The 57,671-nt window shown below is 34.5% G+C and carries 41 protein-coding genes and 1 pseudogene (2 of these 42 running past the window's edge); 7 read left to right on the forward strand and 35 right to left on the reverse strand.

Annotated elements, in window-relative coordinates; genetic code table 11:
- The 22 genes and pseudogenes from L3049_RS05465 to L3049_RS05575 all read right to left on the reverse strand — a co-directional run.
- Window positions 1–89: the start of a hypothetical protein gene (locus L3049_RS05465; RefSeq protein WP_275108790.1), read on the reverse strand. It extends 1,012 nt beyond the left edge of the window; the window shows 89 of its 1,101 coding nt (coding positions 1–89); the start codon lies at window positions 87–89; its stop codon lies beyond the left edge, outside the window.
- The gene (locus tag L3049_RS05470) at window positions 89–1,357 is read right to left on the reverse strand and encodes a phenylacetate--CoA ligase family protein (RefSeq protein ID WP_275108791.1); all 1,269 of its coding nucleotides are present in this window, start codon (window positions 1,355–1,357) and stop codon (window positions 89–91) included. Before L3049_RS05470 ends, L3049_RS05465 begins: the two co-directional genes overlap by 1 nt.
- 49 nt (window positions 1,358–1,406) lie before the next feature.
- Window positions 1,407–2,696 (reverse strand): phenylacetate--CoA ligase family protein, encoded by a 1,290-nt coding sequence (locus L3049_RS05475; RefSeq protein ID WP_275108792.1) that lies wholly within the window; start codon window positions 2,694–2,696, stop codon window positions 1,407–1,409.
- Window positions 2,683–3,765, reverse strand: coding sequence for a glycosyltransferase family 4 protein (locus L3049_RS05480; protein ID WP_275108793.1), 1,083 nt, complete (start codon window positions 3,763–3,765; stop codon window positions 2,683–2,685). Before L3049_RS05480 ends, L3049_RS05475 begins: the two co-directional genes overlap by 14 nt.
- A 46-nt stretch (window positions 3,766–3,811) precedes the next feature.
- Complete coding sequence (locus tag L3049_RS05485; protein ID WP_275108794.1) at window positions 3,812–4,747, reverse strand: polysaccharide deacetylase family protein; 936 nt, start codon at window positions 4,745–4,747, stop codon at window positions 3,812–3,814.
- Window positions 4,740–5,816: a GNAT family N-acetyltransferase gene (locus tag L3049_RS05490; protein WP_275108795.1), complete on the reverse strand. Its 1,077-nt coding sequence runs from the start codon at window positions 5,814–5,816 to the stop codon at window positions 4,740–4,742. The genes L3049_RS05485 and L3049_RS05490 overlap by 8 nt, the downstream gene beginning before the upstream one ends.
- A gap of 55 nt (window positions 5,817–5,871) precedes the next feature.
- Window positions 5,872–6,945, reverse strand: coding sequence for a GNAT family N-acetyltransferase (locus tag L3049_RS05495; protein WP_275108796.1), 1,074 nt, complete (start codon window positions 6,943–6,945; stop codon window positions 5,872–5,874).
- Between the two features lie 7 nt (window positions 6,946–6,952).
- Window positions 6,953–8,212, reverse strand: a complete 1,260-nt coding sequence (locus L3049_RS05500) for an O-antigen ligase family protein (RefSeq protein ID WP_275108797.1) — start codon at window positions 8,210–8,212, stop codon at window positions 6,953–6,955.
- Between the two features lie 2 nt (window positions 8,213–8,214).
- Window positions 8,215–9,171, reverse strand: a complete 957-nt coding sequence (locus L3049_RS05505; protein ID WP_275108798.1) for a hypothetical protein — start codon at window positions 9,169–9,171, stop codon at window positions 8,215–8,217.
- A complete protein-coding gene (locus tag L3049_RS05510; protein WP_275108799.1) occupies window positions 9,172–10,377 on the reverse strand; it encodes an ATP-grasp domain-containing protein in 1,206 nt (401 codons plus the stop codon).
- A gap of 86 nt (window positions 10,378–10,463) precedes the next feature.
- Window positions 10,464–11,237: a WbqC family protein gene (locus L3049_RS05515; protein WP_275108800.1), complete on the reverse strand. Its 774-nt coding sequence runs from the start codon at window positions 11,235–11,237 to the stop codon at window positions 10,464–10,466.
- A gap of 21 nt (window positions 11,238–11,258) precedes the next feature.
- A complete protein-coding gene (locus L3049_RS05520; RefSeq protein ID WP_275108801.1) occupies window positions 11,259–12,221 on the reverse strand; it encodes a glycosyltransferase in 963 nt (320 codons plus the stop codon).
- Window positions 12,222–12,264: 43 nt separating this feature from the next.
- Window positions 12,265–13,431: a DegT/DnrJ/EryC1/StrS family aminotransferase gene (locus L3049_RS05525; RefSeq protein ID WP_275108802.1), complete on the reverse strand. Its 1,167-nt coding sequence runs from the start codon at window positions 13,429–13,431 to the stop codon at window positions 12,265–12,267.
- A complete protein-coding gene (locus L3049_RS05530) occupies window positions 13,410–14,870 on the reverse strand; it encodes an MOP flippase family protein (RefSeq protein ID WP_275108803.1) in 1,461 nt (486 codons plus the stop codon). The genes L3049_RS05525 and L3049_RS05530 overlap by 22 nt, the downstream gene beginning before the upstream one ends.
- Before the next feature lie 12 nt (window positions 14,871–14,882).
- Complete coding sequence (gene wecB, locus L3049_RS05535) at window positions 14,883–16,106, reverse strand: non-hydrolyzing UDP-N-acetylglucosamine 2-epimerase (protein WP_275108804.1); 1,224 nt, start codon at window positions 16,104–16,106, stop codon at window positions 14,883–14,885.
- Window positions 16,107–16,230: 124 nt separating this feature from the next.
- A complete protein-coding gene (gene wecC / locus L3049_RS05540; protein ID WP_275108805.1) occupies window positions 16,231–17,499 on the reverse strand; it encodes a UDP-N-acetyl-D-mannosamine dehydrogenase in 1,269 nt (422 codons plus the stop codon).
- Between the two features lie 17 nt (window positions 17,500–17,516).
- On the reverse strand, window positions 17,517–18,041 hold the full coding sequence (locus L3049_RS05545; RefSeq protein WP_275108806.1) for a UpxY family transcription antiterminator: 525 nt from the start codon (window positions 18,039–18,041) through the stop codon (window positions 17,517–17,519).
- A 653-nt stretch (window positions 18,042–18,694) separates the two neighbouring features.
- Window positions 18,695–20,952: pseudogene (locus L3049_RS21625) on the reverse strand (NADP-dependent malic enzyme).
- A 440-nt stretch (window positions 20,953–21,392) separates the two neighbouring features.
- Window positions 21,393–23,246 carry a membrane protein insertase YidC gene (gene yidC / locus L3049_RS05560; RefSeq protein ID WP_275108809.1) on the reverse strand — a complete coding sequence of 618 codons (1,854 nt, stop codon included), beginning with the start codon at window positions 23,244–23,246 and terminating at the stop codon, window positions 21,393–21,395.
- A gap of 74 nt (window positions 23,247–23,320) precedes the next feature.
- Window positions 23,321–24,922, reverse strand: a complete 1,602-nt coding sequence (locus L3049_RS05565) for a CTP synthase (protein ID WP_275108810.1) — start codon at window positions 24,920–24,922, stop codon at window positions 23,321–23,323.
- Window positions 24,923–25,204: 282 nt separating this feature from the next.
- The gene (locus L3049_RS05570) at window positions 25,205–27,202 is read right to left on the reverse strand and encodes a DUF349 domain-containing protein (protein WP_275108811.1); all 1,998 of its coding nucleotides are present in this window, start codon (window positions 27,200–27,202) and stop codon (window positions 25,205–25,207) included.
- 306 nt (window positions 27,203–27,508) lie between these two features.
- Entirely contained in the window at window positions 27,509–27,943 is a 435-nt protein-coding gene (locus L3049_RS05575; protein WP_275108812.1) for an Hsp20/alpha crystallin family protein, read from the reverse strand.
- Window positions 27,944–28,215: 272 nt separating this feature from the next.
- Between L3049_RS05575 and trmD the strand changes: the two genes are divergently transcribed.
- Window positions 28,216–28,893, forward strand: coding sequence for a tRNA (guanosine(37)-N1)-methyltransferase TrmD (gene trmD / locus L3049_RS05580; RefSeq protein ID WP_275108813.1), 678 nt, complete (start codon window positions 28,216–28,218; stop codon window positions 28,891–28,893).
- 43 nt (window positions 28,894–28,936) lie between these two features.
- Here trmD and rbr read toward each other — a convergent pair whose 3' ends face one another.
- Window positions 28,937–29,515, reverse strand: a complete 579-nt coding sequence (rbr, locus tag L3049_RS05585; protein ID WP_275108814.1) for a rubrerythrin — start codon at window positions 29,513–29,515, stop codon at window positions 28,937–28,939.
- A gap of 594 nt (window positions 29,516–30,109) precedes the next feature.
- Here rbr and L3049_RS05590 point away from each other — a divergent pair.
- A complete protein-coding gene (locus tag L3049_RS05590) occupies window positions 30,110–30,853 on the forward strand; it encodes a TorF family putative porin (protein ID WP_275108815.1) in 744 nt (247 codons plus the stop codon).
- Between the two features lie 97 nt (window positions 30,854–30,950).
- Here L3049_RS05590 and L3049_RS05595 read toward each other — a convergent pair whose 3' ends face one another.
- Window positions 30,951–31,586, reverse strand: a complete 636-nt coding sequence (locus L3049_RS05595; protein ID WP_275108816.1) for a 7-carboxy-7-deazaguanine synthase QueE — start codon at window positions 31,584–31,586, stop codon at window positions 30,951–30,953.
- Window positions 31,587–31,817: 231 nt separating this feature from the next.
- Here L3049_RS05595 and L3049_RS05600 point away from each other — a divergent pair, with 231 nt between their 5' ends.
- Complete coding sequence (locus L3049_RS05600; RefSeq protein ID WP_275108817.1) at window positions 31,818–33,254, forward strand: bifunctional metallophosphatase/5'-nucleotidase; 1,437 nt, start codon at window positions 31,818–31,820, stop codon at window positions 33,252–33,254.
- Between the two features lie 40 nt (window positions 33,255–33,294).
- Here the strand turns inward: L3049_RS05600 and L3049_RS05605 are convergent, their stop codons facing one another.
- The 6 genes from L3049_RS05605 to L3049_RS05630 form a co-directional block, all read right to left on the reverse strand.
- The gene (locus tag L3049_RS05605; protein ID WP_275108818.1) at window positions 33,295–34,233 is read right to left on the reverse strand and encodes a hypothetical protein; all 939 of its coding nucleotides are present in this window, start codon (window positions 34,231–34,233) and stop codon (window positions 33,295–33,297) included.
- Window positions 34,234–34,357: 124 nt separating this feature from the next.
- On the reverse strand, window positions 34,358–37,714 hold the full coding sequence (locus L3049_RS05610) for a PAS domain S-box protein (RefSeq protein WP_275108819.1): 3,357 nt from the start codon (window positions 37,712–37,714) through the stop codon (window positions 34,358–34,360).
- A gap of 103 nt (window positions 37,715–37,817) precedes the next feature.
- Window positions 37,818–38,279: an Lrp/AsnC family transcriptional regulator gene (locus L3049_RS05615; protein WP_275108820.1), complete on the reverse strand. Its 462-nt coding sequence runs from the start codon at window positions 38,277–38,279 to the stop codon at window positions 37,818–37,820.
- Between the two features lie 332 nt (window positions 38,280–38,611).
- On the reverse strand, window positions 38,612–41,428 hold the full coding sequence (locus L3049_RS05620; protein ID WP_275108821.1) for an alpha/beta hydrolase family protein: 2,817 nt from the start codon (window positions 41,426–41,428) through the stop codon (window positions 38,612–38,614).
- A gap of 27 nt (window positions 41,429–41,455) precedes the next feature.
- Window positions 41,456–42,271 (reverse strand): 3'(2'),5'-bisphosphate nucleotidase CysQ, encoded by an 816-nt coding sequence (cysQ, locus tag L3049_RS05625; protein ID WP_275108822.1) that lies wholly within the window; start codon window positions 42,269–42,271, stop codon window positions 41,456–41,458.
- 44 nt (window positions 42,272–42,315) lie between these two features.
- Window positions 42,316–44,097: an SLC13 family permease gene (locus L3049_RS05630; protein ID WP_275108823.1), complete on the reverse strand. Its 1,782-nt coding sequence runs from the start codon at window positions 44,095–44,097 to the stop codon at window positions 42,316–42,318.
- A 184-nt stretch (window positions 44,098–44,281) separates the two neighbouring features.
- On the opposite strand from L3049_RS05630, the gene L3049_RS05635 reads away from it, so the two are divergent.
- Entirely contained in the window at window positions 44,282–44,860 is a 579-nt protein-coding gene (locus L3049_RS05635; protein WP_275108824.1) for a DUF2284 domain-containing protein, read from the forward strand.
- Here L3049_RS05635 and L3049_RS05640 read toward each other — a convergent pair.
- The 4 genes from L3049_RS05640 to L3049_RS05655 form a co-directional block, all read right to left on the reverse strand.
- The gene (locus L3049_RS05640) at window positions 44,841–45,395 is read right to left on the reverse strand and encodes an HD domain-containing protein (protein WP_275108825.1); all 555 of its coding nucleotides are present in this window, start codon (window positions 45,393–45,395) and stop codon (window positions 44,841–44,843) included. The genes L3049_RS05635 and L3049_RS05640 overlap by 20 nt on opposite strands.
- Entirely contained in the window at window positions 45,373–46,605 is a 1,233-nt protein-coding gene (locus L3049_RS05645; RefSeq protein ID WP_275108826.1) for an isocitrate/isopropylmalate dehydrogenase family protein, read from the reverse strand. The genes L3049_RS05640 and L3049_RS05645 overlap by 23 nt, the downstream gene beginning before the upstream one ends.
- A gap of 148 nt (window positions 46,606–46,753) precedes the next feature.
- Window positions 46,754–47,539 (reverse strand): toxin-antitoxin system YwqK family antitoxin, encoded by a 786-nt coding sequence (locus tag L3049_RS05650; RefSeq protein WP_275108827.1) that lies wholly within the window; start codon window positions 47,537–47,539, stop codon window positions 46,754–46,756.
- A 59-nt stretch (window positions 47,540–47,598) separates the two neighbouring features.
- On the reverse strand, window positions 47,599–50,862 hold the full coding sequence (locus L3049_RS05655) for a UvrD-helicase domain-containing protein (RefSeq protein ID WP_275108828.1): 3,264 nt from the start codon (window positions 50,860–50,862) through the stop codon (window positions 47,599–47,601).
- 369 nt (window positions 50,863–51,231) lie between these two features.
- Here L3049_RS05655 and L3049_RS05660 point away from each other — a divergent pair, with 369 nt between their 5' ends.
- On the forward strand, window positions 51,232–55,404 hold the full coding sequence (locus L3049_RS05660) for a fibronectin type III domain-containing protein (RefSeq protein WP_275108829.1): 4,173 nt from the start codon (window positions 51,232–51,234) through the stop codon (window positions 55,402–55,404).
- Between the two features lie 167 nt (window positions 55,405–55,571).
- A complete protein-coding gene (locus L3049_RS05665; protein ID WP_275108830.1) occupies window positions 55,572–55,970 on the forward strand; it encodes a DUF6146 family protein in 399 nt (132 codons plus the stop codon).
- Window positions 55,971–56,045: 75 nt separating this feature from the next.
- On the opposite strand, the gene L3049_RS05670 is transcribed toward L3049_RS05665, so the two are convergent.
- Window positions 56,046–56,885, reverse strand: coding sequence for a DUF3078 domain-containing protein (locus tag L3049_RS05670; RefSeq protein WP_275108831.1), 840 nt, complete (start codon window positions 56,883–56,885; stop codon window positions 56,046–56,048).
- 205 nt (window positions 56,886–57,090) lie between these two features.
- On the opposite strand from L3049_RS05670, the gene mnmA reads away from it, so the two are divergent.
- Window positions 57,091–57,671, forward strand: the 5' portion of a protein-coding gene (mnmA, locus tag L3049_RS05675) for a tRNA 2-thiouridine(34) synthase MnmA (RefSeq protein WP_275108832.1). It continues 592 nt past the right edge of the window; 581 of the gene's 1,173 nt are visible here — the first part of the coding sequence; its start codon is at window positions 57,091–57,093; the stop codon falls past the right edge of the window.

Genomic DNA, 57,671 nt, shown 5'->3' on the forward strand with positions numbered 1-57,671 from the left:
TCATAAGCCAATCGACTGTATTCTCGAACCAAAAACAAGGCTTGCGGACCTGCTCCAATAATCAAAATTTCTTTTTTGCTTACTCTCATTACTTTTTCAGTTGAGAAACTACTAAGTTGAACTTTCCTTTATCGCTTCTTATCAATTGATTGGTCTCTATTTTTTCAAATCTCAATAAACAATCTGGCCCCAATAAATTCCTTAAATTTTGTTCTATACTCTCACAATGCAACTTTGTAAATCCCTTGTCTGGAATAATGTTAACAATGATTTCGCCAACCTTTTCTTGAATAATTTGAGCAGCTAAAAGTTCATTTACTTGCTTAAAAGCCAAATCCAATCTTCCTATTTTCTGACCATCTTTCAAAATCACATAATCATCATCTCTTCCCTCAATTTTTTCAACAACACAAATACCATTGCTAGATGGAGCTAATTGAACAACATCATCAACCTTATATCGAATCAAAGGAAAAACCGTATTTATAAATCCTGTTGTAATTAGATGTTTATCTTCAAATTCAGTATGAGAATACAAGGGAAATTCCCGATACATACAATCATCAAATTGACCAAATGCTACTGTTTGTTCTGCATTTCCGTACCAATCATATATTTTAGTATGCAGAACTCTTTCTACTAAATCTCGCTGAAACCCATGTAATACTTCCGATGATGTGAATGCTATTGGAATGTTTAATTCTCTACCCGTTTTAAGTAATTCAGTAGCCAAAATGTGCATTGAACTAGGGTATGCCTTTATAACTTTTGGCTGAAAATCGTTAATCAATTGATAAATCTCATCTATTTTATTGGTATTCAAATGAAAACTAGAAATGTAGAGTACATTATTGCTCTTATCAACGTAAGAAAGTGTGTTTCTATCTAAGGTTCCACGCAAAGAAACAACTCGATCGCCAAGATTATAACCATGCATTTGCTGAAAATAATGGCCATATGCATATTCCTTTATGGTAGAACTAAAGTCTCTATAAACCTGTAATGGAGTTCCTGTAGTTCCACTCGAATAGGCTTTAAAAACTGTCAACTTACATCTTGTTAAGATATCTGCACTATTCTCTCTAACCGTTTTCTTATCTATTATTGGAAGCTTGCTTGCATCCGCTAAGGTCTTAACCGTATCAATAGTAATTCCATGTGATTGATACAGATTTTTATAAAATTTTGAATTCGTGAAAGCATTCTGAAACTGACTTACAAACTCCTGCTCTTTTAAATCCATTAATTCTTGCTTAGAACATTCCCCTAAGCCAATAATTTTTCTAAGCTCTCTTTCGAAACCACTTCCGAACTTTATCCTATATGCAATTAAATCTTTAATTAATCGATAACTCATGTTCAAAAATTAAAGTTAATCTTCGTGACGATCATCTAATAAATACGGACTATGCCTCGTGCAGAATCTCATTTATCACTTGATTTCTTTCACTTAATTTTATATTCGAAACCATTAGATTGTATTTCCCTGAATTCGTTCGAATAATTTGATCTTCCGTAATCACCTGATAATGAATTTTACAATCCTCGCCTAACAGGTCTACTAAATTCCTGATTAATTCCTCTTTATTATTGTCGGTAAAATTACAATCAGGTATGATATTCAAATTTATTTCACCAGGAACATCCTGTACGATTTGAGCTCCTAATATATTTTTCACATTACTGAAATTAAAGGCATGATCTAAAAGTCCAATTTGCTGACCACTTTTTAGCAAAACATACTGATTATCTCGACCTAAAATTCTACTTGTGCAACAGCGAATGCAGCTACTATCGCATTTTAATTTTATAACATCGTCAATCTGATATCGTATTAATGGAAACGACTTGTTAATAAAACCAGTTGTGACAATACATTTCTCTTTGACCTCTATATGTCCATACAGAGGAATATCCTGATACAGTTCCTTCTTTACCTGACCTAAGGCGATGGTTTGTTCCGAGTTCCCATACCAATCAAAAACCTTTGTTTGCAACACTTTTTCTATAATTGTGCGTTGAAAATCGTGCAATACCTCCGATGATGTAAAGGCTATTGGAATGTGTAAATTCAAACCTGCCTTATACAATTCAACTGCCAAAATCTGTAAGGAACTAGGATAAGCTTTCACCACCTTCGGATTGAAATCTTTTATCAATTGATGGTATTTTTTAATGTTGGATTGATTCAAATTATAGCTCGATAAATGCAAGGTATTCAACGAACGATCGAATCGTGAAATTTCTTTTTTATTTAAATCTCCCTTTAATGAAACTACCTTATCGCCCAATTGGTATCCATGAGATGTTTGGTAATGATATCCGTAAGAATACTCCTTACAAACCGATTGATAATCCCTGTATAATTTTAAAGGAGAACCGGTTGTCCCACTTGTGTAGGCAGTATAAACAAACAGTTTGCTACTTGTAAGCAATTCATCCACTCGATGACGAATATCTTCCTTGGTAATAATTGGAATTTTTTCAGCATCATCGATAGATTTAACAGAATCAAGTTTCAATCCGTGTTCTTGATATAGCTTCGCATAAAACTTTGAATTTTTAAATGCGTTGCGATATTGCTTCACGAATTCCTGATGCTTTAAATCGGATAATTCTGATTCGCTAATTGAGTATAAATTGGTTATTCTTCGCAGTTCTTTCGAAAAGCCGTAACCAAATTTAATTTTGCTCAATAAGTAATCCCTTACTCCCCTGTAACTCATGGTAGATAGAAAATAGAGTTTTTAATACGCTGTGTGGATAAAAATCAACAACACCTTTTGCTGACCTTTCAGAGTAAACCTGGATAAGGTTTTTTTTGTCTAACAACCTCAAAATGGCATTTTTAATCTCTTGTTGATTACCTGCATCAACTAAAATTCCATTTTTATATTTGTGTATTAAATCAGGAATTCCTCCTGCATTACTCGATATAATCGGAAGAGAATAACTCATTGCTTCCAAAATAGATAGCGGTAATCCTTCCTTGTATGATGGCAAAATAAATACATGAGATGACCTCAACAATTCGTCTTTCTTTTCAGCATCAACCCAACCTACAAACTGAACTATTTCATCTAATTTCCAATTTGAAATTGCTTGCTTTAGTCTTGATACTTCTCCATTTCCAGCAATTCTTAAATTGATTTTCCCTGTAAATACTTCCCGATTTTTTGCTAAAGTTTTTAACAAATCAAAAATTCCTTTGTTATCGCCAATTAAACCCAGAAATAGCAATTGTAATTCACCTTCAATCTGGAGTTGATTTGATTTTTTAGGTGGAATGATCATGTTATTTAGAATTTCAATTCGCTTGGCTTTAAATGCACTGGAAAAGAAAAGCCTCCACTTTTCGGATAAACAAAGTAAAACATCGGCGCTGTTCACAACATAGCGAACTCGCTTTTGAATAAATTTTGATGACTCCAGATAAAAATCTCTAAAACCGCCACCATGAACATGGTAAATAATCTTTTTATGGAATAACTTATCAACTAATGAAAACAAGATGTATTTCCGATAGAAACTACCTTTTGATGCTCCGTGAATATGAACAATTTTAATTTCCGAATCGATTAGCAAACGAAAGAAGAGCTCCAAAACACACAAAGGGAACCATATCGTATTCAACACTTTCGAGTCAAAGCGATGCGTAACAATAAGCTTAAATGGATTGATGTATTTCGAATAATTGTTTACACACAATCCTATTCCACCTTTGCTATTTTTATTGCCTGGCGCTATAAATAAAACTTCTTTCATTTTAAATTTTCGATCGAATAATAATTTTGCCCCTCTTTACTTTTACCTACGAATATTGATCAATTACTTGAACAGATATATTTTTACGATCTGATTTAAATCTTTGCTGAACAGGTTGAACATACTGATGCCATAAGCCGAGCATTCGAGAAATATTCTCATATTTACCTCCTTTGGTATTTATCGATACTCTTGGCACTTCGTAAATTCCCAAATCATCTGTTTCCAAAGCAGGATTAGTCGTAAATGCAATTTGATAATTATTTTCACTTAACAATTCCAAATCTCTCTCATCGTAATCTCCATTAGGATAGGCAAAAGATTTAATTTCGGTGTTCAACCAAGCTTCCAAGGTCTTTTTTGAATCGGAATACTCAAAAGCCAACTCTTCCTCAGTACACTTTATACTTATTGGATGATGGTAAGTATGCGAGCCAATATTTATCAAAGGGTGTTTGTGCAAAAGTTGTAAATCACTTAAATCTATTGCTGATCTTTTTAAATCATGCTTGGCAACAACCTTATTTACATATGCTACTCTTTGGCTGTTCCTCATCACTTTTAAATCTTCTAAGCTCGTTATTTCATCAAATTCCTTTATTATAAAAGGTGCATATTCCCACCAAAAATTTCCAGTTACAACAGGCTTTACGGGCACAAAAATTGTAATCGGGATTTGATATTTCTCAATTGTAGGAAGTAATTTCAGATTCCCTTTCCAGCCATCATCAAATGAAATAAATACCATTCTTTCGTCTATCTCTAGTCTAGTACGTTTCATGATAAGCATCTCACTCTCTGATATAAACCTAAAATTATTTCTTCTTAAAAAGCGAACAATTCCCTTAAATAAAAAAGGTGATGGATTGTGAAAGTAAATTGATAAGACATGCTTATCAAACTTCTTTAAACCCTTATTTTTAAACAACAGAATAACGATGAAGCCTAATAAATCTCCTATCTTTTTTTTGAAGCTATTCATGATGAGCCTGCTTTTGTAATTGATCTAAAACAATATGATCTGTTCTTTTTACTCGGTATAACAAATACGGTAAGGCAAGTAATGATTTAAAGCGAAATTTATAATCGAAACACATATAAGTACTCTTTGCCTGATTTGTAAATTGAAATTTATATGGGTCCAAGCCTACTCCAAATGAATAATTCTCATATCCATTTTTGAAACTGTTCTGGATGTTAAAATTCATGCAATGAATTCCTGCTCCATATGTCTTGTAATCACGATCAAATGCGCAATCTATTGCTAATCTTTGATCCTTAAAATCGATATTAATTACATACGCAATAGCTTGCTTGTTGAATTTTACAAATTGAACATTCGATTGATAAATCTTAAACATCTTTAAATAAAAGGCTTCTTTATCAGGATCACCGTAAACAAAACCTTTTCCATCTGATAATTTCGTTTTTGATATTCTCTTTATTTCCTTGAAATTGGCATCGTTAATTTCTTCTGTTGATAGCTCTAATTCGAAACCATCACGTTTTATTTTTCGAAGTGTACGATCCAATTGTTTTCTGAATCTTTTCGCGTAAGCTTTCAGTAAAAAATCCTCGTAACCAGCATATCTATTTACCGGTATAAAAGGCTCTCCCGCATAATGGTACAATTTATATTTCTCATTTAAGACCGTTGTTTTAGGCAAGTACTTTAGGAACAAAAAATGATAATTAATATTCTTCTTCACCCAATCGCTTAGTTCTTGAGCAAACGAACGACCTAAGGATTCAAGAGTGATCACATCGTTTCCAGAACTTCCCCATTGCTGTCCTAAAAATTCCACAAATTCCAGTTTTATACATTTGCAATACTTCCTATCTAATTTTACGAGAGGAACAATGGCTACTAAAACATCTTCTTTGTAGACAGTAACAATGTATGGTGTTTTATGATATCCAAGCACATTATTTTCAACCTTCCCAAAAGTAGAATACCAATTTGTAATCCATTCAAAATCACAACAAAGCATTTCACTTTCATATTTAATTCTCTCTAAATCTTTAAGAGAAACTTGTTTGAAACTATACATTTTTGGAATAATTAAATCTTAAACATCTAATTAATAGCATGAAAGAATAAGCAAACTACTTTCCCTGAGCACTTTCAAGTTTGCCCATCACCGCTCGATCTTCTTTCTTTAGTCGATATAAAAAGTAAGGTAAAGCCACCAGTGATTTCAATCTATATTTAAAATCAAAACACATAAAGTATCGATCAATTTGATCCGTAAACTGAAATTTGTAAGTATCTAATCCTAAGCCAAAGGACAATTTCTCCTTTTTATCTTTAAAGCTGGTTTGGATAGTTGTATCGATGCAATGTATGCCAGCACCATATTTCCGATAATCTCGATCAAAAGCTGCGTCTATTCCAATTCTTTCGCCTTTCCAATCGATACTTGTTGCGTAGGCTACAGCCTTATTGTTGAACTTGACAAATACTACATGTGATGGAAAACACTCATACATTTTTAAATGAAATTGTGTTTTTTCAACATCTCCATATAAAAAACTTTTCCCATCTGTCATTTTTGATTTCGCAATTCTTCTGATTTCTTGCAAACTTTCTTGATTGATTTCTTCGTAGCAAATTTCAAACTCAAACCCATCCTTTTTTATCTTTCGCAATGTTCGTCGTAAATCTTCTCGAAACTTTCTAGAGTATACATTTTTTGCAAAGCCCTCATAGTCTTCATGTTTATCTACCTGGATAAATGGTGCTCCTGCATAATTAAAAAGTTTATACTTCTTTGTAAGGATCGAATTCTGGGGTAGATATTTTAAAAATAAAAAGTGATATTTAATGTTTTTTCGTGTCCATAAAGCTAAATCTGATGCAAAAGAATCATGCAATTCATCCAAGGCAATTATATCATTTCCTAAGTTGGACCATTGCTGGCCTAAAAACTCTAAAAATTCAATTTTGATATACTTTAAGTAGGTCCGATATAATCTCACCAAAGGAACAATTGCAACTAATTTATTTTCCTTAAAACTTGCAATAATGAAGACTTTTTTATCAAACCCCAACACATTATTTTCAACCTTTTCGAAAACACTAAACCAATTGTAAATCCAGTTGAATTGATTACTCGGAAAACTACCTGAGTAATCAATCTCCTTAAGATCTTTTAATGTGATAATTTGAAAACGATACATGTATAAACTAAATGCTAAATGATTTCTCGATTAATTCATTTCTATCTCTATGATGCTTATACTCGATGTACTGATTAACACGACTTTCAATAATCGTAATTCCAATAAATAGAGAAAGAAAAACATCCAATAAAAAATAATTGGCTTGCTGCGTTACCAGACAAGATATAAACATAAAAAAGAGTGCCACGGCCAACTGATTATAACTACTTTCCGACTTTGAAATTTGTTTGAATACCGAAAAGAGAAAAAGCAAATAAAGCAAAAAGCCTAGAATACCATTATCTACCAAAGTTTGAACAAAGCCATTGTGCGCAAAAAGAGGCATTCCGTCTTTTTTCTCATATCTATTTTGTGATTCTTGCATTCCCATACCAATTAAGTAGGTCGCAAAATTACTCTCGTATAAATTCTCTAAGTAAACCTCTGCAATTTGTAATCGACCTGAGCCTACAGTCTCATAAGCTGACTTATCTTCCTGCCCAGCCCGATCATCCATTACCCTTCTGCGAAATCCCTCATTGGTTTGAAATAAGAATATTAAACCACCTATCAAAAGAACACATCCAGCTAAGATTTTACCAGCATCTTTAAATGATATTTTTCGACCAAATAATATGGTAACTCCAATAACAAACATCAACCAGCCTGTTCTTGTATAGGTTTTAAAAAGAAAAAACAGCCCTAAAACCAATATGGGAGCCAAAATAAAATTTACCAATAGATCACTTCGTTTTTTTACAATGTGCTCTAAAAGAATAATACAAGCGATCGATAATAATGCAGAAGTATAATGAGGTGCTCCTAAAATCCCCACCAATCCATCCAATTTGGTATCTTCCATCCAAAGCATTGTTTTACTAACTGGAGCAGAAAATACGCCTAAATAATATGGGATGTTCGCTATAATTAAAAAAGCAGCTAAATAAAGTGGAATCAAGCGCAACTTCTTTAAAGCTTCTAAACTATTAATATTCAAATAAATCCAATGAACTACTAAAGGAATTGTTAAATATTTCGAAAAATTTATTATTGCATCAACTGGATAATCAAAGAAAGATGTGCTTACTAAATTCTTGATTGCGAATACATAGCCTAATATCAAAAAGTTATAATTTACCTTTTGACCTAGTACACCAACAAAAAGAAATACGATTAATGGTAGTTTCCATAGATAAGCCATTTCCTGCCCACCAACAGTATAGCTTTTCAAGAAAAAAGCAATGAAAAACAATACCATCCATATTGCTAACTCAACGTACCTCATGTTTACATTAGGGATTTTAATACACTACATATACGATCCATATCCAATAAGCCATATCGTTGATCAATAGGCAAGGCTAATAAATTACTCGCAAACTTGTATTCTATACTATTCTTCTTGTTCTCATTCAAAACATTAGGCCAATAAGTCGCTACAAATATTTTCTGTTTGATCAATTCGTTTCGAATTTCGCCAGATTCAACTAAAAAAGGATAAATCATTGGGCCAATAATATCTTTTTCAACAATATGCAAGTGGTTAATGGAAGCAAGTTTTAAGTGCACATATTGAAAATTTTGAATTCGTCTCTTTTTCACCTCCTTATAATCAATACTAGCAAGTAAACGAGTGGTTAGCTTGGACATTATTTTCATTTCTTGCCCACACAAATATTGCTCGTTATCCTGAAAGCTTTTGTATCCATCTTGGGCTCCATTCTCTAATCTTCTTAAAAGAAATTCACTTCTATTCCATGATATATCTCTTGATAAATCTTCCCGTAACATGCAATTGGTACTTAAATAAGCACCATCAGGAACACCAAAAAATTTTCTAGCAGAATAGAAGGTATCGATACTTGGAATTGGTTGTTCAAAAAATGCTTGAGAATTGTCTACGATTAAATTCTTAACACTCTTGCTTATTGATTTTATATATTCTCCTTTTAAGCCAAAATAATTAATGATTAAAAAGGCTTCGTCATGATTTAAACTCCTAATCTCCTGTGGTTCTAACTCACTATTAATAGAATAAAATTCGTATTCAATTCCTAGTTTAAGAATTGGTTCTTTTACAGCCAAACAACTATAACGTGGAATATAAATCTTCTTGTACTCCCTTGCACGAAGAATATATTCGATACAGTTTCGACCAGAATTTAAGCGAATTAAATTCTGGTGATATTCCGATTCAACCCGATTCTCTAACTCAAAATAACCTCCTATTGCTCTATCTCTCATTTATTCCAATTCTACAGCAATTAATTCTTCAATATTGTCCATTATCTGATCCCGAGTATGAAGATTTGGAAATTCCAATAAACCAACGCCTACAGTACAATTGGAACCACTAAAACGAAATACATCTCCCCCTTTTTCTACCATTAATTTAATATCCAAAACAAAATCAGTAATGGAATCATCCAAATTTATTGATCGAAATTTGCCATCCTCATTCGAATGGATAACATAGGTGGTATAAAATTTCTCTATTTCTTTTCTATTTTTAATTGTTGGCTCTACTCCCATACAAGCATCCACACTCATTTCAATCATATCGACATTGCTTGCACATTTTATAATTTCCGGAATACAATTACCACCATTACGCGCACCAATCTCTATTAAATAAATGTTGTCATTCGCATCAATAATCACCTCAATATTGAAACCACCAAACTTAATTTTCAACAAATCAATTGCACGCTGAAGTTCTGATTTTATCTTTTTGTGTAATTCCTCTGGCAACAGAGATGGATAATTAATACTTGAAGGCACAAATGGATTTACACTCTCATCGTTACGCTGATCACCTAAATAATACGCACTTATCTCACCATTAAATACGAATATGTCACCATCTAATTGTGGATATTTCTTTTCAATAAACTCTTCTACGATGAAACGCTTACAACGTGAAAATTTCATGGCATAATTAATCGCATCACCCATTTCCCATAAATCATTCACCAAAGTAATACCCTTACTTCCTGATGAATCTACAGGCTTCACCAAAACTGGATAAGTAAAATCTGTGGAATTACTAGAAAAATCATTAAAAGTGCTAAAGCCACCGTACCATGGCGTATTAAATTTATTTTGACGCAGAAAACTGCGATACAAGTCTTTTTCGGATAAAATCTTAACTGATTTATATGAGTTTCCTGGTAAACCCATTTTTTCTGCTACATAAGCAGCAGTTGGGGCAGCAGGATCAGATGCATAAGCCAGAATCCCATCAATTTCTAATTTTCTAGATAGCTTTAAAACTGCTTTTAAGTCTGTTGTACTTACATTTACATACTCATCAGCAAATTGATGTCCCGGATTTCCCGGAGCATAATCGCACGTAATAACATAATAGCCTGCCAATTTTGCGTACTGAATGCAGGGAATCTGAAAAGGAGATCCACCCAACATTAGTAACTTCTTCTTTTTTGGTTCCATACAATTTCATTTATCACTTAATCTCACCAACACTTATTTAAACTACTTATCGAAAAACATTAATTCTCCTTGCCTATATCCAATAATTAAATCAATTTATAATTCTTTAAAAATTGAAGAACAGTAGGTTTATCATTGTACATCAAAACATCAATAATAGAAAGACTTGGAATAAATTCATTTCCACTCTGAACATATTCTATTTTTCCAGATTTTAGAAATTGTAGTTTTATTCCTTGTTTTTTAAAGTATCCTTTTTGATAAATCTCTTGCCCACCTACTGGATTGATATATCTATCGTACTTAAATTGTTTTGTGATAGAAATTAATCTATCCGCCTTTACCAAATCTATACTTGTAGACGAACTTATTGATGATTTAGTCCATTTGAATGATTTGCCTAAGTATTCATAAACAAATGATATAGATTGAATTCCCATATCACCAACATTGTCATATTCCATTCCAAAAGTTTCCTCAATCAAAATCATAACTTTTCTAAAAAAGGGAGCTTTCAAATACGCAGACTTCATCTGCATAATTAATTTTCTTCTTGATTTTGAATCCAGTTTAATTTTAGTTTGATTTATTTTTTTGTTTTGACTCGCTTTTTCAATTGGAATAGTAAATAAAAAATCTTTTTTATTCAATAATATTCTGTTTCGATTAACCCATCCTTTTTTAATGAAGTTCACATCGTCGTAAAAAACAATTTCATCCGATGCTTCTATCAATTGAAAATATCCTATATAAGGAAAAACATAAGGTTGCATGATTGATAGTCCTTTGGCTAAAGAATTCTTTATTTTATCTGATTTATAATCAGATGTCAAAATCAATGATTCCAGCTTATTATTCATTGTAAATACCTTTGTAAAATATTATACGATGGTTTTTAATTTCTTCCTTGAAGAATAGATAAAGCAAAAAATGGAATCAAAAATCGTAAAGTCAGATAATAAACGATAGGCGAATTCACTCCTCTCCGATTTTTTCTTAAAATAAATACTGCACGCTTCTCGTAAATCTTCATTTTTAAGAAATATTGCATATTTCAACAATTCCTTGTGATAGACCTTTGAAATAAAAGGAAGTAAATGTTCACAATTGTATTTGGCTATATAGTAGTTTTTTATTTGATATCTATCTTCAAAAAAGCGAAAATCCCCATTCCAATCCAATGCATGAGTTGCTGAATCATCATGAATACGATAGGTAATTGTATCATCCTTTAAATAATGAACTTTTACTAATGCAGACGTTTCAATCCATAAAGGATAATCACCCATTCTCCAATTGTGCTTTTTTATGGTATCACCAATACAGATTTTACGAAGAAGATCATTTCTCATGCATACTGTTGCTGTCGCGATATGATTTCCTTTTATTAATTCTTCCAACACATTACCCGTTGGCAACATTTCATTTCCTCGTATGGATTTTGTGATCTTATCATCCTTTACACAAGAAAAATTCGTATGTACTAAACCATAATCAGTATTCTTCTCTAAAAAATCTACTTGTTTTTGTAATTTATAAGGATCAGTCCAAAAATCATCTCCTTCACAAAAAGCAACATATTTTCCTTGACATGCCATATCTGTTCTGTGGTCATTTTCAATCCAACCTACATTATTTTCACTCGAAATTACTCGAATTATATCTGGATAACGATCTGCATAATCCTGAACAATTTTCATTGTATTGTCGGTACTACAATCTTCTCCAATTATGTATTCAAACGAAAAATTAGTTTTTTGCATCAGTATACCTTCAATGCACTGTGCAATGAATTTTTCATGATTATAGGTTATGGTTTTAACGCTTACAAATGGTTTTTGCATGTTGGGCATTTTTTCAGGAATCTCGATAAATTGAACTTAACTACTATTTATTTCTTTTGATTTGATGCAGCATCTTAACAGGGATTTTCTTCGTTTCATCCAATGACATTTCCAGAATGATGGAAACAATAGTTTCAACAACCTCATCTGCTAAATCTGGGTAAAGCGGAAGGCAAATTATCTGTCGAGATAGTTCATATGCAACATCAAGACCTTTTGCAGAAGGTAAACCTCGATAAGCAGAGAACTCACTAATTAAAGGATAAAAATATCTTCTTCCATAAATATCATACTTCTTTAATTCTTCGAAAACATCATCGCGCGATCGGCCAAATTCTAATTCATCCACAAATATTGGGAAGTAGGAATAATTGTAATCAACATTTGTAGCTTCGTTTAAAAATCGAATACCAGCTATACCTTCCAATCCCTCTTTATATTTATCTGTTATGTGCTTGCGACCATCAATAGCAGTATCAAAATACTTTAATTGAAGCATTCCGTATGCTGCTTGTAACTCATTCATCTTAGCATTAATTCCTGGAGCAACTACCGTTGTTTCATCAGCAATTCCAAAATTTTTCAAAAAATCGATTCTCTTCTTCGTTTTTAAATCATGCGAAATAATAGCTCCTCCTTCTATGGTATTGAACACTTTTGTTGCATGAAAGCTTAAAATTGACAAGTCTCCATAATTTAGCACACTCGAATTTTTCAATTTCACTCCAAATGCATGAGCTGCATCATAAATCACCTTTAAGCCGTAAATATCGGCTAAGTTCTGAATCGCTTCAACTTTACAAGGATTTCCATAAACATGTACTGGTAATATTGCGGTTGTTTCCGGTGTAATGGCTGCCTCTATCAAATCAGGATTCAAGTTTCCATAAACAGGATCAATATCAACAAAAACAGGTTTTATACCATTCCACCATAAAGAATGTGTGGTAGCAACAAAACTATAAGGAGTTGTAATCACCTCACCTTTAACTCGCAAACACTGAAGCGCAGCCATTAATGCAAGCGTGCCATTAGCAAATAAAGAAACGTAAGGAACACCAAGAAAAATAGCCAAAGCTTTTTCAAATTCCTCATGGTATTTACCATTATTCGTTAACCATCTGCTATCCCAAATATCTTCCAACATAGGAATAAACTCATTTAATGGGGGCAGTTGAGGACGAGTGACTAATATTTTACGTTTTTCCATCTTCTAAGTGGTATTACTTCTTTTAAAATGAGCAAGCCATCGGTCAATGCTTCCTGTTTAGTCGCAATTGCCAATAGTAGATAAGATCCGATACCGATTAGTATCTGGAATACAAGAGAGATAATTTGATTATTAATAAACCAACCTATAGACATAAAGGCAACCATTCCTAAACTGATGAAAAATGTTTGACTGATATCTTTTAATTGATTAGGGATGGTATAAGAAATTAGCTTTCCAGTATAAAATGCATTGATAAAAAAGCTAATAAATGAAGTGCAGATTTGACCAACAATCAAACCAATAATACCCCAATTTAATCCTATAAAAATTGCAATTACAACAATGGTTTTTTTAATAATCTCTAGGTAAAGGAATAGATCGGAACGCCCTTTCACCTTTAATATGTTTAGGTTTGAGGCATGTAATGTATAAATCATACCTGCGATGCACAGTAGTTGAAAGTAAGGAACCGAAGGCAACCACTTTTCACCCAAAATTAAAACAAGAAGAGGTTCAGCTACTACTGCAAGTCCCAACATTAAAGGAAAATTAATAAAGACCATAAGCTTAATCAACTTTCGAAAGCCTTCTCTTAATTTTACATTGTCATCCTGAATTTTTGAAAAAGCAGGAAAAGTAACATTTCCAACAACCTGTGCCAAGGTTGTAACTGGAACTTCTTGTAATTTCTTCGCCTGTGTATAAAACCCTAGCAAACTTGCTGAGAAAATACGTCCAATTACCATCAAATAAATATTCTGGAAAACTTGGTTAATAATTCCCGATAAAAGAAGCTTCGAACCAAAACTAAATAGCTGCTTAAATGATTGAAATGAAAAAATAAAAGAAGGTCTCCAAGAACTTTTGATCCAAAACAAAACCGTTCTAAAAAAATAAATCCCAATGATTTGCCCTGCAAGTGCCCAAACTCCAAACCCCATTAAAGCCATTGCAATACCCACAAATGCAGATAATAAGTTGGCAATTACAACAACCTGTGCAATTGCTTTAAAATTCATTTCAATTTTAAACTTTACAAACTGAATTAAACCAAACGAATTAACTGCCAAAACAATACAAACAACTCGAGTTAGGTCAACCAATAATGGTTGATGGAAAAAATCAGCAATTAAAGGGGCCGCAAAAAACAGAATTAGATAGAGTACAATACCGATGGTGATATTGAAGTAAAAAACGGTAGAGTAATCGGTTTGGTTAACCTCTTTTTTCTGAATCAAAGCATTGTCGAAACCACTATCTATAAATGCCTGAGATACAGCAATAAAAATGGCCAACATCCCTAACAAACCAAAATCTTTAGGTTCTAACAATCTAGCGAGTACAATCTGAGAAATAAGCAGAATTAACTGACTTCCAAATTTCTCAATGAAACTCCAGAAAACACCTTTTATGGTTTGGCTTTTTAAATTGGACATTTGATTTGGTATCTAAGCAACAACTCTTTCTCGAACTGTACTTTCTTTTTTGAGTTCTTGAACGATTCTTATACAGGCCTTTCCGTCACCATAAGGATTGCTTGCTTGCGACATTTTACGATAAATGGCTTCTTCGTTGAAAAGCATTTCTACCGATTCGATAATTTTATGTGAGTCGGTTCCAACTAGCTTAACGGTACCTGCCGACAAGGCTTCGGGACGTTCAGTTGTATCTCTCATTACCAAGACTGGTTTTCCTAAGAAAGGCGCCTCTTCCTGAATTCCTCCAGAATCGGTAAGAATCATGTAAGAAAGATCCATCATATACACAAATGGTAAATAATCAATTGGGTCGATTAAGAATACATTCTTTGGACCAGCATCTCCATTAATTTTATTTTTCCCAAGGATATCGTAAACAGGTTTCTGAACATTAGGATTTAAATGTACTGGATACACAAAATCTACATCAGGATACTTTTCCGCTAAAAACTTGATTGATTCACAAATGTTTAAAAAACCTTTTCCGAAATTTTCTCTACGATGACCTGTTACCAAAACCATTTTGCGTGAACGATATACCCAATCGGCTACTAATCCTGTAGGAATTCCCTTCGTTTGAAGTGTATTGATAATATCCATCACAACTTTTGATGAGCGATGTATCTTGGTAAGCGTTAGTTGTAATGCATCGATTACGGTATTACCTGTAACCAAAATTTTATTTTTACTAATGCCCTCGTCCATTAGATTGCGTTGTGCCATAATGGTAGGTGCAAAATGTCTATTGGCCAAGCGACCTGTCATCTGACGGTTTCCCTCTTCTGGCCAAGGAGAATACATGTTATTGGTTCGCAAACCAGCCTCAATATGTCCAACTTCTATTTGCTGATAATAAGCTGCAAGTGCAGTCGCTGAAGAAGTTGTTGTATCACCATGTACCAAAACTAAATCCGGTTTAGACTTCGTTAACACATCGCGCATCCCAAGTATTACTCTACTGGTAATGTCATATAAATCTTGTCCCGACTTCATAATCTCGAGATCATAATCCGGAATAATATCAAATAAATCAAGAACTTGATCGAGCATTTCCCGATGCTGCCCCGTTACACATACAATCGTTTCAAAATGGTCAGGATATTTCTGAAATTCCTTCACCAATGGCGCCATTTTTATCGCTTCTGGTCGGGTACCAAAAACCAAAAGTACCTTTTGTTGTCCATTCACACTCATAATTCGGTTTTGTTTTTAAAGTGAATATTTTCTCTGTAGGTCAATTCTGAATACTGTGGTTGACATTCGTTCAGAATCGAAAAGTGAATTACATTGGTGAGTTGCCAATGTGTTTGAATTGATTTTATTTACTAACAGATACCTTTTCTTTGATCTCTTCCATTTCGATATCTTCTCTTTGATTATTTGTTACACCACAAAAATCTAAAATCAATTTCTTTTTTGATTTGGGAAGGGCATAAAACTCTTTGTGAGCTACCAGATATACAACCAAATCAGCTTCTTCGTATGCTTCCCGATAATTACTCAATTTATGATCTGAATATTCATCAACATTTGGTTCTACAAGTAAAATTTCATTCTGTCCTGATTGAATTACCTTTTGTGCAATATACTTTGCAGGAGATTCTCGTAAATCATCAATATTTGGTTTGAATGCTATTCCCATTAAGGCAATTTTAGGTTCTCGACCATGTTCCAATTGAAACTTTAATTGTGCGTTCTTAATTTTCTCAACACACCAAAATGCTTTGTAATTATTTATCTCTCTAGCTTTCCCTATAATCTGGCTTTCCAAAGGATATTCGGATACAATAAAATAAGGATCTACAGCAATGCAATGTCCTCCAACACCACATCCTGGAGTTAGAATATTTACCCTTGGGTGCTTGTTTGCCAATTCAATTAATTCCCAAACATTAATTCCTGCCTTATCACATATAATCGATAATTCATTGGCAAAAGCAATTTGCACATCACGAGATGAATTCTCAACCAACTTGCACATTTCAGCGGTACGAGAATTTGTTTGGTGTAAATCACCAATCACAAAGTTTCTAAAAAACTGACAAGCTCGTTCGGTTGATTCTTCATTAATACCTCCAATAACACGGTCGTTGTGTTCCAATTCATAAATAATATTCCCAGGTAAAACACGCTCTGGACAATATGCAATGAATATTTCTCCGACCAATTCCGATCGCTTCGAGTAAATTAAATCACGTACCTTTTCTGTTGTCCCAACGGGAGAGGTAGATTCAATGATAAACAAATCACCAGCTTTTAAGTGTGGTACAATTGCATTGGCAGCCGCCATTACGTAAGAAATATCTGGTTCGTGATTCCCCTTGAAAGGAGTAGGCACGGCAATGGTATAGACATCTGCCTCGACAGGTGTTAAACCTGCACTCAATAATTTCTTATCGACAACATGTTTAACAAGCTCATCTAAATCCGGTTCCACAATAATGATTCTTCCCTCATTTACCGCTTCAACAACTTTGGGATTCACATCAACACCATGAACTCGTAGACCACTTTTTGCGATAAGAGCAGCCGTAGGGAGCCCAATATACCCCATACCCACTGTGGTAACTGTTTCAAATTTCTTCATAAGATTTGTTGAAATAATTAAAAGACTGGTTGAACTTGTTTGATTTTATCCAAACTAATATCTGTGTAGACACAAGTTCCCAAAGAATCGAAGCGGATCACAATTCGATTCTTCCCCCTTATTTGTATAATTTCGCCTTGAATGCCTTTTAATGGTCCGGCAACAACTTCAACACTTTCTCCTTTTTCCAGATTATCATGACTCAAATCGACTTTGCGATTTTCATCTTCCAAAAAAATTCGAAGTGATTCGATTTGTTCTTCGGGTATAGACACAGCTTTGCCACCGAAAGTTACGTAACGAACTGCAAAACTCGAGTTGATTACGTCGTAATATTCTCTTTCGCTGACTTTTACAAATAAGTATGATCGCAGAAGAGGTTCTTCTACCCATTTCGAACGATCACTCCATTGTCGAAGCTCTTTTTGTAAAGGAAGGTAACACTCGATACTTCTCGAGCACAATTCTTTATACAGCTTTTTCTCGGCACGAGATCTAGTATAGATCGCATGCCATGAATAAGCCAATTTTCTGGCTTGCATACTGGTTGAGTTAAGGTTATTACAAGTGAATAAGAAGATCTACAAGAAGTATTCGTTAATAGTTGGTTGAGGACTATTAATTTCTTGGAGGAAGGAGCAATTAATATACTGCTTGACACAGCTTCGCCTTCTCAGACACAGAAAGCTTGTGCGCTGCTAAATGATTCTTTTATTACAATTATGAAATCACAGTCTTTTGAAACATACTATCTATATCTGATCTCATAATTCTTTTAAATATTTCTAGAACTATTTAGAAAAATACATTTCAATTACTCAATAGAATTTCGGGACATTTTCGGAAATGAACAAATATGAAGACACATTACTTAGATTCGATCTAAACAATTTTGGTAAGAGTAAGGTATTACCTGATCAACATCGCTTTTTTAATGATTGTAAATGTTAATAATTATTAAACAATATATACTTGTTTATGATATCTTAAAATGTAATTTATTCCCTCTATATGAAACCCTTACAAACAAGCTTTCACAAGGCGTATTTAAAGATGAAAGAGCAGCCTAAAATAATTAATGACAACAAAACATTGTTGCCATTAATCAGGTAATAGAATTAATTCATGGAATAAATCTAATCCATATGATGGATTTATGATCAGCTATTTTAATTTAAGAAAAACTAACATAAGGTCAAATAGCATCAACAACTGAAATTGTAACCATATTCACAATTTCACGAACAGAACTTTCTAATGCGATGACGTGAATTGATTTATTCATACCCAATAGGATAGGCCCAATGGCTTCTACCTGAGCCAATTCTTGCATCATTTTATAGGCAATATTTCCACTGCTTAAATTTGGGAAGATAACCGTATTCACTCTTCGCTTACCCAATTTTGAAAATGGAAACATTTGATTACGAAGTTCACAATTTAAGGCAAAGTTCATTTGAATATCGCCATCAACAATTAGGTCAGGATGATCTCGATGCAGTGCCGCTGTTGCTTCTTGAACGCGTGTCGGACTACCTGATCTAATAGAGCCAAAATTGGAATAAGACACCAGTGCGATGACGGGTTCAATATTGAATTTTCTAACGGCTTCGGCAGTTAATAAAGTTGTGTCTACTAAAGTTTGAGCATCAGGACGAGGATTTACCGTTGTATCAGAGAAGAAAATCGGACCTTGCTTAGTCATTAATAGATACATACCTGCAATGTGATTAATTTCAGGTCGCACTCCAACAGTGTGAATAGCTGGTTTTATGGTATCGGCATATTTCGAAGTCGATCCACTTATTAAGGCATCGGCTTCTCCAGTTTCCACCATCATGGCTCCAAAATAATTTCGATTGGTCATTTTATCTAGTGCTTCAGGGTAGGTTAAGCCTTTACGCTTTCTTTTCTCATATAGAATTTTTGCATATTCTTCTCTCCTAGTCCTTTCTTCAATAGAACGCCAATTAATGATTGGAACATTTTCCAAATCCAATTCATTTTCTTTAATCACTTTCTCTATATATTCTGGATTCCCAATAAAATAGGTTGAGCAATTCCTTCGTTTAAAACGGTTTGAGCCGCTTTAAGTACTTTGAAGTTTTCTCCTTCAGCAAATACGATACGCTTAGGGTTACGCTTTGCTTTTGAGGTTAAATGCCTTAAGAGTTTATTGTCTCTTCCCATGCGCTGTTCCAACTCCATTTCATAAGCTTCCCAATCGGTAATTGGTGCGTGAGCAATGCCCGATTCCATAGCTGCTTTTGCTACAGCAGGAGCCACTACAGTCAGCAAACGAGGATCAAGAGGTTTAGGAATGATGTAATCGGTACCGTAGTTCAAATTAAGCTCCTTATAGGCCGTGTTAACCATATCCGGAACATCTTCCTTGGCTAAATCAGCTAATGCTTTTACAGCCGCTATTTTCATTTCTTCATTAATGCCTGTCGCTTTTACATCCAATGCTCCTCTGAAAATAAATGGAAACCCTAGAACATTATTGACTTGATTAGGGTGATCAGATCGGCCTGTAGCCATTACAAGATCATCTCTTACTTTCATGGCCAGTTCGTAGGCAATTTCAGGGTTTGGATTAGCAAGTGCAAATACAATTGGTCGATTAGCCATCGATTTAATCATATCGGGCGTTAATACATCTGCTACCGACAAACCTAAGAACATATCAGCTCCTACTAATGCCTCTTCTAGGGTATTCACATCTTTAGCGGTGAGGAATTCTTTTTTCACTGCACTTAAATCGGTTCTAGATTTGTGTATAACACCTCTACTATCGACCATCACAATATTCTTTTTTTGTACACCCAAAGAAATGTACAAACGTGTGCAAGCAACTGCCGATGCTCCCGCCCCATTCACCACCAATTTAATATCTTCGAGTTTCTTATTTTGAATTTCAGCGGCGTTAAGTAAACCCGCTGCCGATATAATTGCAGTGCCATGTTGGTCGTCGTGCATTACAGGTATTTCCAATTCTTTCTTTAACCTTTCTTCAATTGCAAAACACTCGGGCGCTTTTATATCTTCCAAATTAATCCCTCCAAATGTTGGAGCAATTCCCTTCACAATCTTTACAAACTCATCTATATCTTTGCTGTCCACCTCAATATCAAATACATCTATATCAGCAAAAATTTTAAATAGTAATCCCTTCCCTTCCATAACAGGCTTACCTGCCTCGGCTCCAATATCGCCTAAACCCAAAACTGCAGTACCATTTGAAATAACTGCAACCAAATTACCTTTGGCAGTGTACTTGTATACATCATTAGGATTCGCCTCTATTGCCAGACATGGCTCAGCAACTCCAGGCGAGTAGGCTAGCGATAAATCCAATTGGGTTGAATGAGGTTTGGTTGGGACTACTTCAATTTTTCCTGGACGAACTCCTTCATGATAACGTAAAGCATCCTCTTTGGTAAATTTAGCCATAGCTAGGTCTTTTGAGAATTGGAATGTTGTGTTTTTGCTAATATTCAGATTGGGAAACCTGATAAGAGAACTTAGCAAATACTATTGCTGGGAACGAATAAAAACACCCAACTTCACAGATCCATACTCAAGAGTTTTACATTATATAATTTCCGACATTATTACATTAATGGAAAGATGTAAGTTCATGTTGTTCAGCATGATTTTAAAACCTACACTAAATTCTCCCCTCCCTAACACACGCTTTCTTTGAGTTTTGAGATGTTCACACAATCCATTAACCTCACCCTAGTCCTCTCCTGAAGAGAGGGAACTTCAGTTGATAAATCAGCAAATAGCTCCCCTTCTACTCTAGGAGAAGGGGTTGGGGAATGAGTTTATGAATCAAAAAAAAGAGCTCCAAAACTGGAGCTCTTTCTATATATTAAGGTAATGAAATCTTATTTTTTGCCTTTTTGCTTAGCAGCATCTTCCAAACGCTGTTGGAATTTAGACTTCTTAACAGGCTTTTTCTTCGAAGCTTCAAGCATTGCTAATACCTTATTATCATCAACCATCCATTTACGAATTGCCCAAGTTTGGATAATTGTAAATAGCGTTGCTACAAAGTAGTAGTAACTCAAACCTGATGCGTAATTATTGAACCAAACTAGGAACATCACCGGCATCATATACATCATTGCTTGCATACCTGGCATCTGATTCGATGTTTGCATCTGACCATTCATCTTAGTATAAACTAAGTTGGTTCCAGCCATCAATAAACAGAATAATGAAATATGATCACCATAGAATGGAATTTCCCATGGTAAAGTTGCAATTGAGTCATAAGAGGATAAGTCTGTTGCCCAAAGGAAACTCTTCTGACGAAGTTCTATAGATGCAGGGAAGAATCGGAATAAAGCAATTAGAATAGGGAACTGCACCAGCATTGGTAAACACCCACCCATTGGATTTACTCCGGCTTTCTTATACAAGCCCATGGTTGCCTGTTGGCGCTCCATCGATTTTTCTTTTGGAATTTTTTCGTTTATCTCGTCAATCTGAGGTTTTAAAACTCTCATTTTAGCCGTTGATAAATACGACTTATAAGTCAATGGTGCCAAAATCAGCTTAATAATAATGGTTAAAATTAGAATGATGATACCGTAGTTCGAGATAAATCCTTCTAAGAAATTAAAAATTGGAATAACGAAATATCTATTCACCCATCCGAAAATCATCCATCCCAAATCGATCAACTTGTGCATTTGAATATCTTTCCCTCCAAAATCTTTACCATACTCACGTAAAGTTTTAAATTTATTAGGGCCAAAATAGAATTTCATTGGATGACTCTCAACTTGATTCCCTTTGTATGGCAATGTGATTTCTGCAGAAAAGTTTTTCAAAACAGGAGCATTTTCCTCCATTTCAACCGACTTCAACTTCACACCTTTAAAAGAATCTTCGGAAATTAAAACAGAAGAGAAGAATTGCTGCTTAAACCCAATCCACTTTACTCTTGTTGCTAAATCTTCCTCATCGTCTCCAGAAATACTTAGATAATCCACCTCATCATCTAAGAATTTATAGTATAAAGCAGTATATTGATTTTCAATCTTATGGCTTTTTTCATGACTAGGAAGATCTGCTTGCCAGTTAAATGTAACAAAGTTCGTGTTGCGAGAAATCAAATTCTGCATTCCAACTAAGTTTACAGTAAAATCAACCATATACGAATCTGGAGCCAAAGAGTATTTGTACTCTACGTATTGATCATCACCAACCATTAAGCGCATACTCACTCCTTTTTCAGAAGTTGTTGCATCAACCGATGTTGCACCACTAGCTTCAACAAAAAACAAGTCCTGTGTATTCAATGGCTTATTCTCTGCATAAAAAGTAACACCAAACTTACTATTTTTCTCTTCCCACAATAATAATGGTAAAGAATCATGGGTTTGGAATTCTTTCAGCTGAACGTTTGCAATTCGCCCTCCTTTTGTATTGATCGTAAGCCTTACTAACTCATTCTCAAGAGTAACAAATTCCTCGTTTTGACCAACAGCACTAGCAAAAACGCCATAAGTTTCTTTCAAAGCTACGGTGTCTTGTTTTACCTCAGCATACTGAGCTTTTAAACCTGCTAATCTTTCAGCCTCAATTTTTTCATTATGCACACGTTCAACAAGTGCAATTGAATCTCGAGTTTGCTGGGCCTTTAATTCTTCAGCTGAAGGTTTTGTCAGGTAAGTGTACCCGATCAAAATGGCTCCAATGATGACTAATCCCCAAATTGAATTTTTATCCATTTTCTACTTTTTATATCTTAAATAAGTTAATTTTCAATGTATATAAAGTCATTAATGTATTTCTACATCAAACTTTATCCTTCCATTGCTATCTTCACGAACTCAACAAAGAGAGGGTGAGGATTTATAACGGTACTCTTATATTCTGGATGGAACTGTACACCTACAAACCACTTGTGTCCTTCTAGCTCCACGATTTCAACCAATCCTGTATCTATATTTATACCAGTCGCTTTTAATCCAGCGGATTCGAATTGCGCTAAATATTCGTTATTAAACTCATAACGGTGACGATGACGCTCAGAAATTTCTTTCTGTCCATATGCTTTCAATGCTTTCGATCCATCTTTCAACTCACAGTCGTAAGCACCTAATCGCATGGTACCACCTTTTTCAGTAACGTTTTTTTGTTCCTCCATAAGGTTGATAACCGGGTTATGCGTTTGAGGATTCATCTCCAATGAATCTGCATCGTCAAGTTTAAGTACGTTGCGGGCAAACTCGATAACTGAAACTTGCATACCTAAACATATTCCTAAGAAAGGTACATCGTTTTCTCTTGCAAATTTAACAGCACGAATTTTACCTTCCATACCTCTATGTCCAAAACCAGGAGCAACTAAAATACCTTTAAGATCTTTTAATTCATTCTCGTAATTTGCGTCAGTTAGCTTTTCAGAATGTATCCATTTTAGGTTTACCTTACACTCATTTACTGCACCAGCATGAATAAAAGCCTCTGCAATTGACTTGTATGCGTCATGTAATTCAACATACTTTCCAACCAAACCAATTGTAATTTCTGATTTAGGATTTTGCAAGCGAGTTAAGAATTTCGTCCACTCCTTCAACTTAGGTTCTTTTTTCAAATCTAAACCTAATTTTTCAAGAACGATAGCATCCAATTTCTCCTCACGCATCTTCAGTGGCACATCGTAAATTGTTTCCACATCTATTGACTGGATAACGGCTCTTGGATCAACATTACAGAAAAGAGCAACTTTTCTTCTGATATCAGATGATAGTTCATGCTCTGTTCGCAATACCAGTACATCTGGCTGAACTCCAGTTTCCAATAACGATTTTACAGAGTGTTGAGTCGGTTTTGTTTTTAACTCACCTGATGCTGCTAAAAATGGAACAAGAGTCAAATGAATTACTAAAGCGTCGTTTCCAAGTTCCCACTTAAGCTGACGAACTGCTTCAATATAGGGTAGTGATTCGATATCACCTACAGTTCCTCCAATTTCAGTAATAACAAAATCGAACTTGTTTTTAGTTCCTAAAAGCTTAACATTACGCTTAATCTCGTCAGTAATATGAGGGATAATTTGAACCGTTTTACCTAGATAATCTCCTTTACGCTCCTTATTAATAACGTTTTTGTAGATTCTACCTGTAGTTACATTATTCGCCTGTGAAGTAGGAATGTTTGTAAAGCGCTCGTAATGACCTAAATCCAAATCTGTTTCAGCTCCATCATCTGTAACAAAACACTCACCGTGCTCATATGGGTTTAGAGTCCCGGGATCAACATTTAAATATGGATCCAATTTTTGGTTTGTAACAGAATACCCTCTGCCTTGTAGTAGTTTAGCTAAAGATGAGGCTATAATTCCTTTTCCTAATGAGGAGGCTACCCCTCCGGTAACAAAGATGTATTTAGTTGCAGACACTTTCTAAACGTTTTATGGATTATTAAAGGTGCAAAAGTAGTTAATTTATGCATTTTTAGGAAACTATTTACATGTTTCACATGATCAAATTTTGACAAAAGACCATTTCATTTGTTTTTCGATTAAAAACACATCACCTAACAAAATGTCTTAATCAATCCTTCATCATCAAAAATCGCCTGAATATCAGGCATTCAAGTCTTATCCCACTACTTATTCCGAAATAAAAGAATCCCTCATTACAATAATGAGGGATTATATTTTTCCAATCGATTTAATCTATTAGACTAAACCATCAATAACTTTTAACTTTTCTTGAAGAAGTTGCAAGGTCTGCTTCCCTTTCTCAATCTTTTCTTCAATTTCTTGAACGATAGATCCTGAAGTTTTTGAGGCTGAGAAGAAACCAATGTTATTTTCCCACAGTCCAATATCACTTTCCAATTGCTTGATTTTCCCAGCAATTTTATTCCTCTCAACAATAATCTTATCTTCCGAATGACTCATGGTTAACAAATTATCAATTTTTGATTGAAATTTCTGAACCTCTTTATCCTCGGTATCCAAGTCCATCTTATCGTAAATGGCGTTTAAAGTACGACGATATTCATCCTGAATTTTATCTTTTTTCTTGAAAGGGACGTGACCAATTTGAGCCCATTGTTTTTGAAAGTCTCTAATTTTAGTCATGTTTCCTTCATCATCTTCCGACAAAGTAAATTCTGATATTTTTTTAATTAGATCTTCCTTTAATTTCAAGTTTTCAACATGATCTGAATCAACATGATTAAAATGCTCCGATTTACTATTGAAAAATTTATCGCAAGCTGCACGAAAACGAACCCAAAGTTCCTCTGAGACCTTTCTTGGAACAGGACCAATTGTCTTCCACTGTTTCTGAATCGTAATTAACTTTTCAGTTGTTGCTTTCCAATCAGTACTATCTTGCAAGCTTTCTGCAACTTCACAAAGCTCCGTTTTCTTTACAAGGTTTTCACCTAACTTATCTTTCAACTTCAAATAAAACTCTCTCTTACGATCAAAATACAAATCGCAAGCAGCTCTAAATCGCTGGTAAATTCGGTTGTTGTCTTTTTTCGGAGCAAAACCAATCGTCCTCCATTCTTTCTGAAGATCTAAAATATTTTTAGAGGTTTCATTCCATTCTTTATGAGATTTTATCTCAGCATTCGCAATTACCTCAGCTTTATCGCAAAGAACAGATTTCTTCTCTAAATTGACTTTCTGTTCCGACTTTAACCCTTCGTAAAACTCTTGGTGTTTCCTATTGATTGTAGTTGTTGCCTCCTTAAACCTTGCCCACAACTCTTCTTTTTGCTCTCTTGGCACTGGTCCTATTTCTCGCCATTGCTCATGGTACTTTTGCAAAGTATTAAAAGCCTTCACAACTGATTCTTCGTTCAGCAAGCCTTCAGCTTCTTCGCAAAGCTTCACCTTTATTACCATGTTCTTTTTTAAATCAAGATCACGAAGTTCTTTATTGATTTTAATGTAATCGTAAAAATTCTCAACGTGATGATGATAATTGTCCCATAAATTTTTCAAGGCTTGCTGAGGCACCATACCCGTTTCGTGCCATCTTTTTTGCAAAGCTCTAAACTCATGAAACGTTTTATCAAACGCTTCTTTTCTATTTACCAGATCTTTAATATCCTCAATTATCTGATATTTAATCTTTAAATTCTCATCCTTTTCTTGTTCAATATTTCGATTCTGAACCGTCCTTCGCTCTCTAAAATCATGAAGCAATTCCTTCATTTTTGATTCCAACTCATCTTTACCAAAATCAAATTCTTCTTCTTTACCTCCCTCGTCCAAAAATTTCTTCTTGGCTTCGGCAATTTCTTCGTTATGCTTTTTGTAAAAATTGTGCTTAATCGCATCTAAACGATCCTTTATTCCTTTTACAGACTTATTATCCAATAAGAGAACCAAACGATCTACCAATTCCTTCTTCTCCATTAAAGAATAATCAGGTTCTTTCTGAAGCTCTGTTTCCTCCTCTTTAACTTCAGCAACAGGTGCAGCTTCAACATTAGGCTTTTCTTCAAGATTATCTGTAGGAGATTCAATTGTTGCCTCAGCAACAACTTCCTCCTGATCTACCTCCAAGACATTTTTTTCACTTTCAATTTCAGCATCTGGCGATTCTTTTTCAACAGATTCTTTTTCATGAGAATCAATCACATTATCCTTAGCATCTAAATTTTCATTCACTTCATTCTCATGTGAGAGGTTAGACAGATCTTTTTCTTTCATGTAGTTTGCATTAGATTGGCTTTCCAAAAAAGAAAACCCACGTTAACAATACAATATCCAAAGGATTATTTAGGTCCATTCCTTACGAATTTAACTAATTATGTCCTAATCCTCAAAGATTTTCGTCAATTTTATTTACCTAAAATACAGAGGGGTTCACGCAATACATGAACCCCTCAACTAAAACCAACCAATTACTTAATCTAACATTAACTTTTTCATTGTAAAATAAAACACTTCAAGCTCTATTCTCAATTCAAAAAATAATCATTCATTTTTTAAAATTGAGATAAACGAATGCCTAGCTTACCTAATTTCGATTTCTCTTGCCTTTGGCTCCTCGACTTGCATTTTTGGTAATTTCACGAACAACATACCGTCTTTCACTTCTGCATTAATCTCCTCTTCAGCAATACCATCTGACAACTTAAAGCTCTTCTCTAAATTACCCCTAGTAAACTCTCGTCTCAAATAATTCCGCTCTTGTTTTTCCTCTTTATTTGCAGAAATATTCAAGACTCCTTTCTCAACTTTTATAGAAACATCTTCCTTTGCGAATCCTGGTATCGCCATTTCTATAATGAAATTATTCTCTTCCTCGAAAACATTAACACTTGTTCTATTCACGACTTCATTATCAAGCGTGCTTTTTAAAGCTCCTCTTGTTTCTCTAAACAATTGATTCATTAACTGATTTGTAAAAAAATCATTTCCTCTGTTTGAATATTTTAAAATTGTCATATCTATATCTCCTTATTTTTTATTTGCATTTTCTTTCAGGCTCCGGATCCTAAAATATAAATTCTGTTTTTCGAACTTTCAATTCCAAAGTCTATACCAAGCCGATTCCGTTCACAAAATGACCGCATAAAGCCAAATCTTAATGACAAAACGTCTGCTTTCCATAAAAACATAGTGACATATTGTCTTTTACTGCAAAATACATAGTCCCTATATTCAATTTGCTTGCAAGCCAAGTTTGGGTTACATACTTTTACACAAAATTTAAAAAAATGAGAATCGATATACTTACTGTTGTTCCTGAATTATTAGAGAGTCCTCTAAATCACTCTATTATTCAAAGAGCAAAAGACAATGGAATTGTAGAAATTTACATTCACAATATCCGAGACTATTCGGAAGACAAACACAAAAAGGTTGACGACTATGCTTTTAGCGGAGGCGCAGGAATGGTAATGCGCCTAGAGCCGATCGTTAAAGTAATTGAATCACTGACTGCAGAAAGAACTTACGACGAAATCATTTTTACGACTCCAGATGGAGACCAATATGATCAGAGGACTGCAAACACCTTATCGATTCAAGAAAATATCATGATTCTATGTGGACACTACAAAGGAATTGACCAACGCATTCGTGATCATTTTATCACCAAAGAAATTTCAATTGGGGATTTTGTTTTAACTGGAGGAGAGTTAGCCGCAGCTATTATTGCAGATAGCGTTGTTAGACTTATACCAGGTGGAATGGGAGACGAAACTTCTGCTTTAACAGATTCCTTTCAAGATGATCTTTTATCGCCACCTCTTTACACACGCCCTGCAGAATTCAGAGGATGGAAAGTTCCAGAAATACTACTATCTGGAGATCATAAAAAAATTGAAAAATGGCAGGAAGAACAAGCCTACGAAAGAACAAAACGATTACGTCCTGATTTATTGGACGAATAAAAAAAAAGAGCTTCTGTATTGAAGCTCTTTTTTTTACCAACAATTAATAGTTTGTTGATTTCTTTTCAAAATAAGACTGTGGATGCTCGCAAGCAGCGCACATATTAGGAGCCTTAGTTCCTTCATGCACATAACCACAATTTCTGCAATACCACTCTTCTTTCTCTTCAGAAACAAAAACCTTCTCCTCCTCCAAGTTGCTAAGCAGCTTTAAATATCGTTGCTCATGCATTTTCTCAACCTTAGCGATCAATTTAAATGCAGTTGCCACTTTTTTGAATCCTTCTTCTTCAGCAATACGCGCAAACTCTGGATACAATTCAGTATACTCCTCATTCTCCCCACTTGCTGCAGCTTTCAAATTCTCGATTGTTGTTCCAATTTTGCCTGCTGGAAAAGCGGCTGTAATTTCAACATCACCACCTTCTAAAAATTTAAAAAATCGTTTAGCATGCTGCATTTCCTGCTCAGCAGTCTCTACAAAAATGGCTGCAATTTGCTCATAGCCTTCTTTTTTAGCTTGCTTTGCAAAATAAGTATATCTTGCTCTTGCTTGAGACTCACCTGCGAAAGACTTCAATAAATTCTTTTCAGTTTCAGTTCCTTTTATACTTTTCTCCATTATTTTATTTTTTTTGATTCCATTACAAATATCCTCATTTTTCGAAGAGATTATCACAATAAAGAGAAATTTTCAACAATTTATATTCAATAAAGAAAACGAGAATAATCTCACTTTTACACATCAATAACATTCCAACAAAGGAAATCAGTTTGACATCCAACAACGGCCAACTCAAAAGAAGCAGAAAAACAAATCCTTATTGGTAAATCCAAACAAGCCTTTATTTATATAATAATGAAAATGTATTTTTTTCAGAAAATTAATTTCACCTCAACAAGCAACAACACATTCTTAGAAGAAAAATTATTTTTTTCACTCCCCCCCTATTTAAAACCTTTGCATTAAAAAAAATGCATTTTTTAAAGGTATACCCCCTAAATTTAATAGTATTATTCATTTTTTTTCATACTTTTGAAATCGAAACCCCTTCACATTAGGGTTAGGATAGAAATTAGTTGATTTATTCCACAACTACCCCCTTTCAAAAAGGGGGTGGTTTGGTTTTTTAACTAAAAAAAACAAGAAACCACATTATTGCATTTATATAATATTAACCGTTTACCATTTTTTTTTAATCTAAAATCTATTACTATGTTGAAAGCAAGAAAATTTTTCGCAATACTTATATGTACTCTTGTAGTAACAGGAAATCTATTTGCACAAGAAAAAGGAGATGTTACATTTGGAGCTGACCTTATGAGTAGATACGTATGGAGAGGAACACAATTTTCTACAGGTCCTGTAATACAACCAGCAGTTGAGTACAGCAAAGGAGGATTCGCATTAGGAGCCTGGGGATCTTATGCACAAGATGGTTCTGATGGAGCTGAAGCCGATCTATATGCTTCATACACTTTTGCTGATGATTTATTCACAGCTACTGTAACCGATTATTTTTTCCCAACAGATGGAATTGCTGTAAACAACAGCTACTTCGATTATAAAAAAGCATCTACAGGACATATCATGGAAGCTACGCTTGCTTTTAATGGGAGTGACGGATTTCCAATTAGCATTTTAGCTGCCATGAATTTCTGGGGTGCTGATCAAGACGCCAATGGCGATCAGCAAAATTCTCTTTACATCGAATTAGGATATGGTTTTGAATACAAAGAAGTAGCCATTGATTTATTTGCAGGTTTCACACCTATCGATGCAGACGAAGACAAAGGAGAATCAGGATTTTATGGTGACACTGCAGGATTTGTAAACATGGGATTTACTGCATCTAAAGAAGTTGTTATCACAGAAAATTTTTCATTACCACTATCAGCATCTGTAATTGCTAACCCTATGGCTGAGAATTTATTCCTTGTTTTTGGAGTATCCTTCTAAGCAACACTAACCTCTCCGATTGAAGCTTCTTTTGAGGCTAAAAAAAAAAAGCTGAATCTATTTAGATTCAGCTTTTTCTATTGTATTTTCAATTTCCCTACGGAATACGCATAAACTTATGCGACTGCAAGGAGATATTCCACTTCGGATTATTCTTCACATACTCCACAATAGGCTTCACGTTGTGCACGTACTGACTCCATTCTGATTGTAGGAAAAGCAAACAGTCGTCACCAACCAATTTGGCATGTTCCTCGGCAATGGCAAAATCCTTCTCAATATCGAAAATGATAACCTTAAGTTCGTTGGCTTTTTTGTATGAGCTGGCTACGGGTGCTTTATTCTCCTTTGGCGATAAGCAAATCCAATCCCATTCGCCCGTAATTTCGTATGCCCCCGAGGTTTCAAGGAAATTCTCAATATTGTGTTTTTTCAATTCCGAACACAAAGGCTCCAAATTGTATAGCGATGGCTCACCACCTGTCACCACCACCGACTTGGCAGGTGATTCAACAGCCTTGCGAACAACCTCTTCAACCGAGATTAAACGGTGCTCCTTAGGGTTCCACGAAATTTTAGAATCGCACCAACGGCAGCCTATATCGCAACCGCCAATACGTATAAAGTAAGCAGGTTTTCCTGTATGGAAACCCTCGCCCTGTATGGTGTAGAAGTCCTCAACCAAAGGTAAATCGGTTCCGGCTTCGAATATTTCTTTGTACTTATCTCTCAAATCGTTCTTCTTAACCAATTAAAATCCTAAACTTTGGTTGCTCAGTAAACTGGGCTACAAAAATACTTTCTTTTTAAGCATTTCAAAATCAAAATGAAAGATTATTTAAAATGATTCCATTCTTTAGCTCCAAATTGAGGTAATAAAAAAGAAATAAAATCTACAACAACATATTATGATTATGGAATGTTTTTTGATAATTTCACAAAATCAAACTTATCGAATCACAGCATGAACAAACTTAAATTCCTTTACTTACTCTTATTTATTTCAATACTGGCATCCTGCTCAAAAAGCAGTGATGCGCCTAATTCCCCCGAAATACCAGAAGATTTAAATCCAAAACACCTTACAATTTTCAGTGTTAATGATGTTCATGGACAAATAGATAATTTCTCTAAGATCAAATCCATTATCGACAAAGAAAGAGAATCAACAAATGTACTCGTAGTATCGGGCGGCGATCTATTTTCTGGCAATCCCGTTGTCGACAATCATCCTGAGAAAGGATATCCAATGATAGACCTAATGAATCGAATTGGATTTGATGCAGCTGTAATCGGTAATCATGAATTTGACTATGGCACTCAATTTCTCAAGAAACGAATGGAGCAATCAGATTTTGCATGGGTATGTGCAAATGTAGATATGCAAAATTCAGACGTACCAGAACCATTTGAATACAAAACAATAACAAAAGAAAACATAAAAATATCTCTACTCGGCTTAGTTGAAACCAACGGAAAAGATGATGGGATCATTCCTTCAACTCATCCATGGAGAGTTAAAGACATTCTATTCGAAAGAGCAGAAGACATCGCTTCACTTTTTTCCAAGGTAAAAGAAGAGGAAAAATCGGACTTATACATCGCCCTAAGTCATTTAGGGAAAAATGGCGATAGTAACTTAGCAAACAACTTCCCCTATTTTGATTTAATAATAGGTGGTCACTCGCATTCAAAATTATCTACTGAAGTAAATGGCATTCCAATCTTTCAGGCAGGTAGCAATCTTAACTATTTAGGTAAAATTTCGCTTACAGTCACAAACAAAAAAATCGAATCAATTTCCTACGAATTAATCGAGCTAAACGATATTAATGAATATGACTCAGATTTAAAAACGCTTATCGACGAATACAATAATCAGGAATATTTAACAGATGTGATTGGTTATTCCAGCAGATACCATGATGGGGGTATGGTTGGTTGTTTCTACACCGATGCTTTACGAATTAAAATGAATGTTGATGTTTGCTTTCAAAATACAGGAGGTATTCGCTCAAGCTTAAACGAGGGAAATATTACAAAAAGGGAAATTTACGAAATAACTCCTTTTAATAATGGGACGGTAATTTACACGATGTCTGTTCTTGACATCAAAAAATTTCTGCGAGGATCGGGATCTGGCTTCTACTATTCTGGAATAAAAATTGAACAGGTTGATCGAGATGTTGAAATAAGAGATCTTCAAAACAATGTACTGGACGATGAAACGACTCTAACAGTAGGACTAAATGATTATATTCCTGCGGTTCATGATAGTTACTTTCCAGACAATGCACAAATACAGTCAATGACTGATGCAGAAACGATTATTAGTTATTTAGAAGAAACTTCAAATCAAGTAGATTACCCTATTTGCGATCGTTATTTTAGAATGAATTAACCAATGAATATTAAAATGATCAAGGCTATTTACGTTTTGATCATTTTAATATATCAGCCCATTTTCTCCACTCAATTTCATATACGGCATGAGGAATATTTGTCTCTTCTGTGGATATATACAAAGAATCATTGTCATCAAAAACAATTGCTTCTGTTTGTGCTCCACCAAGCGAGCTTAGATCCAAACGCAAACTTTTCCCTGAAAAGAAATCTGTTCCTTTATAGGATGAAAATAGCAACACATAAGTGCGATAGTCTTTGTAACCAACCAATGCCAATACCTTACCATCTGAGCTAAGATCGGCACCTGTAATCAATAAATCTGCATCAAACTCCGCTTTCACCTTCAAGCTTTGATTTTTAAAATCTTTCGACGCCACATACATTCGAGTTTTATAGTCAGCCCAATTTTTTGAAAAGAAATACAAGGAATCACGAAAAGCAACAAAAGCTTCACAATCGTAATCATGATTTTGCTTTCGTGGGACAAACACATCTTGATCTGCCCAAGCAAGTGGCATTTCCTCGGCCTCAATTGAAGAACTATCTTGTGAGCTGAAACTTGATTTACGAATCCGAAGCACTCTTAAATTTTTTCGAACACCAAAATTATTTCCAAAATCACCGATATAAATATAATCCTTATCATCCGTTACATCTTCCCAATCCAGGTTCTTAAAATTGGAAATTGCAAGTTCCTTCTTTATAACTCCTGCTTTGTTGTATGCATATAAACTCGCTGCACAGTCGCTATCGTTATTCACCCAAAACAAATCTTGATACCAAACCAAACCTGATTGTTCATTCACTTTTGCTGATAAAGAATCCGTTACTAATACAGGTTGATAAACAATTGACTCTAAATCAACTCCTTCCCCCTTAATATTTGGTTCAGAAACTGAATTACGAGAACAATAATTGCAAGAAAAGAGGCCAAAAAGTATGGTCAATAGACTTAAAACGATCAGATTTTTCACAGTTTATGATTTAGATACAGCACAAATCTGAACAAATAAATTGATATTATCAATCATTCACAATATGATAATCAATTTATTTATATACATCCAATCTCACAACCAATCCCAATTGAACAATCAATTAGGCAGTATTCTGCGGTAGGTAAAGGCTTAATAATTGATACAATAAATCTTCATTAATTGGTTTTGGAATATAATCCTTAAAGCCAGCTTCTTTTATTAGCTTCTTATAACTCTTTAACGCATATGCTGTTTGCGCAATGATAGGAATATTTGGTTTTGCATTTAGTATTTTTCGTGATGCCTCATATCCATCCATTAATGGCATTTTAATATCCATTAAGATTAAGGAGATAGACGATTCCGAATTCACCAGATGAATACTCTCTTGTCCATTTTTTGCCCAAATTACGCGAGCTGCAGTTGGGCTCAACATCTCATTAATTAACAAGTAATTGTATTCAATATCTTCTACAACTAAAATAGTTTCTCCAGCTAACTTAGGTGGCAACACTTCTATTTTTTGAGACTGCTCTTGCTCACCTACAACAACATCCGAAAGCTTAAAGTAGAAAGTTGTTCCTTCACCTTCTTTCGATTCCAGACACAATTCTCCATTCATTAATTCCGAAATCTCTTTACATATTGCTAATCCTAAACCAACTCCTGACTGACTACATACCAAAGGATCTTCTACTTGACGAAAAACATCGAAAATAATATCTACATCCTCATCCTTTATTCCAATACCAGAATCCGACACACTAAACAAAACATCATTATCAATCACCCTATAACCATACTCAATTTCCCCTTTGTTGGTATACTTAATTGCATTGTTAAGCAAATTAGTTATTAGTTGCATTAACTTCGTTTTATCTGCAGTAATAAACACTTCAGAATTTGCAAAACTAAACATCTGAGTAGTAAGATTAGACTTACCATGTTTCTTTATCTCAGCCTTTACATATTGCTGTAAGGTTAGATAAAAATCCGATAAGGAGAATTCTTCTTCTTCTAATTTGGCTTCCTTTGCTTGCAATAAGGAAACATCAAAAATGGACTCAATAATGTTCAACAAATGTTTTCCACTCGAATTGATAATTTTATTCCATCTCTCATAACTTTCTTTCTTTGTACTCGCCTCTCCCAAGCCGCTAAACCCAATAATTGCGTTTAATGGAGTCCTTAACTCATGCGACATTGTGGCTAAAAAAGTTGATTTAAGTCGATCACTCTCCTCTGCCTTTTCCTTCGCTAGTATCAATTGCTCTTCAAAATTCCTTCTATAAAAAACTCCTGCCAACATATCAGCAAGGGTGTAAAGAAGATAAAAGTCACTTTTATTCAAATTTGGGCTACCCTCAAGTACATCAAAGCCAATAAATCCGAGTAAATGCTCACGATAAAAAAGGGGCAAATACAATCCTGACTTTTCCTCAATTTGAATCCCAAAATCCGCAGAACGAAAGGCTTCTGCTGGCAAATCAGCTAATGACGCAATGTAAATTTGTTCGTGTTTCTGAAACTTATCAATCCACCAATTTAGTTGCTCTTTAGGTATCTCTTTTTGTCCTTTTAGTAAACTTGGAACATTCTTAGCACACCATTCATGAGAGTTAACCACTTTTGATCTCATTTCATCGATAAGAAATATGTAAGTTCGATCTGCATGAATCATCTTAGAAATATTTTGCAGAGCAAGACTAATTACTTTATCAAATTCACTTCCTCTTGAACTAACAAATTCAGCAGAAATATTACTAATTAATTTTTCTATTTGTGATTTATGATCTAGTTTCTCTGCGGCTATTTTTTGCTCACTAACATCCCTAACAATAGACTGAATGAAATATTTTCCATTAATCTCAATGACATTTGCATTGATAACCACAGGAAATACTTTCCCCGTTTTAGTAATGTGTTCGGTTTCGAAACGAACCCTTCCAAAATTTTTAAGTGATTCTCTTATACGATCCAACTCTACAATATCCCATTCTCCTTTTCCTGACAAATTAGGAGGAGATAAATTCAGAAATTCCTCTCTCGTATAACCATAGCGTTGTATTGCTATATCATTCACCTCAATAAAAGTCTGAAATGCTGATTCTTTCCATGGATGAACAAAAACTGCTTCATTAAGTGAGTTAAACAGTAAACGGTACCTGGCTTCGCGCGACTCAATCTGCTGTTGTGCTAATTTTCTCTCTGTAATATCGCTTATATAACCTTCAATAAATAAAGTTTTATTCGATGAATCTTTGATGGTAATTCCTTGTTCAATCACCCATTTAATAGTTCCATTTTTAGCAACTATTCTATATTCTACACTAAAACGTTCATCCGTTTCACTTGCTTTATTAACAGCATCTACTACAAGCTTTCTATCATCAGGGAAAATAATATCACTGAATGAAATTCTTGCATTTTCAATAATCTCATCCACTCTATAACCAGATAAATCATACACTCCGTCACTAATAAAAAGCATCGTCCATCTCTCATCAGCCAAGCATCTATAAACCATACCTTCTAAATTCCCCATCAAGGTTGAAAGTTGCCTCTTTGCTTCATTTATTTTTTTTTCTGATTTTTTCGAATTTGTTACATCTCTTATGATTGACGTGACTTCACCCAATTCATTGTTACTCACTCTAACTTCAAAAAAATACTTCTTATTTTTTTGTGATGTTATCTGATATTCAAAAAGAATAAGCTCTCCAACGTATTTAAACTGCTTTTGTTTTTCTAAGAAGAGCTGGTAAAAACCTGTTTCAAAAACGTGTTCAATCTTCTTGCCAATAATAATTTTCTCTTTAAAGAATAATTCTTGATTCTCCCCATGAAAATCTAAAATTACACCATCCTTATCTACTCTTAAAATACGATCAGGAATAGTTGTCAGAAGTGCTTTTGATCGTGCAATGCTATTTATCAGCAGTTCATCCTTTTCAAGTCTTTCCGAAATATCCTCAAAAACAGTATATACGATATCAACATCCCCTGAGTGATCGATTAATGGAATAGCTGTCAAATTAATCCACACATAATCTTTTTTTCGAGAATTATAAACCCCAATAATTGTATTTGCTATCTCCTTGCCTGTTTTAAAGACCTTTTTTGCAGGATGCATACTTGCGGTCATTTCTTTTCCATCCTGATAAATATTTTTTACCGGAGGTTCAAAACGTTCAATATTTAAAAGTTTCTCATTGGTAACACCTAGAATCGTTGTAGCAGCCGGATTTGCGTAAATAATCTTGCCTTGCCTATTCCGATGAATCACACCAAGTCCTGTAGATTTGAATAACAGTTCATACTTTCCAACCGATTTTGATAACTCTAATTCTTTAGCATAGTTCTCCTTTTCTTCTTGGATTTTTTTTACTTGCTTTTCAAGAGTTACTATTCTTTCCTGATATTCTTCAAGATTATTCTTAGAATCTTTTGATGAATTTTTATGATTTTCCTTTGGCATATGTCACTTTTTCACACGTATATATACTATACAACATTACATGTGAATAAGTTACAAATTATATTCGGATATTTATATCTTGATATATTTATTTATCTGCATACTAAATATCATATTCCGATGATTGCTTAATCTCTTTTATCACGAAAGTGCTATTTAATACGCCAATATTTTTGATTTTAGACAATTTGTAACGAACAAATTCATGATACTCTTCTAAACTTCGAACATGAATTTTAAGAATAAAATCGACTTGCCCTGCAACGTGGTAACATTCCTGAACTTCCTTTAAATCTTGAATTTGCTCCTCAAACTCATCAATAAAAGCCTCGTTATGATATCGCATGGAAACTTGGCACATGGCAGTAACAGTTCTACCAATTCTTGTTTTATCTAAAATTGCTACATACTTTTTAATAAAGCCTTGATTCTCCAGTCTTCTTATTCTTTCATAAACTGGTGAAACTGTTAGACTCAGCATGCTTGCAATTTCTTTTGCTGTCTTTTTTGAATCGGTCTGTAATATCCTTAAAATCGTCTTATCGGTTTGATCTAAACTTTCCATATCAGAAAAAATTACTCCATTTATAACGTTTGCATAACATTTGAAAGTGAAAAACACTTTACTTGGCGCTAATTTCGGTAATTATTACTTAATTACAATGGGAATGTATGAAATATAACGGAAAGGTCGTTACTTTGCTAGCAAATAGTACGGAACAACACAACAAACATATAGGTTGCTTGCAACCAAAAACAAACACAACAACAAACACAACAACACACTACAAAAACACCTCTTTCCCTTCCTGGATCGAGGTTTTTTTTATTCCACCAACTCAAAAAAAAAAAAATGCGCCCGTATGGACGCATTCCTCTTGCTTTATTTGTTTTATCTTATTTCGTTAATTCATAAGCATCCGTTTTGCCTTTCTTCACTGCAGGTATACCATCAACCATCCAAGCAGGAGCAGTTTTCCCTTTTAGATAGTAATCGAAGAATTGCATCATTCTGATGGATAAGTCCATTCGGTTAGGACGTTTTTTCAAGTTATGTGCTTCGTTATTATATGAAAGCATCCAACATGGTTTTTGCAAACGTCGCATTGCCACGAAAAATTCAATTCCTTGGTACCATGGCACTGCACCATCATGATCGTTGTGCATAATAAGCAATGGTGTTTTAATTTTTGGAACCGAGAAAATAGGCGAGTTCTCTAGATAATGTAATGGTTTCTCCCAAAGGGTACCACCTATTCTACTTTGTGTATGCTCATATTGGAACATTCTACTTCTGCCACTTTTCCATCTGATTCCTCCATATGCAGAGGTCATATTACTCACAGGAGCTCCGGCCATAGCACATTTGTAAAGGTTTGTTTTTGTCACCAAGTGAGCAATTTGATAACCTCCCCAACTTTGTCCTTGTAAAGCAACGTTTTCTTTATCGATAAAATCAAAACGATCCATCATTGCAAGAGTTCCGGTAACTATTGAACTGTATGCACTTTCTCCGGGATGACCAACTTTAGGATAGGTAATGTCTGGCATGAAAATCAAGTAATCATTACTTACGCAGTATGTTGGGTTAATTATAGACCAATTAGGCTGAGGCACATAATGCTTGTGTAAACGATCACTAACTCGTTCGTAAAAATAGACAAGCATTGGGTATTTCTTATTAGGATCGAAATTTTCAGGTTTGAAGAGCATTCCTTGCAACTCTTCTCCATCTCCCGAAGTCCATTTCACCAATTCAACATCTCCCCACAAGTAATTTTTCTGTTGTGGGTTTGCATCAGATATTTGCTTTAGCTCTGATAAATCAAGCTTACTTGTCCACAAGTTCGGATACTCCTTAAAAGTTGATTTCGTCCAAAGTAATCGATTTGCCTTCTTTGCTTTTAATGTTTTTCGATAGCTAACATCTTCGAACACCAACTGTTTTGGATCATCATCCTTCTTTAACTGAAAATATCCTGATTTTTTTGAAAATTCATGAAAGGCACTTAATAATACTGTCACATTCAAATCAACAAACAACTCATCTTCATCCAACTTTTCGTAATCGAAGCGGATATGATTTCTACGTCCGAATCCATTGGTAATGTTTTCAGCACCCTTCACTCCTTTCGGATCTAGCTTCCAAAAATCATAACGATCCTGTACAATCACATACTTGTCATCCTTTGTCCAGCCAACAATCCCATACGGACTAGGATCACTAGGTGTATCGTGAGTTTCATTGTAGAAATTTGTTTTTATTTTAGCCGTTAATGCAATTGTTTTTTTAGTGTCAATCTGGTAAGAGTACCACACACTATCTCGCGATTCGTACCAATACATGTAATTCTGAGCTGGAGAAAGATTAACCCTGGAATTCATTTTTTCCAAAACCAATTCCCTCTTTCCGGATTTTGTATCAAGCAAATAATAATCTGAATACCAATCATCCCAAGAAGTTAATTGCTGGTAGGGTAAATTTGAAGAACCTAAAGCAAACTGTTTATTTCCATGATCAAATAACTTTACCTTTGGCATTTCTTTATCAGCTAACTGAACCAACTTGTTATCAGCAATATTATATACCGCTAACCAAGTTCTTTTCTTTTCCTTCTCTGCCTGCAATTTTTGTTGTGGTTGCAATAAAGGATCTTTCCAATTCCAAACATCAACTTTATATTTTTCCTCATCTAATAAGGTGTCTTTTGGCTCATTTATTGGTTTTGGAGCTACTCCAAAATATAATTTATTCCCATTTTTAGAGAAGTATATCTCACCATTTTCACTAGCTGTCCACTTGTCTTGAATTTCAACAGTATTCGTATCAACTAATCGATTTAGCTGATCCATCTTCAAGTCTTGATAATACAAGTCAAAGGTTTTATTCTCAACTGTATCTGCAGAAAAAAGAAATGCCAACTGATCGCCATTGTTTGCCAATGCGGTATTCTTAGCTAAACCTTCTTTTTCGAAAACAGTTTTTACTTCTTCATTTTTAGCTAAAAACCAATTTACTTTTGAATTTTGAATACTATCTCCTACAACTTGCACAAAAGAAACTGCATTTCCATTTTCTGACAAATTGTAATCTGCCACATCCTTGTATCTATGCTCTTTTCCTGATAGAAAATTTAGAATCACCAATTCTCCTTTTTTAACATCGTACTTTCCTTTCGAGCCTTTTTTCTTTTCTTCTTTGCCCTTATCCTTAATGGAATCATTTGCCAAACTATCCTTTTTCGCCTTTGGCATTTCCAATAAAAAAGCCAGCCATTCTCCTTTTTCTTCTGGTGTTTTCACAGATTTAAATTCTGCAAAACGCTGAATAGAATTCTTATTTAAATTCCATACTACCAAAGAATCTTTGGGTTGTTTCTCTTTTTCAACCTTATCCATTTTAGCTTTTCGAATGGTATCAAACTGAGCTTTAATTTGAAAACACAACACATCCGAATTAGGCGTAAACACAGCCTTATAACCACGAGAAATAGAATCTAACTTTCCTGTATTTACTTCATACAAATACAAATATCCATCTCCTTTTTGTGGATTTACTTCATAACTAACCCATTCTCCATTGTTCGATATTTTTTGATTTTTCAAATTCTTCCAATGGTCGTAATCAGAATGTTTTAATGACTGCTTTGAATTTTGCGCCATTGCACTGCCTACAAAAAGGCATAGCAAAATGAATAGTAATGACTTTCTCATGACTCGAATAATTATCCTTTATAGTGTTTAGTTGTCTCTCTTACAAATGAACCAAGGATTTAATAAATCCTCTTTATTATATGAAATCTCCTCCTCCGAATTTAAGTGTAGAACTTTTCCTCCAGAAGCTGTTACAATCGCATGCCCAGCAGCAATATCCCACTCCATTGTTGGAGCATATCTTGGGTACACATCAGCTTCCCCTTCTGCAATCATGCATAATTTCAAAGAACTTCCTTTAGAAATCAACTCAACCTCACCGTGTTCTTGTTTTAGTTTCTCAATAAAATCGGTTGTTTCCTGACTCATGTGCGAACGAGAACCAACAACACGCACAGTAGATCTGTTTTGCTTTAATGGTAGCTTTTCAGATTCTAAAACCAATTGATCCAAAGTGCCAGTCCAATCTTCAATATTATTTATTAGGAAAGCACCTAATTCCTTATCCGAAAAATACAATTGTTGATATACCGGAACATAAATTACGCCAGCAATTGCTTTTCCATTTTCTATTAAAGCAACATTAACCGTAAACTCATCATTTCGTTTGATGAATTCCTTTGTCCCATCCAATGGATCAACGATCCAACAGTAATCCCAAGCTTTACGAGTTGTGTAATCTAGCTTCTCGCCTTCTTCACTTAAAACAGGCACTCCCAATTCATCTAAAACAGAGACAATTGCATTGTGCGCTCTCTGATCAGCAATGGTTAAAGGACTGTTATCGGATTTAATTTGGATTTCGAAATCGGTAGAATTATATACTTCGATTATTTCTTTACCCGCCTTTAATGAAGCAGAAATTGCGGCTAAAAGAAGCTCTTTTCTTTTACTAAAATTCATGTGTAAATATGCTTTTCAACCCTTTTGGATTGTAGAATTATCAATTAATAAAAATAAATATAAGACAGTATGGTAACGGTAACAATCATATAAATAATCGTGAGCGGAAAACCAATCTTAAAGAAATCCTTAAAGGTATAACCTCCTGGTCCATAAACCATTAAATTGGTTTGATATCCAATAGGAGTCATAAAATTAGCCGCAGCGGCAAATGCAACAACCAGAACAAAAGGCTCAGGATTTAAATGAAGATTTAAGGCCATGGTTAAAGATATCGGAAACAGGATAGCTACTGCTGCTTTATTGGTAATGTAAGCTGCTAATACCGATGTTATTAAATATACACCAAACAAAACACCAACTCTACCTAAAGGAATAAAAACCGAAATTAAAAGGTCGGCGAGAATCTGAGCCAAACCAGATTTAATCATTGCAGTACCAAAAGCCAAGGCTAAGGAAATGATAAGTGCCAAGTTAAAATCGACTCGTCCTGCAATATCCTTTGGATTAGTAATTTTTAAGCCTAAAATGATAATAATCATTACCACCAATGTCATAAATAACGGAACGATATTACAGGCAGAAAGTAAAACTGCTAAGACTGTTCCACCTAACAATAATCCAATTTTATATCCTTCTTGCTTTCTAAACTCTTTTACTTTCGAGATAAAATAGAAATCCTGTACCAAGTGAGAACGATCAACAAAATCATCACCTCCTAATAATAAGAGAACATCACCTGCTCGTAATTTCACTTCCCCAATTTTACCATTTACTCGGCCTCCATTTCTATGGATTCCAATGATAGCAGCATCGTATTGGCCTCTAAAATTAGCTTCTTTTACCGTTTTAGATATCAGTGTTGAATTATGAGAAATTACAATTTCGACAACCTCAATGTGTTTTTTATGTGTTAACATTCCAACGGTAGGCAATGTCAATCCTGAATTCGGAAGCACTAAATCGGCAATTGTTTCGGTATCCCCAGCAAAAAGCAATCGATCTGCTTCTTGCAGTCGGTATTCATGAGAAACAGCAGAAATTCGAGTTTCTCCTCTATTTATTTGAAAAAGATAAAGGCCTTTTAAATTTCTAAGATCTGCCTCCTCAATTGATTTCCCAATTAAAATCGAATTTGGTTTTACATGTGCTTCAACAATATATTTTCTAGTATTTTCAGAAAATTCACCTAAAACATCCTCCTTTTCGGGCAACCATTTTTTACTGACAAGAAGCAAATAAATTGAACCAATAAACATCATTGGAATTCCTACATATGCAAAACTAAACATATCGAGAGATTCCAAACCAGGTATGATCTTTTGGTCGACAACCATGCCATTCACAATCAGGTTTGTTGATGTTCCAATAAGTGTTATACAACCTCCTAGAATGGCAGCATACGAAAGAGGTATTAATAATTTTGAAGGAGATATTTTATTTCGTTTGCTCCAACTATGCACGTATGGCATCATAACAGCAACCAAAGGCGTATTATTCAAAAAGGCAGAAAAACTTGCCACAAGAAATATCATCCGAGCCATAAATTGTCGGTATGATTTTGCCTTCCGAAAAACCTTATCGAATAGTGTTTCTACAATTCCTAAATCTCTAATCACATCACCAATCAGCAGAAGCATTAAGATCACAACCATCTGATCGTTAGCAAAACCACTCAAAATTTCCGATGGTGTAAGAATTCCAAAAATCCCTAAAACAACCACTCCAATAAGGAAAGTAAAAGCAGGTCCAACCCACTCTTTATAGAATGAAATTAGAATAAAAACCAATACGATTAAAACAACGATCGCATCAAATGAGAGCATAGACTAGGATTTGGATATAGATTAAGAGACGAAGATACAAAAATACTAGCATCTGAAAGCGAAAAATACAATCCTTTCCGATTATGAATTGTTAAACAAATTTAATTCATAGCCATAAACTTATTCTCTTCTATATATGCAAGCTTAAAAAAGTTAAATTTGTGCTCAATTCAGAAAGAGAGATATGAATAATCAGCAAATTGGCAGTTTTGAAAAAACACTTCATAATACTGCCGTAAAGATTCATTACAAGCAAATAAAACTAAACAAAGAGCATCTATCTAAGTATTTGAATCCTAATCTATTTAATTCTTATTGTAAAAACGGTTGTCCAAATCATTCACAAAAATGGACTTGTCCTCCTTTTTGCCCTCCATTTGAAGAATATTCTAAAAATCATACTAGTATTTCCTTGTACTTATTTTACACTTCTCCTAAGCAATCCATTCAATTTGATGAAAAAGACAGGTCACTATCTGCTTACAATTTTATTAAAGAGGAACTACAATCTTTTTTAAGAAAAAAAGAATTGCCAAATGAAAAAATGATTGCTGCAAATAGCTGTGAATTTTGCAAAACTTGCAAAGTTGCAGAAGGCAAAGCATGCCATATTCCTGAGAAAATACGTTACAATTTGGTTGCCTTTGGTTTTGATGTTCGTGCAATAATGACTGATTTATTTCAGCACAAAATTGAATGGGCCAAAGAAAATAAAGTACCAAATATGGTTAGCAGTGTTGGTGCTATTTTAAACGCTCCTTGAAAGGCAGAAATGTCATAAAATCTGCATGGTGAACAATGTAAGCTTCGGTGCTTCTTTTTACCATATCACCTTCCCCTGCATGTGTCGCAATAATATGACAAACCTCTGGTGGAATTCCACACTCTTCGGCAAGAGAAACACCAGAGAAAGGATGTCTAATATATTTCCCATAGCTTCCTTGAATTGCATTGTTTTTTTCATCCAACACATACTCCAATAATTTCCCAACATCACATAGTATTGCACCTGCAACTACAACATCTAAATCAACAGGAAGTTCCTTTTTAAAAAAGGAATTCATTTTCTTACCACTCGCTTTAGCAATATGTACAACGCATTGTTTATGATCCATAAAACTCACCTTTAAATCTGGACCACAAAGCAATGTAAAAGGTATATTTTCTAAATCTTGTGCAGTAAGCACGCTTCTTTCCAAGGCAATTTCCCAAACTTTTGTAGTTTTCTCTTTTAGTATGTCGTCTTGAATCCACTCCAATTCGGGCCATAATTCTTTAACAACTTTTCTCATACCCATAGCTAGAATGTTTGGTTTTCAGTTTTGCTATAATTTCATCTGCCATTTGATAGGTTGAAGCAGCTCCTTTTTGAATAACATCAGGTTTTCCCGACATTTTCTTCATATCATATGTTTGAACTTTTCCTTCCAAAATAACTTCAGCAACTACCTCACGAATTCTTCTTGATATTTCTGTCTCTCCTAAATAATCTAACATCATACAAGCCGATTCTACCATTGCAATGGGATTAACAATTGAGGTTTTAAAATCAGCATATTTTGGTGCTGAACCATGGGTTGGCTCAAAAACAGCGATTCCATCTTCCGACATTTGTGCACTACAAGCAAAGCCCAGACCTCCAATCAATCCAGCAAAACCATCCGATACAATATCTCCAAACATATTTCCCGCAACAATAACGCCATAATACTCAGGATTTTTTGTCAACCACATCATTTGAGCATCGATATTGGTATTCCACAATTCAATTTCCGGAAATTGTTTTCTTTGAATCTCCTGAGCCAACTTAAACATCATCCCTGAAGTTTCTCGAATTACATTTGGTTTCTCACATACTGTTACTGATTTGTAAGAATTCTTTCTGGCATATTCAAAGGCAGCAGTAAGTATTCTACTGGTACCATTTTTAGTGAAAATTCTTGTGGAAATAGACAATTCATCTCTAGGAACATCTCCAAAATTCTTCACAAATTTCGGATGACTAGTTAGAGCTGCATAAACTGTATTATCAGGATTCGACCATTCAACACCTCCATACAAGCCTTCGGTATTTTGTCTAAAAATTACAACATCAACAATTGGCTCTTCAATTTTGCCTTCTTTTCCTCTTCGAATAAAATTGAGCGGATTTCCTTTGTAAGTTTTACATGGTCGAATACAAATATCTAACTTGAAATACTGACGTAAGCCAACAATCGGGCTAGAATAAACATATCCTTTATTTTTCAATTCAGGAGTCAATTCACTTGCTGCATCGTCTTTCGGTTTAGAAGTTATTGCTCCAAACAAGCCAATTTTGTGTTTCTCAAGCAAATCGATGGTGCGTTTTGGCAGTGGATTTCCTTCTTTACACCAAAATTCCCATCCAATGTCGGCCTCCACATAATTGGCTTCGAATCCGGCAGCCGTTAAAATTCTTATGGTTTCGTCGAGAACAACACGACCAATACCATCTCCAGGCATAGCTACTATGGTTCTTTTACTCATAACTTTAGATTTCACAAGTTAATCCATCGCCACATTCCTCTTCTTACAACAATTTACAACTGATTTATTTAGAAATAAAATTTGTTTTTTTTTGACAACAAAAAAGGCTCCAAAATGGAGCCTTTTTCAATGTCATATTACAGAATATCTATAAGGGGTTTTGTACAGAAACATGTACTTTTTTACTGATAATTCTTTTGTTCTGATAAGCTGTAGATTCAACAGCTACTATATTAATATCCTTATCGATATTAAAACCTTTCCCAACAGGTATTCTCAATTCTCCAACACCTGCAACTGTTTTCAGCTCTTTAATTCCTTTTCCGCCATTTTCAGGAAAGAATTTTCCATCAATTAATTTAGCCTGATAAAATTTCACCTTTTTACGACCAGTACTCAATTTAAATTTTAAAACATATTCTTGTTTCGTTTTTAGTAAATTGATTTTTTGTACTTCGATAGTAGGCGTTGATTTCTTCTTATCTGTTTTACTGATTTCTTTTAGCCCTATGCTTGCTAGGTTATCTTTGTAAAAAGCTTCTGATTTTAACTTTCCGTTCTCCCAAAACTTTCTTTGATAACCAGATTTCTTTCCTTTTATATAATCTGTTTCACGGTATACTTTCCCATCCTTGTAATACCATTTCACAACACCATGCTTCATGCCATCAACATAAGGAATGTCGTACTGTTTTTCACCAGACTTATAGAAAGTCTCGCTAATACCCACTTTTTTATTATTCTTATAATTTACGATAGACTTCAACTCTCCAGTATCAAAATAATACTTTTTAACACCATTTTTTATCTTAGGTTTTGATGCAATAGCATTTTCTTCTACCGCTTTCTCTTGTTTTTTTTCAGTCATCTGCTTTATAAAATCGCAAGAATTAAAAGCAAACAGAAGTATTAATAAGTAAGTAAGATTCTTCATTTATTTGTATTTTTTTGATGATGAAAGGTAATAGGAATTCCATTTGGATTCAATCGAAACTACACCTCATCAATTTCTGCTAGTTTTCCATATAAAACGAAGGCTTTCACATGCTCAAAACCAAGCTTTTGAATTAACTTTTTATAAGTCAAAACCTGCTTCTTGTGTGAATTTTCCTTTTTCTTCCCAAATTTAAAATCGATAACAATCGCTTCTTTTCCTTTGTAAATAACTCTATCTGGTCGCTGCACACCACCTTTTCCCAATAAAATATCCCGTTCGTTAACAACGGTCCAATCTTTAGAAAACCATTCTTCTACCATTGGATTTTCCAGTAACTCCTTTGCAAATTCTAAAACTTCATCAGCTTGTTTCTGATCAAGCTTCCCTTCAAATTGCAATAAACTCACTGCTTTTGTAACATCTTCCTTATATTCAATCAATTGAAATAGCTGATGCAGAATATTTCCTCTACTAACTGGTGAAAAAGTTTCTACCGATTCAGCTTCCGAAAAATCAAAATAATCTGCAGAATGTGCTCTTAACTTTAATCGATCATCTAGTAAAAAAGCTGGGTATTCTTTGCGCTTCTCTTTTTCTATTTGAATTGCATTAGACGGTCTCAATTCAAGTTCTCCCAACTCAAAACAAAACGTTTCTTTATTCCAATTATCGCTTAATGAAATAATATTATCTCCATTAAAGTCTGAAGAATAATTATCTGAATTTTCAAATGCATGAAGCATTACATCAGCAATATTTTTCAAATCTCTTTTTGCGGCAAGAGGAGAATAACTCACAAAAGCATCCTCGGCTCTCGTTAAAGCAACATAGAGTAAATTCAAATTATCAATATACGATTGTAGCTTTTCCGTAAAATATTCTTGGTAATAGATGGTTTCTTTCAATGTGCTGCTATAACGTACCGGAAGAACATCAAGCACATCAAAGCCTTCTACTTTCGGCTGACACCATAAAATATTTGCATGCTTGGTACTGTCTATTTCCCAACTACAAAATGGCAATAAAACAACTTTAAATTCTAGTCCTTTCGATTTGTGAATTGTCATGATTCGAATGGCATCCTGTTGATCCGAAACTGAAATTACTTCCTTGTCTTTTCTTTCCCCCCAATAAGTGACGAAAGAATTCAAATCAGGTGCATCGGTCTTTGTAAATCCCAATACTAAATCTTGAAAAGCCTCCAAAAAAGGAAAATCCTCCGCATGTTCATTCAACTTGAAAATCTGAATTAGCTTTTCAACTAAGTCATACAATGCTTGCCTTTTTAATTCTTCTACATTCGCAGTAAATTCTTCCGGAAAAATTGATTCGAATGATTTTTCCTCATGCGAGATTGCGTATAATTTATCTTGATCCTCATTTTCTTGCCTTTGAATATAAACTTGATATTCTTGTTGCAAAAAGCCTAAGTTGATTTTATCATCTGGAGAAACAAAAAAATTTAATAGATGTACCAAAAAATTAATTACTGAAGAATTCTTTAAGTAAAGAGAATCATTCGAAATCACATCGTAATTTACACCTTCCTTAGCCAGACTGCTTGCGCGATAAGCCATTAAGGTATCAGCAACAAGGCCTCCTTCTTTTCCATTTCTTACTAAAATGCAAATATCTCTTGCTTCATAACCTTTTTCCTGGAACTCTTCAATCTTTAAAGGCAAATCCTCAAGAACCTTCTCAATCCAATCTGATTCATTGTCTTTTTCTATAAAATTGGCTCTAACATAACCTGGATATTTCTTCTCATCTCCGGGGAAATGCTGATATACATCCTGATAAGCTCCTGTAATTTTTTCTTGCTCCTCTTTTAAGCCATCTGCAATTTCTGCAGGAATTGATCCATTGTAATTGTTTTGCAATGCTTGCGCTCCAATTGCAAAAAGGGCATTGTTAAAATTGATAACATTTCTGGAACTACGCCAATTGTAATTCAATGTTAATCCATTAACTCCAAAACTTTCAAAGTCCTGATCCAATTGCTCCGAGAGAATTTTCCAATCCCCATTTCTCCATCTATAAATAGACTGTTTAACATCCCCTACAACTAATGAATGCTTATCTTCGGCCAATGAGTTTGCAACCAATGGCCTAAAATTATCCCATTGCATAGATGATGTATCTTGAAACTCATCAATCATAAAATGTTGATATACATTTCCAATTTTCTCGTAAATAAATGGAGAATCATTATCTCCAATTATATTTCTAAGTAAACGACTGGCGTCTGATAAAAGAAAAATATTTTCACCCTCTGCATATTCTTGCACCTTTTTTGAAAGATCTGTTAGAATGCCAAGTGTATAAATATAACTAAGGGTTTTATCTGTCGATTTGTAGAGCATCGACTGTTCATCGTAATGGGAAACAGCCTTTTTCAATAAATCATTTAAACCTGCAGAGCATGCAGTTTCTACAGCCTTTTTAGTTTCTGAACTTGCCTTGCCAGTAGTCCATTTCTTAGGCGTATCGATCGCCGTTCGAGCTCTACTTCCCGGTTCCATTTTGCCACCTTTACCCAAATTTGACAAATAGCCAGCTACACCTGATTTTCCGTAAGCAAATTCAGACACATCCAATCCGTGCTGTGAAATAATTCTACGAACATCTTCTCCTATTTGAGAATAGAACTGTTCAAATTCATCTTTAATCTCCTTCAAAATTTTACGATAGGAACTTAAAAACTTCTTATCTGATAATTTCTCAACCAATTTATCCGAAAAATTTTTAAAATCCTCTTTAAAAATCTCATTCCCTACTCCTAAAATTTCTTGTTTAAAATTCCAGGTCTTTCCCTCTTTTATTTTCGATTCAGCAAAATCTGAAAGCCAGGCTCTCAACTGTGCATCTTCATCTACATCGAGAAACAATAAATCAACAACTTCATTTAAGACTTTACGTTGATCGAGCTCAATATTAAAGCCCATTTGCAAACCAATTTCTCGGGTAAAAGAGCGAACAACTTTTTGAAAAAAACTATCAATGGTTGTCACTGAAAACCGGCTGTAATCATGTAATAATCGATTAAGAATTTCTTTTGCCCGTAGCATTAATTCCTCCGGACTGAATCCATTCTTTTCGCATAATTCCTTAGCATAAGGAGACTTATCCGATTTGGATAGCAAATGAATCTCTTTAATAATCCTAGACTTCATTTCGTCAGTAGCCTTATTGGTAAAGGTTACAGCCAGAATACTTCTATAGTTTATAGCCTCCTCGAAAACAAGCTTAAGGTATTCTCTTGTAAGTGTATAGGTTTTCCCTGATCCAGCAGAAGCTCGATAAATGGATAATTCGGACATATGCTCTTTTTAATTTAATCCGAAAATAACAATAATATATTTTAGGAAGTAATCTAACAGATAATAAAGTATGCACACTTCATATTTTCTATTTCAAAGTAGAAAAATTACTTATTTATGAAAAAAAAATCATTTTACTTAATAATTTATAAAGTTTAATTTTTCATAAAATGATTTCACTTTGTCTAAAATTGAAAACCCCCATAAACAAAGGCTATAATAGTAAACACTAAGAATTACATCATGGATAACATAATTATTCAAATTAGTACCGACATAAAATTGACTTAACCAACTAGTATTGATATCTTCCATAAAATATCTTAACTTCTGTCTTGTTATCAAAATATTCACTTATAACCATTAATTATGAATAGAATTTTTACTCTTATTCTTTGTTGTATTTTATTTATCCCATCTTCTTATTCTCAAAAGCGAGAAATAAACGAGAATGGTAAATACAAAGGAATTATCAGAATTAAATTTGATGTAAAATCAGATCAAAAAGCAACAGCACTTAACCAACTGCTTGTTGAAAGAAAAAAACTAAAAGTAAAAAGTACTGAAGATTTTGTAAGAACTAACATTCCTAATCTGGACAAAGTAAACCAAAGATTTAAGGCAAATAAAATGCGACGAGTATTCCGCGATGCTGGAAAATTTGAAGCTAGACATAAAAAACATGGCTTACATTTATGGTACGAAGTTGAATTTAGTACTACAACTCCTGTTACACAGTTATTAAAATCGTATGAAGGCGTTGCGGAAATCTCTATTGCTGAAGGAATTAATGCTACTAGACAAATAACAGGTGTTCCTAGTACAGCAACGAACCTATCTGTAGCCCCTGCAGCCTTGCCATCAGGTACCAATGATCCTCTTTTTGGAGATCAGTGGCATTATGAAAACACAGGACAAAATGATGGAACAGCTGGTAAAGATATTAGCCTGTTAGAAGCTTGGCAAATTGAAACAGGAAATCCAAATGTAATTGTCGCTATTGAAGATGGTGGTATTGATTTTGACCATATTGATTTAGCTGCAAATATGTGGGTAAACCCAGGTGAAATTGCTGGAAATGGAATCGATGATGACAACAATGGTTACGTTGATGATATTTACGGGTACAACTTTGGAGATGATACTGGTGATATTTATGTTGGTGATCATGGAACACACGTTGCTGGAACTGTTGCTGCTGTATCTAACAATGGTGTTGGTGTTAGTGGTATCGCAGGAGGAAGCGGAAACAATGATGGTGTTCGCTTAATGTCATGTAATGTATTTAGTGCATCAACAGGCGGTTTTGCTGAGGCTTATTCTTATGCTGCTGATAATGGTGCTGTTATTTCTCAAAACAGTTGGAGTTATAGCTATCCTTACCAATACGATCAAGCTGTATTAGATGGTATCGATTACTTTATTGCCAATGCTGGTGGACCTAATGCTCCAATGAACGGTGGTATTGTTATTTTTGCCGCAGGTAACGACAACTCAGAAAGTAGATATTATCCAGCTTATTATGATAATGTATTATCTGTAGCTGCTACCAATAAGAATGATGAAAGATCTTATTATTCCAATTATGGAACTTGGGTTGATATTGCAGCTCCAGGTGGAGAATTAGAAACTACCAATGAAGATCCAACTGCTATCCATAGCACATATCCTAATGATAACTATGGAGTTATGCAAGGGACATCTATGGCTTGCCCACATGTTTCAGGAGTTGCTGCATTAGTTATTTCTAAATATGCGGGTAATATTACACCTACAGAACTTTGGAATAAACTTGTTGATAATACTGACCCAATAGATGATCTTAACGATTCTCGATATGCAGGAAAATTAGGTAGTGGTCGATTAAATGCATTCAAAGCACTTAGCGATGATAACTTACCTTCTGTTCCTTCTGGCTTAACTGCTACAAATGTAACACAAACTAGTTTTACAGTAGGTTGGACTGCAGTAAGTGGTGCTACCTCTTATGATCTTCAGGTTCGTGAAGAAGGAGGAACTTGGCAAACCATTAACACTTCAGAATTAACTTATGACTATTCTGGTGCAACAGCAGAAACAACTTATGAATTTCAAGTTAGAGCAAATAATGATGCTGGTTCAAGTGGTTATTCGGCAATGGCTTCAGTTATTACAGAAGCAGCTCCAACTGTGCCTGATGCTCCAGTTAATCTTAGCGCATCCAACATTACTTATAACTCAATAACAATAACCTGGGATGCAGTTGCGGATGCTGACGATTACGATCTTGATGTTAGACCTTCTGGTGGTTCTTGGACTACTGTTGCTTTAACTACTACAAGCTATGATTATTCAGGACTTGATGCAGAAACAACATATGAATTTCAAGTACGAGCTAATAATAGCATTGGTGCAAGTGCGAATTCAGACCTTGCTAGTGCAACTACCCTTGCTGCACCAACTGCTCCTGATGCTCCAGTAAATCTTAGTGCATCCAACATTACTTATAACTCCTTAACGGTAACTTGGGATGCTGTAACTGATGCTAATGATTACGATCTTGATGTTAGACCTGCTGGCGGTTCTTGGACTACTGTTGCTTTAGCTACAACAAGTTATGATTATACAGGTCTTGATGCTGAAACAACTTATGAATTTCAAGTACGAGCTAATAATAGCATTGGTGCAAGTGCTAATTCATCTCTTGTTAGTGCAACTACATTAGTTGCTCCTACAGCTCCTGAAGTACCAACTAATATCATTGCTTCAAGCATTACATTCAATTCCTTCACAATCAGTTGGGATGCAATGGCCGACACAGAAGATTATGATGTAAATGTAAGAGCTAGCGGTGGATCTTGGACAACTATTAATACTCTTGCTACTAGTTACGATTACAGTGGACTTGATGCAGAAACTACATATGAATTTCAAGTTAGAGCAAATAATGGAATTGGTTCAAGTGATTACTCTAACATTTCCAGTGCAACAACTCTTGTAGGACCTACTGCACCAGAAGTGCCAACAAATGTAATGGCATCTAACATCACTTATAACTCTTTAACCATTTCATGGGATGCAACGACTGATGCTGATGACTATGACGTAAACATGAGAGTTAGTGGTGGTACATGGACTGCTGTTAACGTAAGTGCAACAACTTATGATTTAACTGGACTAGATGCAGAAACAACATACGAATTTCAAGTAAGAGCAAATAATGGAATTGGGTCAAGTAGTTATTCTGTTGCTATAAGTGCAACTACTTTAGAAGCTCCAACGCCACCAGATGCTCCTGCTAATGTGATGGCATCTAATATTACATACAATTCGTTCACAATTTCTTGGGATGTAGCAGCTGATGCAGATAATTACGATCTTGATATTCGTGAAGAAGGTGGTAACTGGTCTAGCGTAAACACAAGCGCAACAACTTATGATTTCAGCTCAGCTTTGGCTTCCACTAACTATGAATTTAAAGTAAGATCTAATAATAGCATAGGATCGGGAGCTTATTCTGCAGTAGGATTACTTACTACTGAAGACATTCCTGTTCCTGCTATACCAACAGGAGTTCTTGCTTCTGACATTACATCCAACTCTTTCACAATTTCATGGAACAGTGCAGAGTTCGCAAACAACTACGATGTTCAAATTAGAGAACAAGGCGGAAATTGGGAAACTTTTACTACTTCAGCAACGGATTTAAGTTACAATACAGCTATGGCTGAAACTACTTATGAATTCCAAGTACTAGCAAGTAATACAAGTGGTTCTAGTGATTATTCGGCTTTACAATCTTTAACTACTCTTGCCGAAGCATCAACTCCAGACTATTGTGATTCTTATGGTAAGGCAACTCGTTATGAATATATCGATTTAGTAGAATTTGCAGATATGAGCAATCCTTCTGGAGATGATGGAGGTTATGGTGATTATACTGGAATGGTAGCAAACGTAGCTCCAGGAAATAGTTACACTTTAAATTTCTCTTCAGCTTACAAATCGAGAACGTATACAACTAACTGGAAAATCTATATTGATTTTAACCGCGATGGTGAATTCACAACCAACGAAAGAGTTGTTTCAGGTTATTCCGCTAGTTCAGGAGTATCAAGTTCTAATGTTTCCGTTCCAGCTGGTGCCGCTTTAGGTCAAACAAGAATGAGGGTTATTCTTAAACACAGAAGAGCAGCTAGAACAGCTTGTGATATTTTCAGTCAGGGAGAAGTAGAAGATTACACGATCAACATCAGTAATTCTGCTCCTGCTATGGCTACAAAATCTTCATCTTTTGGATTTACAAGTCCACTTAGTCAAACTCCTCCAATCGAAGAGTTGAAATTGTATCCAAATCCAGCTAAAGATTATGTAAGTCTTTATATTCAAGGTAATATTCAATCAAAAGTTAGAATTAGCTCTTTAACAGGAAAGACAATTCGAATTTTAACTCTTGACCAAGAGGATAACCGAATTGATGTTTCTAATCTTCCATCTGGAATGTATTTTATTTCAATCGAAGATGGAGAAGAAATCATCTCTAAAAAATTAATTAAATTATAAAATCAATTAATCAGAATTAAAACGGACCGGTAACATAACCGGTCCGTTTTTTTTATGGTCCAACCTGTAACCTTTTCATTACCTAAACGTTTCTCTATTACAAACTCTTATCATTTGATTCATTCAAGACTGCAAAGACAAAGTTCAATTTATAAATTTGTTTGATCATGAAAAAGATTCTTTTTTTCGCCATAACAAGCTTATTTCTGTATGGCTGTGCTACTCAATCAGCATTTAAAAAACCGATTCCTATTAATGATACCAATTCTGAAATACTGGCAGAAGATAGTACTGAATATGAGCTACTAATTCTAGATATTGGTTTTGAATCATGGTTGGCTACTAGAAGTTCTATCGCCACGGCACATTCCAATACCTATTATAAAAATTGGAATCATATTTACGTGACAGAATGGAACCAAAAGCACCTTCAAGGTCATCCTTATTTCGAGAATTACATAAGTTATGATCCTTTTGAAGATTATGGATTTGATATCAATTATAAACTTTACAATTACTTTCTATTTGTAGAAGAAAAAACAGGAATATCTCTGGTTAGAAGATAAAAAAAGGGAAGAATCAAATAATTGATTCTTCCCTTTTATAATATCTAGGACTGCTTTACTAGTTCAAAAATTCAATTAGAATTTATAAGCTAATCCAAGTCCTACAATTTCCTTAAACTGAATTTTTGGTCCCTTGTTCATTCCTTCATCATCAATATACTCAACATCATCGTCATATACTAACGTGGTATTGATAGAAGCTGTTAGGAACTTATTAACTTTCATGTTAATCATCAAGTCCCAATTCACATCAATATTTCCAAACGTCTCAGAATAATTAGAAAATAAATCTAAAGTAGATTTAAAATTCACATTTTTCATGATATCCTTATTCACAGCCAATTTTGTAAAAGCGCCAGCATCTGATAAGTCATCATCGTTTACAACTGTTGTTTTTCCTGTGATAGGAGAAATATATGCTGAGAATGTTTCATTTGGCTTATAATCCATACCCAGTGATAGTAAAATATAAGCAGGAGCCATAAAATTAGACACTTTCACATCCGATTCATCCTCATTTTTTGCATAGTTATAGCCTTTAGCAAATTGTGTTTTAAAATCCAGTAAGGCTGTGTAGAACCAATGTCCACCATTTTTATATCCATATTTCGATGTAAAATCAATTTTATCGATACTTTTTCGAACACCTTCATCGCCTTGCTTCACCAAGCCGTATTCAAGTTTCATTACATTCTCCCAACTATTTTTCCCTTTGTTAAAATTTGCAAAAACATCTAAAATAGCATTGGTCGAAATGGCATTGTCACCACCACCAGACCAATTACTTAAAGAAGTCTGTGAAAATGTTAAAGCAGCCGTACCGCCCTTTTTCCAGTATGAGGTATCCTGTTTTTCCTGTGCGGAAACAAATATAGCTACAAAAGAAAGTAGCAATGTAAAACTAAGTTTTTTCATTTTTATTGTATTTAATAAACTAATGATTTAGGGTGGCATAATAAAATCACCCTACATAAAACATTATCGAAGTTAAGTCATTTTTCGATTCTAAAAAAATACATAAGTAACTTTACATGTTAAATTATTCCCAATTCGTCAGGGACAATTGGCACTAAGCCAAAATTTGAATACTTTTGCAATCTGAAACGAAGGAGAATTAGAAATGACAAAAAAAGTTGTAATTGGGTTGTCGGGTGGTGTTGACTCAAGCGTAGCAGCCTATTTACTTAAAGAGCAAGGCTACGAAGTTGAGGCTTTATTTATGCAAAACTGGAATGATACAGTTGGGCTTAAATCTGAAGAATGCCCTTTTGAAGAGGATGTTCTTTTTGCTCAAATGGTTGCTAAAAAATTAGGTATTCCATTCCATTTTGTCGATTTAAGCACAGAATATCGTGCTCAGGTGATCGACTATATGTTTTCGGAATATGAGCAGGGACGTACGCCTAATCCAGATGTTCTCTGTAATCGTGAAATTAAGTTTGATGTATTCTTGAAGAAAGCTCTTGAACTTGGTGCTGATTACGTTGCAACAGGACATTATTGTCGAAAAGAAACAAAAATTGTTGATGGTAAGGAAGTTTATAGTCTGTTAGCAGGTGTAGATAACAATAAAGATCAAAGTTATTTTCTTTGTCAGCTTTCGCAGGAACAGTTATCAAAAGCTATGTTTCCAATTGGAGAAATTGAGAAGCCTGAAGTAAGAGAAATCGCCAGAAAAGCTAAACTAGCATCTGCAGAGAA

The organism is Labilibaculum sp. DW002, assembly GCF_029029525.1.
GTDB lineage: Bacteria > Bacteroidota > Bacteroidia > Bacteroidales > Marinifilaceae > Paralabilibaculum > Paralabilibaculum antarcticum.

Coding starts and splice junctions, on each gene's coding strand:
- L3049_RS05470 (WP_275108791.1), bottom strand. CDS start 1,357: ATGAGTTATCGATTAATTAAAGATTTAATTGCATATAGGATAAAGTTC.
- L3049_RS05480 (WP_275108793.1), bottom strand. CDS start 3,765: ATGAAAGAAGTTTTATTTATAGCGCCAGGCAATAAAAATAGCAAAGGT.
- L3049_RS05485 (WP_275108794.1), bottom strand. CDS start 4,747: ATGAATAGCTTCAAAAAAAAGATAGGAGATTTATTAGGCTTCATCGTT.
- L3049_RS05490 (WP_275108795.1), bottom strand. CDS start 5,816: ATGTATAGTTTCAAACAAGTTTCTCTTAAAGATTTAGAGAGAATTAAA.
- L3049_RS05495 (WP_275108796.1), bottom strand. CDS start 6,945: ATGTATCGTTTTCAAATTATCACATTAAAAGATCTTAAGGAGATTGAT.
- L3049_RS05500 (WP_275108797.1), bottom strand. CDS start 8,212: ATGAGGTACGTTGAGTTAGCAATATGGATGGTATTGTTTTTCATTGCT.
- L3049_RS05505 (WP_275108798.1), bottom strand. CDS start 9,171: ATGAGAGATAGAGCAATAGGAGGTTATTTTGAGTTAGAGAATCGGGTT.
- L3049_RS05510 (WP_275108799.1), bottom strand. CDS start 10,377: ATGGAACCAAAAAAGAAGAAGTTACTAATGTTGGGTGGATCTCCTTTT.
- L3049_RS05515 (WP_275108800.1), bottom strand. CDS start 11,237: ATGAATAATAAGCTGGAATCATTGATTTTGACATCTGATTATAAATCA.
- L3049_RS05520 (WP_275108801.1), bottom strand. CDS start 12,221: ATGCAAAAACCATTTGTAAGCGTTAAAACCATAACCTATAATCATGAA.
- L3049_RS05525 (WP_275108802.1), bottom strand. CDS start 13,431: ATGGAAAAACGTAAAATATTAGTCACTCGTCCTCAACTGCCCCCATTA.
- L3049_RS05530 (WP_275108803.1), bottom strand. CDS start 14,870: ATGTCCAATTTAAAAAGCCAAACCATAAAAGGTGTTTTCTGGAGTTTC.
- wecB (WP_275108804.1), bottom strand. CDS start 16,106: ATGAGTGTGAATGGACAACAAAAGGTACTTTTGGTTTTTGGTACCCGA.
- wecC (WP_275108805.1), bottom strand. CDS start 17,499: ATGAAGAAATTTGAAACAGTTACCACAGTGGGTATGGGGTATATTGGG.
- L3049_RS05545 (WP_275108806.1), bottom strand. CDS start 18,041: ATGCAAGCCAGAAAATTGGCTTATTCATGGCATGCGATCTATACTAGA.
- yidC (WP_275108809.1), bottom strand. CDS start 23,246: ATGGATAAAAATTCAATTTGGGGATTAGTCATCATTGGAGCCATTTTG.
- L3049_RS05570 (WP_275108811.1), bottom strand. CDS start 27,202: ATGAAAGAAAAAGATCTGTCTAACCTCTCACATGAGAATGAAGTGAAT.
- L3049_RS05575 (WP_275108812.1), bottom strand. CDS start 27,943: ATGACAATTTTAAAATATTCAAACAGAGGAAATGATTTTTTTACAAAT.
- trmD (WP_275108813.1), top strand. CDS start 28,216: ATGAGAATCGATATACTTACTGTTGTTCCTGAATTATTAGAGAGTCCT.
- rbr (WP_275108814.1), bottom strand. CDS start 29,515: ATGGAGAAAAGTATAAAAGGAACTGAAACTGAAAAGAATTTATTGAAG.
- L3049_RS05590 (WP_275108815.1), top strand. CDS start 30,110: ATGTTGAAAGCAAGAAAATTTTTCGCAATACTTATATGTACTCTTGTA.
- L3049_RS05600 (WP_275108817.1), top strand. CDS start 31,818: ATGAACAAACTTAAATTCCTTTACTTACTCTTATTTATTTCAATACTG.
- L3049_RS05610 (WP_275108819.1), bottom strand. CDS start 37,714: ATGCCAAAGGAAAATCATAAAAATTCATCAAAAGATTCTAAGAATAAT.
- L3049_RS05615 (WP_275108820.1), bottom strand. CDS start 38,279: ATGGAAAGTTTAGATCAAACCGATAAGACGATTTTAAGGATATTACAG.
- L3049_RS05620 (WP_275108821.1), bottom strand. CDS start 41,428: ATGAGAAAGTCATTACTATTCATTTTGCTATGCCTTTTTGTAGGCAGT.
- cysQ (WP_275108822.1), bottom strand. CDS start 42,271: ATGAATTTTAGTAAAAGAAAAGAGCTTCTTTTAGCCGCAATTTCTGCT.
- L3049_RS05630 (WP_275108823.1), bottom strand. CDS start 44,097: ATGCTCTCATTTGATGCGATCGTTGTTTTAATCGTATTGGTTTTTATT.
- L3049_RS05635 (WP_275108824.1), top strand. CDS start 44,282: ATGAATAATCAGCAAATTGGCAGTTTTGAAAAAACACTTCATAATACT.
- L3049_RS05640 (WP_275108825.1), bottom strand. CDS start 45,395: ATGGGTATGAGAAAAGTTGTTAAAGAATTATGGCCCGAATTGGAGTGG.
- L3049_RS05645 (WP_275108826.1), bottom strand. CDS start 46,605: ATGAGTAAAAGAACCATAGTAGCTATGCCTGGAGATGGTATTGGTCGT.
- L3049_RS05650 (WP_275108827.1), bottom strand. CDS start 47,539: ATGAAGAATCTTACTTACTTATTAATACTTCTGTTTGCTTTTAATTCT.
- L3049_RS05655 (WP_275108828.1), bottom strand. CDS start 50,862: ATGTCCGAATTATCCATTTATCGAGCTTCTGCTGGATCAGGGAAAACC.
- L3049_RS05660 (WP_275108829.1), top strand. CDS start 51,232: ATGAATAGAATTTTTACTCTTATTCTTTGTTGTATTTTATTTATCCCA.
- L3049_RS05665 (WP_275108830.1), top strand. CDS start 55,572: ATGAAAAAGATTCTTTTTTTCGCCATAACAAGCTTATTTCTGTATGGC.
- L3049_RS05670 (WP_275108831.1), bottom strand. CDS start 56,885: ATGAAAAAACTTAGTTTTACATTGCTACTTTCTTTTGTAGCTATATTT.